The sequence below is a fragment of the Streptomyces sp. NPDC002536 genome (genome assembly GCF_053594995.1).
In genome coordinates, this window is record NZ_JBSFWU010000034.1 from 1 (window position 1) to 56,128 (window position 56,128).

50 protein-coding genes and 2 pseudogenes are annotated in these 56,128 nt (G+C 72.0%); 25 read left to right on the forward strand and 27 right to left on the reverse strand.

Going from position 1 to position 56,128, the window contains the following annotated elements:
- Positions 1 to 114 precede the first annotated feature (114 nt).
- The 4 genes from ACWD4B_RS15170 to ACWD4B_RS15185 all read right to left on the reverse strand — a co-directional run bounded on the left by ACWD4B_RS15170 (position 115) and on the right by ACWD4B_RS15185 (position 5,333).
- Positions 115 to 2,727, reverse strand: coding sequence for a SpoIIE family protein phosphatase (locus tag ACWD4B_RS15170; RefSeq protein WP_451421202.1), 2,613 nt, complete (start codon positions 2,725 to 2,727; stop codon positions 115 to 117).
- Positions 2,728 to 2,883: 156 nt separating this feature from the next.
- A complete protein-coding gene (locus ACWD4B_RS15175; protein WP_451421151.1) occupies positions 2,884 to 3,651 on the reverse strand; it encodes an alpha/beta fold hydrolase in 768 nt (255 codons plus the stop codon).
- 53 nt (positions 3,652 to 3,704) lie between these two features.
- On the reverse strand, positions 3,705 to 4,154 hold the full coding sequence (locus ACWD4B_RS15180; protein ID WP_451421152.1) for a VOC family protein: 450 nt from the start codon (positions 4,152 to 4,154) through the stop codon (positions 3,705 to 3,707).
- 69 nt (positions 4,155 to 4,223) lie between these two features.
- The gene (locus tag ACWD4B_RS15185) at positions 4,224 to 5,333 is read right to left on the reverse strand and encodes a PP2C family protein-serine/threonine phosphatase (RefSeq protein WP_451421153.1); all 1,110 of its coding nucleotides are present in this window, start codon (positions 5,331 to 5,333) and stop codon (positions 4,224 to 4,226) included.
- Positions 5,334 to 5,553: 220 nt separating this feature from the next.
- Here ACWD4B_RS15185 and ACWD4B_RS15190 point away from each other — a divergent pair, with 220 nt between their 5' ends.
- The 10 genes and pseudogenes from ACWD4B_RS15190 (at position 5,554) to ACWD4B_RS15235 (ending at position 14,549) form a co-directional block, all read left to right on the forward strand.
- Positions 5,554 to 6,024 (forward strand): VOC family protein, encoded by a 471-nt coding sequence (locus ACWD4B_RS15190; RefSeq protein ID WP_451421154.1) that lies wholly within the window; start codon positions 5,554 to 5,556, stop codon positions 6,022 to 6,024.
- Between the two features lie 41 nt (positions 6,025 to 6,065).
- Positions 6,066 to 7,022 carry an NAD-dependent epimerase/dehydratase family protein gene (locus tag ACWD4B_RS15195; RefSeq protein ID WP_451421155.1) on the forward strand — a complete coding sequence of 319 codons (957 nt, stop codon included), beginning with the start codon at positions 6,066 to 6,068 and terminating at the stop codon, positions 7,020 to 7,022.
- Between the two features lie 170 nt (positions 7,023 to 7,192).
- On the forward strand, positions 7,193 to 8,107 hold the full coding sequence (locus tag ACWD4B_RS15200) for an ATP-grasp domain-containing protein (RefSeq protein WP_451421156.1): 915 nt from the start codon (positions 7,193 to 7,195) through the stop codon (positions 8,105 to 8,107).
- A gap of 60 nt (positions 8,108 to 8,167) precedes the next feature.
- Positions 8,168 to 8,548 carry a rodlin gene (locus ACWD4B_RS15205; protein WP_391152181.1) on the forward strand — a complete coding sequence of 127 codons (381 nt, stop codon included), beginning with the start codon at positions 8,168 to 8,170 and terminating at the stop codon, positions 8,546 to 8,548.
- A gap of 1,041 nt (positions 8,549 to 9,589) precedes the next feature.
- Positions 9,590 to 10,239 (forward strand): annotated as a pseudogene (locus ACWD4B_RS15210) (helix-turn-helix domain-containing protein).
- Positions 10,240 to 10,378: 139 nt separating this feature from the next.
- Entirely contained in the window at positions 10,379 to 10,675 is a 297-nt protein-coding gene (locus ACWD4B_RS15215; protein WP_451421157.1) for a hypothetical protein, read from the forward strand.
- Positions 10,672 to 11,145 (forward strand): S26 family signal peptidase, encoded by a 474-nt coding sequence (locus ACWD4B_RS15220; RefSeq protein ID WP_451421158.1) that lies wholly within the window; start codon positions 10,672 to 10,674, stop codon positions 11,143 to 11,145. Before ACWD4B_RS15215 ends, ACWD4B_RS15220 begins: the two co-directional genes overlap by 4 nt.
- Before the next feature lie 122 nt (positions 11,146 to 11,267).
- Positions 11,268 to 11,939, forward strand: coding sequence for a GNAT family N-acetyltransferase (locus tag ACWD4B_RS15225; protein WP_451421159.1), 672 nt, complete (start codon positions 11,268 to 11,270; stop codon positions 11,937 to 11,939).
- A gap of 193 nt (positions 11,940 to 12,132) precedes the next feature.
- Entirely contained in the window at positions 12,133 to 13,266 is a 1,134-nt protein-coding gene (locus ACWD4B_RS15230) for an amidase domain-containing protein (RefSeq protein WP_451421160.1), read from the forward strand.
- An 80-nt stretch (positions 13,267 to 13,346) separates the two neighbouring features.
- Positions 13,347 to 14,549 (forward strand): cytochrome P450, encoded by a 1,203-nt coding sequence (locus tag ACWD4B_RS15235; protein ID WP_451421161.1) that lies wholly within the window; start codon positions 13,347 to 13,349, stop codon positions 14,547 to 14,549.
- Between the two features lie 12 nt (positions 14,550 to 14,561).
- Here ACWD4B_RS15235 and ACWD4B_RS15240 read toward each other — a convergent pair whose 3' ends face one another.
- Positions 14,562 to 15,074, reverse strand: coding sequence for an LURP-one-related/scramblase family protein (locus tag ACWD4B_RS15240; protein WP_451421162.1), 513 nt, complete (start codon positions 15,072 to 15,074; stop codon positions 14,562 to 14,564).
- 128 nt (positions 15,075 to 15,202) lie between these two features.
- Here ACWD4B_RS15240 and ACWD4B_RS15245 point away from each other — a divergent pair, with 128 nt between their 5' ends.
- Together ACWD4B_RS15245 and ACWD4B_RS15250 are read left to right on the forward strand one after the other, a co-directional pair.
- Complete coding sequence (locus tag ACWD4B_RS15245) at positions 15,203 to 16,030, forward strand: SDR family NAD(P)-dependent oxidoreductase (RefSeq protein WP_451421163.1); 828 nt, start codon at positions 15,203 to 15,205, stop codon at positions 16,028 to 16,030.
- Positions 16,031 to 16,130: 100 nt separating this feature from the next.
- Positions 16,131 to 17,003: an SAM-dependent methyltransferase gene (locus tag ACWD4B_RS15250; protein WP_451421164.1), complete on the forward strand. Its 873-nt coding sequence runs from the start codon at positions 16,131 to 16,133 to the stop codon at positions 17,001 to 17,003.
- Positions 17,004 to 17,167: 164 nt separating this feature from the next.
- On the opposite strand, the gene ACWD4B_RS15255 is transcribed toward ACWD4B_RS15250, so the two are convergent.
- The 8 genes from ACWD4B_RS15255 to ACWD4B_RS15290 all read right to left on the reverse strand — a co-directional run bounded on the left by ACWD4B_RS15255 (position 17,168) and on the right by ACWD4B_RS15290 (position 25,370).
- Entirely contained in the window at positions 17,168 to 19,012 is a 1,845-nt protein-coding gene (locus ACWD4B_RS15255; protein ID WP_451421165.1) for an ABC transporter ATP-binding protein, read from the reverse strand.
- A 142-nt stretch (positions 19,013 to 19,154) separates the two neighbouring features.
- Complete coding sequence (locus ACWD4B_RS15260) at positions 19,155 to 19,373, reverse strand: hypothetical protein (protein WP_451421166.1); 219 nt, start codon at positions 19,371 to 19,373, stop codon at positions 19,155 to 19,157.
- A 59-nt stretch (positions 19,374 to 19,432) separates the two neighbouring features.
- Positions 19,433 to 21,322 (reverse strand): alpha/beta hydrolase family protein, encoded by a 1,890-nt coding sequence (locus ACWD4B_RS15265; RefSeq protein WP_451421167.1) that lies wholly within the window; start codon positions 21,320 to 21,322, stop codon positions 19,433 to 19,435.
- Positions 21,319 to 21,681, reverse strand: coding sequence for a hypothetical protein (locus ACWD4B_RS15270; RefSeq protein WP_451421168.1), 363 nt, complete (start codon positions 21,679 to 21,681; stop codon positions 21,319 to 21,321). The genes ACWD4B_RS15265 and ACWD4B_RS15270 overlap by 4 nt, the downstream gene beginning before the upstream one ends.
- Positions 21,678 to 22,448: a hypothetical protein gene (locus ACWD4B_RS15275; protein ID WP_451421169.1), complete on the reverse strand. Its 771-nt coding sequence runs from the start codon at positions 22,446 to 22,448 to the stop codon at positions 21,678 to 21,680. The genes ACWD4B_RS15270 and ACWD4B_RS15275 overlap by 4 nt, the downstream gene beginning before the upstream one ends.
- Before the next feature lie 9 nt (positions 22,449 to 22,457).
- Positions 22,458 to 22,676 carry a hypothetical protein gene (locus ACWD4B_RS15280; RefSeq protein ID WP_451421170.1) on the reverse strand — a complete coding sequence of 73 codons (219 nt, stop codon included), beginning with the start codon at positions 22,674 to 22,676 and terminating at the stop codon, positions 22,458 to 22,460.
- Positions 22,673 to 24,250 carry a hypothetical protein gene (locus ACWD4B_RS15285; protein ID WP_451421171.1) on the reverse strand — a complete coding sequence of 526 codons (1,578 nt, stop codon included), beginning with the start codon at positions 24,248 to 24,250 and terminating at the stop codon, positions 22,673 to 22,675. Before ACWD4B_RS15285 ends, ACWD4B_RS15280 begins: the two co-directional genes overlap by 4 nt.
- Positions 24,251 to 24,467: 217 nt before the next feature.
- A complete protein-coding gene (locus ACWD4B_RS15290; RefSeq protein ID WP_451421172.1) occupies positions 24,468 to 25,370 on the reverse strand; it encodes a trypsin-like serine peptidase in 903 nt (300 codons plus the stop codon).
- 1,229 nt (positions 25,371 to 26,599) lie between these two features.
- Between ACWD4B_RS15290 and ACWD4B_RS15295 the strand changes: the two genes are divergently transcribed.
- Entirely contained in the window at positions 26,600 to 26,758 is a 159-nt protein-coding gene (locus ACWD4B_RS15295) for a hypothetical protein (RefSeq protein ID WP_451421173.1), read from the forward strand.
- Positions 26,759 to 26,838: 80 nt separating this feature from the next.
- Here ACWD4B_RS15295 and ACWD4B_RS15300 read toward each other — a convergent pair whose 3' ends face one another.
- From ACWD4B_RS15300 to ACWD4B_RS15320, 5 genes are all read right to left on the reverse strand, one after another.
- Positions 26,839 to 27,561 (reverse strand): Pr6Pr family membrane protein, encoded by a 723-nt coding sequence (locus tag ACWD4B_RS15300; protein WP_451421174.1) that lies wholly within the window; start codon positions 27,559 to 27,561, stop codon positions 26,839 to 26,841.
- 178 nt (positions 27,562 to 27,739) lie between these two features.
- A complete protein-coding gene (locus tag ACWD4B_RS15305; protein ID WP_451421175.1) occupies positions 27,740 to 28,981 on the reverse strand; it encodes an MFS transporter in 1,242 nt (413 codons plus the stop codon).
- A gap of 105 nt (positions 28,982 to 29,086) precedes the next feature.
- Positions 29,087 to 30,535: a xylulokinase gene (gene xylB / locus ACWD4B_RS15310; RefSeq protein ID WP_451421176.1), complete on the reverse strand. Its 1,449-nt coding sequence runs from the start codon at positions 30,533 to 30,535 to the stop codon at positions 29,087 to 29,089.
- A gap of 1 nt (position 30,536) precedes the next feature.
- Positions 30,537 to 31,535: a zinc-dependent alcohol dehydrogenase family protein gene (locus tag ACWD4B_RS15315; protein ID WP_451421177.1), complete on the reverse strand. Its 999-nt coding sequence runs from the start codon at positions 31,533 to 31,535 to the stop codon at positions 30,537 to 30,539.
- Positions 31,536 to 31,582: 47 nt separating this feature from the next.
- Positions 31,583 to 32,386, reverse strand: a complete 804-nt coding sequence (locus ACWD4B_RS15320) for a DeoR/GlpR family DNA-binding transcription regulator (protein WP_451421178.1) — start codon at positions 32,384 to 32,386, stop codon at positions 31,583 to 31,585.
- Between the two features lie 221 nt (positions 32,387 to 32,607).
- Here ACWD4B_RS15320 and ACWD4B_RS15325 point away from each other — a divergent pair, with 221 nt between their 5' ends.
- Positions 32,608 to 34,062 (forward strand): MFS transporter, encoded by a 1,455-nt coding sequence (locus tag ACWD4B_RS15325; protein WP_451421179.1) that lies wholly within the window; start codon positions 32,608 to 32,610, stop codon positions 34,060 to 34,062.
- Here ACWD4B_RS15325 and ACWD4B_RS15330 read toward each other — a convergent pair.
- From ACWD4B_RS15330 to ACWD4B_RS15340, 3 genes and pseudogenes are all read right to left on the reverse strand, one after another.
- Positions 33,955 to 34,848 (reverse strand): annotated as a pseudogene (locus ACWD4B_RS15330) (alcohol dehydrogenase catalytic domain-containing protein); the annotation flags it as partial. The gene ACWD4B_RS15325 and the pseudogene ACWD4B_RS15330 sit on opposite strands and share 108 nt — an antisense overlap.
- Before the next feature lie 68 nt (positions 34,849 to 34,916).
- Entirely contained in the window at positions 34,917 to 35,234 is a 318-nt protein-coding gene (locus tag ACWD4B_RS15335; protein WP_451421180.1) for a hypothetical protein, read from the reverse strand.
- Between the two features lie 86 nt (positions 35,235 to 35,320).
- Positions 35,321 to 35,686 carry a VOC family protein gene (locus ACWD4B_RS15340; RefSeq protein WP_451421181.1) on the reverse strand — a complete coding sequence of 122 codons (366 nt, stop codon included), beginning with the start codon at positions 35,684 to 35,686 and terminating at the stop codon, positions 35,321 to 35,323.
- Between the two features lie 83 nt (positions 35,687 to 35,769).
- Between ACWD4B_RS15340 and ACWD4B_RS15345 the strand changes: the two genes are divergently transcribed.
- From ACWD4B_RS15345 to ACWD4B_RS15390, 10 genes are all read left to right on the forward strand, one after another.
- Positions 35,770 to 36,525, forward strand: coding sequence for a nucleoside deaminase (locus ACWD4B_RS15345; RefSeq protein WP_451421182.1), 756 nt, complete (start codon positions 35,770 to 35,772; stop codon positions 36,523 to 36,525).
- 353 nt (positions 36,526 to 36,878) lie between these two features.
- The gene (locus ACWD4B_RS15350; protein ID WP_451421183.1) at positions 36,879 to 38,525 is read left to right on the forward strand and encodes a hypothetical protein; all 1,647 of its coding nucleotides are present in this window, start codon (positions 36,879 to 36,881) and stop codon (positions 38,523 to 38,525) included.
- A 166-nt stretch (positions 38,526 to 38,691) separates the two neighbouring features.
- Positions 38,692 to 39,390 (forward strand): alpha/beta fold hydrolase, encoded by a 699-nt coding sequence (locus tag ACWD4B_RS15355; RefSeq protein WP_451421184.1) that lies wholly within the window; start codon positions 38,692 to 38,694, stop codon positions 39,388 to 39,390.
- A gap of 180 nt (positions 39,391 to 39,570) precedes the next feature.
- Positions 39,571 to 40,344 (forward strand): GNAT family N-acetyltransferase, encoded by a 774-nt coding sequence (locus ACWD4B_RS15360; protein ID WP_451421185.1) that lies wholly within the window; start codon positions 39,571 to 39,573, stop codon positions 40,342 to 40,344.
- Positions 40,341 to 41,261 carry a lysophospholipid acyltransferase family protein gene (locus ACWD4B_RS15365; protein ID WP_451421186.1) on the forward strand — a complete coding sequence of 307 codons (921 nt, stop codon included), beginning with the start codon at positions 40,341 to 40,343 and terminating at the stop codon, positions 41,259 to 41,261. Before ACWD4B_RS15360 ends, ACWD4B_RS15365 begins: the two co-directional genes overlap by 4 nt.
- A 72-nt stretch (positions 41,262 to 41,333) precedes the next feature.
- Complete coding sequence (locus ACWD4B_RS15370) at positions 41,334 to 41,639, forward strand: acyl carrier protein (protein ID WP_451421187.1); 306 nt, start codon at positions 41,334 to 41,336, stop codon at positions 41,637 to 41,639.
- The gene (locus ACWD4B_RS15375; protein WP_451421188.1) at positions 41,636 to 42,871 is read left to right on the forward strand and encodes a beta-ketoacyl-[acyl-carrier-protein] synthase family protein; all 1,236 of its coding nucleotides are present in this window, start codon (positions 41,636 to 41,638) and stop codon (positions 42,869 to 42,871) included. Before ACWD4B_RS15370 ends, ACWD4B_RS15375 begins: the two co-directional genes overlap by 4 nt.
- 204 nt (positions 42,872 to 43,075) lie before the next feature.
- Complete coding sequence (glsA, locus tag ACWD4B_RS15380; RefSeq protein ID WP_451421189.1) at positions 43,076 to 44,686, forward strand: glutaminase A; 1,611 nt, start codon at positions 43,076 to 43,078, stop codon at positions 44,684 to 44,686.
- 266 nt (positions 44,687 to 44,952) lie between these two features.
- Positions 44,953 to 45,726, forward strand: coding sequence for a hypothetical protein (locus tag ACWD4B_RS15385; RefSeq protein ID WP_451421190.1), 774 nt, complete (start codon positions 44,953 to 44,955; stop codon positions 45,724 to 45,726).
- Between the two features lie 33 nt (positions 45,727 to 45,759).
- Positions 45,760 to 46,437 (forward strand): hypothetical protein, encoded by a 678-nt coding sequence (locus ACWD4B_RS15390; RefSeq protein WP_451421191.1) that lies wholly within the window; start codon positions 45,760 to 45,762, stop codon positions 46,435 to 46,437.
- A 35-nt stretch (positions 46,438 to 46,472) separates the two neighbouring features.
- On the opposite strand, the gene ACWD4B_RS15395 is transcribed toward ACWD4B_RS15390, so the two are convergent.
- From ACWD4B_RS15395 to ACWD4B_RS15405, 3 genes are all read right to left on the reverse strand, one after another.
- A complete protein-coding gene (locus ACWD4B_RS15395) occupies positions 46,473 to 47,102 on the reverse strand; it encodes a phosphotransferase (protein ID WP_451421192.1) in 630 nt (209 codons plus the stop codon).
- 210 nt (positions 47,103 to 47,312) lie between these two features.
- A complete protein-coding gene (locus ACWD4B_RS15400) occupies positions 47,313 to 48,971 on the reverse strand; it encodes an APC family permease (RefSeq protein ID WP_451421203.1) in 1,659 nt (552 codons plus the stop codon).
- A 117-nt stretch (positions 48,972 to 49,088) separates the two neighbouring features.
- On the reverse strand, positions 49,089 to 50,477 hold the full coding sequence (locus tag ACWD4B_RS15405; RefSeq protein ID WP_451421193.1) for a M14 family zinc carboxypeptidase: 1,389 nt from the start codon (positions 50,475 to 50,477) through the stop codon (positions 49,089 to 49,091).
- A 367-nt stretch (positions 50,478 to 50,844) separates the two neighbouring features.
- On the opposite strand from ACWD4B_RS15405, the gene ACWD4B_RS15410 reads away from it, so the two are divergent.
- Positions 50,845 to 51,684, forward strand: a complete 840-nt coding sequence (locus ACWD4B_RS15410) for a chitosanase (protein ID WP_451421204.1) — start codon at positions 50,845 to 50,847, stop codon at positions 51,682 to 51,684.
- 22 nt (positions 51,685 to 51,706) lie between these two features.
- Here ACWD4B_RS15410 and ACWD4B_RS15415 read toward each other — a convergent pair whose 3' ends face one another.
- From ACWD4B_RS15415 to ACWD4B_RS15425, 3 genes are read right to left on the reverse strand one after another with little or no spacing between them, the layout of a single operon-like run.
- Positions 51,707 to 53,545, reverse strand: a complete 1,839-nt coding sequence (locus ACWD4B_RS15415) for an acyl-CoA dehydrogenase family protein (protein WP_451421194.1) — start codon at positions 53,543 to 53,545, stop codon at positions 51,707 to 51,709.
- Complete coding sequence (locus ACWD4B_RS15420; RefSeq protein ID WP_451421195.1) at positions 53,542 to 54,561, reverse strand: acyltransferase domain-containing protein; 1,020 nt, start codon at positions 54,559 to 54,561, stop codon at positions 53,542 to 53,544. The genes ACWD4B_RS15415 and ACWD4B_RS15420 overlap by 4 nt, the downstream gene beginning before the upstream one ends.
- Positions 54,562 to 54,617: 56 nt before the next feature.
- Positions 54,618 to 56,126, reverse strand: coding sequence for a hypothetical protein (locus ACWD4B_RS15425; RefSeq protein ID WP_451421196.1), 1,509 nt, complete (start codon positions 56,124 to 56,126; stop codon positions 54,618 to 54,620).
- Positions 56,127 to 56,128 lie beyond the last annotated feature (2 nt).

Consider the following 56,128-nt stretch of genomic DNA (forward strand, 5'->3'; position numbering starts at 1 on the left):
GCCCGGGACCCCCGGGGTAGTGCGTCGGCTGCAGGAGCGTCGTGGCTGATCGCGCAGTTCCCCGCGCCCCTGACGGGGCGCGAAGATCCACCGGACAGGCCCTGGTCCCTTCCCTCAGAGGCGAGTCGGCTCCGGGATCTCCTGCTCGGCCCAGATGATTTTGCCGGTCGCCGTGTAGCGCGTCCCCCAGTGCGCGGTGAGCTGGGCGACGAGGAAGAGGCCACGGCCGCCCTCGTCCTCCATGGCCGCGTACCTCAGGTGCGGCGAGGTGCTGCTGGCGTCGTGGACCTCGCAGGTGAGGCGGTTGCCGTAGAGCAGGCGGACGAGGATGGGGGCGCTCGCGTAGCGGATGGCGTTGGTGACCAGTTCGCTGAGGACGAGCTCGGTGGTGAACTCCAGCTCGTCCAGGGACCATTCGCGCAGTTTCCGGAGGGCCCGGTTGCGGGAGTCGGCGACGGCGGCGAGGTCCGGCGGCACCTCCCACTGGGCGATGCGGTCGGCAGGGAGGGCTCGCGTGCGGGCGACGAGGAGCGCGATGTCGTCGTCCTGCCGATCGGGCACCAGGGTGTCGAGCACGGCGGTGCAGGTGTCCTCGGGAGTGCGGCCGGGGCGGGCCAGCGTGGTGCGCAGGAGGGCGAGCCGGGCGTCGACGTCGTGGGCGGGGTGCTTGAGGAGGCCGTCGGTGAAGAGGACCAGGCTGCTGCCCTCGGGCACGGACAGCTCGGCGGCCTCGAAGGGGATGCCGTCCACGCCCAGGGGCGGGCCGGTCGTCAGGCCGGGGAACTCTGTGGTGCCGTCGGGCAGGACGAGGGCGGGCGCCGGGTGACCGGCCGTGGCGACGGCGCAGGTGCCGGTGGTGGAGTCGTAGACGGCGTACAGGCAGGTGGCGCCGGCGACCTTCGGCTGCCGGTCGGCGGCCGCGGTCTCCTGGTCGATGCGGGCGGCCAGTTCGTCGAGGTGGCCGAGGAGTTCGTCCGGCGGCATGTCGAGGGTGGCGAAGTTCTGCACGGCGGTGCGCAACCGGCCCATGGTGGCCGCGGCGTGCAGGCCGTGCCCGACGACGTCGCCGACGACCAGCGCGACGCGCGCGCCGGGCAGGGGGATGACGTCGAACCAGTCCCCGCTCACACCGCCGGGAGCAGGAAGGTAGCGGTGGGCGACCTCGAGCGCGCGCTGATCGGGCATGCCGCGCGGCAGCAGGCTGCGTTGCAGGGCGACGGCCATGGCGTGCTCGCGGGTGAAGCGGCGGGCGTTGTCGATGCAGACCGCGGCCCGCGCCGACAACTCCTCGGCCAGGGACAGGTCGTCCTCGTCGAGAGGGGCGCTGTCCCCGGTGCGCCAGAAGGTGGCCACGCCCATCAGGACGCCGCGTGCGGAGAGTGGAACGGTGATGACCGAGTGGAAGCCGTGATCGAGGACGTGCCGGGTCACGGATTCGTCGGACGACAGGTCGTGGGGGCCGGTCCGTACGTCCTTGACCAGCACGGAGCGTCCGGTGGTGAAGCTCTCGGCCGTCGGCGCGGTGGTGGGGCAGGCATGGACCCGGTCCCGGCAACCGGCCGCCACGCGCAGCAGTTCCGTTGCCGTGTTCTCCGTGCCCGGCTGCGGTTCCTCACCGCTCAGGACGGGTTCGGCGAGGTCGACGGTGGCGCAGTCGGCGAACCGGCGGGCCACGTCGGCCAGTTCCTGGGCGGTGCGGCGGACGTCCAGCGTGGTGCCGATGCCGGTGCTCGCCTCGTACAGCAGGCGCAGCCGTTGCTGGGCGAGCTCGACCTTCTCGGAGAGCACGTGCAGTTCCGTCGAGTCCCGCAGCGTGGCCACGCCACCGGGAGGGCCGCCCGCGCGGTCCGTCCGCCGGCTGTTGACCAGCAGCTGTCGGTCTCCGACCGGTACCACCTCGTCGCTCGTCGTCCGACGGAAGCGCAGGAGGTCGGCGAGCCGGGGCGGGAGACCGAGGTCGCCGACCGGAATGCCTTCCACCGTCCGCGGCAGGTCGAGCAGTCGGCGGGCTTCGTCGTTGGCCATCAGGACCCGGCCGTCGCCGTCGACGATGATCACGCCTTCGCGGACCGAGTGGAGCACGGCGTCGTGGTGCTCGTACATCCGCGTCATCTCGGCCGGGCCGAGGCCATGGGTCTGCCGCCGCAACCGTCTGCTCACCCAGGCCGTTCCCACCGTCGACAGGCCCAGCGCCACCGCCCCGGCACCCAGCATGATCGGCACGTCCTGCAGGACGGCGCTGCTCACGCGGCGGACTGTCACCCCTGATGCCACCATGCCGACGACGGTGCCGCCCGCGTCCGTCACCGGGACGATCGCCTGCACTTCCTCGCCCAGCGGGGAGGTGTCGGTCTCGGTGGAGGCACGGCCGTTCTGTGCCGGGCCGAGATTGCCGTGGAACGTCTTCCCGATCAGCTCCGTCTTGCGGCTCGTGTAGCGGATGCCGTCGCGGTTCATCACGGTGACGAAGTCGATGGCGGCCCGGGTGCGGACGGCCTCGGTCAGGGGCTGGAGCACCGATGTCGGATCGGGCCCGTGCAGGGCGTCCACCAGACCGGGGCCGTGGGCGAAGGCCTGGGCCGTGGCGAGGGTCTGCTCGCGTGCCGCCTGGATCTTGTCCGCCCGCTCCTTGAACAGCAGCGTGGTCGCCACGGCTGCGACGAGCAGCAGGGCGATCAGGAACTGCAGCACGAACATCTGTCCGGCGACGCTGCGCAGCCAGGCCATCGGGTCCGGACGCCGCCTCCCCGTCCTCCGGGAAACCGGGTCCGGCAGTTCGCGCCGGAAGCGGCGGGGGAATCGGGACATGGCCACCTGTGTACCGCGCGCACCTTGTGGGAACACCGCGCACCACGCCGATTCCCCCGACCGCCGCGGCGCCCGTCAACCGGTGAGCGCTGCCGCGGTGGCGCGGGCGAAGGCCTCCGGGTTGTCGAGCATGACGTTGTGCCCGCAGTCCGGGACGGGCACCACCTCCACCCCGGCGGCGGCGAGCGCATCGGCGCCGTGCAGCGGCCCGTCGGCCTCGGGGAACAGGAAGGTGCGGGGTATCTCCAGGCCCAGCAGCAGTTCACGCATCGTGGGAACGGTGCCCCTGACGAGGTGGGCGGCACTGCGGTACAGCGCCTCGCGGCCGGCCAGCCGCATCGTGGACCACCAGTGCGGGCCGACCCGGTCGCGGACCTCGCGCCAGCCCCGCTCCACGAACTCCCGCTCGGAGTACGCCGCGATGCCGCTGCTGCCGCCGGCGCCCGGCGTGCGGGGCAGCGGGTCGAGGTTGGCGTCGACCAGCACCAGCCGTGAGACCAGATGCGGGTGCCGCGCGGCCAGGACGACGGCCACCGAGCCGCCCATGCTGTGCGCGATCAGCTCGGCACCGGCCACCCCGGCGGCGTCCAACGCCGCGGCGAGGGCGTCGGCGTGCGACTCCAGGGTGTAGTCGAAGTCGGTGGGCCGGTCGCTGATGCCGTGCCCGAGCAGGTCGACCAGCAGCGAGCGGCGGCCGGCCAGGAGCGGGTGGACGGCGACCTCGGTGAAGTAGGCGGGCGAGGTGGCGCCGAGCCCGTGGACGTAGACGCGGGACGGTTCCTGCCCGGGCAGTTCGACCCAGCGGACCCGGTCGCCTCCGGGTGTCACGGTGGCGTGGTGCATGCGGTGGTTCCCCCTGTGATGGTGCTCAAGATCAAGATCAGCCGCCGGTGAGGCTACTGGACGCAGAACTCGTTGCCCTCCGGGTCGGCCATGGTCACGTGGCTGCCGGCCGGCTCGTCGACGACCTGCAGCACCCGGGCACCGAGCCGTTCCAGGCGCTTCACCTCGTCCTCGCGCTTCTCCGGGCCCACGTGCAGGTCCATGTGGAGACGGTTCTTGCCCTGCCTGGGCTCGGGGACGGTCTGGAAGAGGATGCGGCGGCCGAGGCCGATGCCGGTCGATGCGTCGACCGGGTCCTCGGGGTGGCGCACCGCGGCGGCGTGCGTCCAGGCCTTGCGGCCGTCGACGACGGTGAGGAGCTCGTCGCCGATCGCGCCCATGCCGAGCAGCCGCTCGATGAGCACGCTGTTGTCCTCCACCTCGTAGCCGAGGGCCTCCGCCCAGAAGGCGGTCAGCCGCAGGGGGTCGGCGCAGTCGACGACGAGCTTCCAGTGCACGGCCATCGGATCCTCCGGTGTCCACGGGGCCCGTCCGGAACGCGGACCCCTCCACGGCAGGATCATCGCGCACGGCTATGACAATGCGTCCGGGGCGATGACCAGGATGGCGACGTCGTCCTGGAAGGCGAGCGTGTGCCGCGGCAGGTCGGTGTCGAGGAAGTCGACGACCTCGACGGGCCCGGGCGCCGGCCGCCCGGCGAACCGGGCGTCGAGCCGGTCCAGCAGCGGATAGAAGGCTCCGTCCGGATCGCGGGCCTCGATCAGCCCGTCGGTGCACAGCAGCAGGATGTCGCCGTGGGCGACGGGGTGGGTGTAGGCGACGGGACGTTCGGACGAGAGCGCCGCCAGCCCCAGCGGGAGGGAGGGCGGCCCGCTCAGGACGCGGACCTCGCCGCCGGAGATCAGAATCGGCTCGATGTGCCCGCAGTTGACGATCGTCACCCGGCGCGCGAGGTGGTCGTACTCGACCAGGGCCGCGGTGACGAAGAGTTCGTCGTCGGGGATCTCGGCGGCCTCGCGGGCGATGCACCGCTGCATGCTGGTGGCGACCGCGAGCAGGCCGCCGGGTTCGTGTGCGGCCTGCCGGAAGCAGCCGAGCAGGTCGGCGACGGTCCGCACGGCCTGCAGGCCCTTGCCGCGCACGTCGCCGATGACGGCGCGCTCCCCGGCCTCGGTGGCGCGGATGTCGAAGAGGTCGCCGCCGACCACGGCCTCGGCGGGGCGGTAGAGACCGGCCGCCAGCACATGGCCCACGCGCTCGGGCACGGGCCGCAGCAGGGTGCGCATCAGGGCCTCGGCGACCGAGTGGGAGTGGACCAACCGGGCCTGCTGGTGCCGCCGGTGGGCGGCCAGGGCGGTGCCGAGGATGCCGACCAGGGCGGTGGAGACGTACGCGCCCACGTAATGGCGCTCGAACGCGAAGTGGGCCGGGCGGCCCGCGCAGCACAGGGTGCCGGCCAGCACGCCCTCCATCGCGGCGGCGAAGACGGTGATGGCGGCGACGGCGACGGGCCCGTAGGAGTAGGCCGCCACCACGGGCAGCGCGATGAGCAGGAAGCTCACCGGCCATTCCACGGGGGTGAGCGGTTCGAGCAGCAGGACGAACGCGACGTAGGCGGCGGGCATCCAGCGCATCCAGCCCGGCGTGGTGGGCTCCTCGAGGACGGAGTCGCTCAGTCTCACCGCGCGGTGCTCCCCGGCCGTGCCGGCGCCGCCCCGGTGTTGCCGGTTCACCTAATGCCCCCAGCGGAGTCGCAGCTCAGGGCCCACAGCGTGCCGTGGCCGGGCGGCCCGCACCGGCCATTACGCCGTCAGCGGCATGTCACAGACCGTCCGGCACGGTGGCTGTCGGGCCGGATATCCCCTCTACTGGGCATGACGGAACAGCAGGAGAGGAGACGCCATGCAGAAGATCACGACGTTCCTGTGGTTCGACGACCAGGCCGAGGAGGCGGTGGAGCACTACATGGCCTGCTTCGGCGACTCCCGCATCGTGGACGTGCGGCGCTACGGAGAGGCCGGCCCGGGCCCGGCGGGCACGGTCATGACGATCGTCTTCGAGCTCGCCGGACAGCGCTTCATCGCCCTCAACGGCGGCCCCCAGTACACGTTCAACGAGGCCGTCTCGCTGTTGGTCGACTGCGCGACGCAGGAAGAGGTCGACGAGCTGTGGGCGAAGCTCTCCGCCGGCGGTGAAGAAGGCCCGTGCGGCTGGCTGAAGGACAGGTTCGGCCTGTCGTGGCAGATCGTCCCGCGCAGGCTCATGGAACTGCTCGGCGACCCCGACCCCGCCACGTCGGAGCGGGTCATGAAGGCCATGCTCGGCATGAAGAAGATCGATATCCAGGGGCTCGAGGACGCCTGCGGGCAGTGAGCCGGACCCGGCCGCGAGGGCGCCGGGTAGGGTCAACGACCATGAAAATACTCGTGCTTGGCGGTACCTCGTTCGTGGGCCGCGCCATCGTGGAGGACGCCCTGCGCACCGGCGCCGAGGTGAGCCTGTTCCACCGGGGCAGGACAGGGGCCGATCTGTTCCCCGGGCTGCCCCGGTTCATCGGCGACCGGGACACCGGTGACTACGACGCCCTCCGCGAGGGCAGTTGGGACGCCGTCGTGGACGTCAGCGGCTTCCGTCCGCGGGACGTCCGGCAGGCGATGGACGCGCTGGGCGACCGCGTCGGCCGGTATCTGTTCATCTCCAGCCACGCGGTGTACGAGAGCGCAGGGCTCGCCCCCGGCTCGACCGAGGACACCCCGAGGCGTGAACCCCTGCAGGACGCCGAGGTCCTCGACAACGAGACCTACGGCCGGCTCAAGGTGGCCTGCGAGGACGCCGCGGTGGCCCGCTACGGCGCGCGGGCGACGATCGTGCGGCCGGGCAAGGTGGCCGGTCCGTACGACCCGACGGACACGTTCACGTACTGGGTGCGCCGGGCCGCGCGCGGGGGACGGGTGGCGTTGCCCGCCGACCCGGAGCAGCCGGTGCAGGTCGTCGACGCGCGCGATGTGGCACGCCTGGTGGTGCAGTTGCTCGCCGACGACCGGTCGGGGGCGTTCCACGCGGTGGGTCCGGCCGAGCCGGTCACGCTCGGCGGGCTGATCGAGACCTGCGCGCGAGTGGCGGGCACCGAGGTGGAGGTCGTACAGGTGCCGGCCGACGGTGTGCCGCCCATGTTCCCGCTCGTGCGCCCGCATTGGCCGTCGCAGCAGCGCAGCCCGGCACGCGCCCGGGCGGCGGGGATGCCGGCCACCCCGCTGGAGAAGACGGCTGCCGACGTCCTGGCCTGGGACCGCGAGCGCGGCGAGCCGCCCCTGCAGCGCGGGTTCTCCCCGGAGGAGGAGCGGGTGTTGCTCGCGCGGCTGTCCGGCTAGGCCGTGTCCGGCGGATCTTCGTCACGCGGCACCGCAGTCGACGTCCCGGGGCTTCGCCCCGGACCCCCCGAGGTGGTGCTTCGGCCGCGGGCCGTGGGTGGCTGGTCGCGCAGTTCCCCGCGCCCCTTACGGGGCGCGAAGGTCCGCCGGACACGGCCTAGAGTGACGGCATGCCGCCCCTGATCATCTTCTGCCGTGATCCGCTCGCGCCCCGGCGCGTCGACCCGCACTTCGCCGACGAGGCGCAGGCCGCCCGCGGGCTGGGGCTGCAGGTGGCGTTCCTCGACCACGACGCGCTCCTCGCCGGGGACGTGCGCGGTGCACTCGCGGGGGTGCCGCGCGACGCCGGCACGGCGTGGTACCGGGGCTGGATGGTGCCCGCCGGCCGGTGGGCTGAACTCGACGGCGCGCTTGCCGACCGCGGGGTCACGCTGCTCACGTCCGCCGAGCGGTACCGCCGGGCCCACGAACTGCCCGGCTGGTACGGCACGTTCGCCGAGTCGACGCCGCGCAGCGCGTGGTGCGCGACGGCCCCCGGCCGGGTGCCTGCCGCAGCGGAGCTGTCGGAGTGCGCCGCGGTGCTCGGTCCCGGTCCCGGCATCGTCAAGGACTTCGTGAAGTCGCGGAAGCACGAGTGGGACGAGGCCTGTTACGTCCCCGACCTCGCCGACACCGGCCGGCTCGCCGCGGTCGTCGCCCGGTTCGTCGAGCTGCAGGACGCGTTCCTGGCGGGCGGCGTGGTGCTGCGCGCCTTCGAGCGCTTCGCGGACACCGGCGAGGCGCGGGTGTGGTGGGTGGACGGCGTCCCCGTCGCCACCACGGCCCATCCCGACACCCCGGACCGGCTGCCCGAGCCGGAACTGGCGGGCGTGGCAGCCCTGGTCGCCGCCCTGGACTGCCGGTTCGTCACGACCGACCTCGCGCAGCGCGAGGACGGCGCGTGGCGGGTCGTCGAGGTCGGGGACGGGCAGGTGAGCGACTGGCCGGCGGAAGCCGAACCGGAGCCCCTGCTGCGCGCCCTGGCCGCAGTGGGGGAGACGGGCGCCTGCGGCGAACGAGTGAGCGTTCGGAACTTCCCCGCCTGAGGACGGTTACCCAGGTGACCTCCCCTCGGAGGACATCCCTCGCAGGCGAAAGGCAAGAACGTGCTCAGGAAGGTACTCGCGACGGCCGCCCTGACGGCATCGGCTGCCGGTGTCATGGCCGTCCCCGCCGTGGCATCGGGCGGCACTTCGGGACACGACGCGAAGAGTGAATTCGGCAGCACGGAGGCCGGGGGCAAGGACAGTCCCACGATGAGCATCCTGCAGGGCGCGCTCAACGATCCGTGCGTCGGCATCGGCCGACTCAATGCCAATTCGCTCCTGTTGATCCTCAACATCGGGATCCAGGACGTCCCCGTCCTCTCCCAGCAGCACCAGTCGCAGTGCACCGAGAACTCCGTCATCCAGGACGGCGACGCCGCGCTGTCGCACCTGCTGGACCGGATCCCGGTGGTGTCCGGCAACGGTTCCGGCGGCCGCTGAGTCCGCCGGCACCGGCCGGAACCGGCCTCCGCGAGCCGCGGGGGCCGGCGTTCCGGTCGCCCGGGCCGGCGGGTAGAACGCGAAGTCACCCCGCTGCAGCCGCCGGGACCGGCCGTCGGCTGCAGCGGGAGGCGCACAGCTGTCGGCGTACGGCAGGGCCCGTCCGGAGTCCGGACACGCGGCCGCCGGGTGCGTGACGAGGACCCATACGATTACGACACATGCGTGCAACGGGCGGCCACGCACGGACGCGTTGCCGTCTCGGCATGCGTCCGCGGTGTGCACCACGCCGCGGCACTGGCCTGAACCAGGGCTGGCCAGTGGGCGGTTCGTGACCCGGAGCGGCAGGGCGACGCCGCTGACGTGCTCGGCACAGGAGTGGAGTGGTTGCTCGGCGTCCGGTCGGCCGATGGTGCCGCGCTGACCCGCGAATCCCCGTCCGGCGACGCAGTCGTGGCATTTCCTCTTGTCCAGCTGCGGGCCGTGTCACGACCCACGGCGGCACCAAGTCGGCCCGGCTCACGGATGAAGCTGGCCAGGCACCCGATCCACTCGACATCCTCGGTCTGGCCGCCAACGTGCTCCCAGTGGTCAGCGCCTGGCTGACCAAGCTGATGCTGGACGGCTGAGCACCGGAGCCTCGTCAGCCCGGCTGATCAGGCTGGGCGCGGGACGGAACTCGACCGCAGCGTTGGACTGCTGTCGACGACCGGCTGTTCACGGTCATGGAGGGCTTCGCCGGACTGGAGAGGTTCGAGCCCCCGGTTCCTCGACTGGCTGGCTCGCTTGGCGTGGGACGCCGACGGCGGCCCCCGGCTTGGCCGTCGACAGGGGCATCGGCATCGCCCGGGCAGCCGTCACGATCGACGTCCTCGGGTCGTTGAAGGGCGGTGGACCGAGAGGAAGCGGTGGTCCAGAAGGCGCTTGGGCTGCTTGTGGTGGCACGGGCCGGAATCCGTAAGACCGTTTCGCAGTCAGGAAGGGCGTTCACTTTCAGCAAACCTGCACGGAGTTACAAGTCATCCTGCCAGCTTGTGAGTTGTGACCACTGACGTGAAGCGGGCGTTCAAGTACCGCTTCCATCCGACCGGTGCGCAGGCGGCGGAGCTGCTGCGTAGGTTCGGGTGTGTGCGGAAGGTCTACAACATGGCGCTGGCCGCCCGGACCGAGGCGTGGGTGCTGCGGGCGGAGCGGGTGAACTGCAATGCCACGTCGGCGATGCTGACCGCGTGGAAGAAGACCGAGGAGCTGGCCTACCTCAACGAGGTCTCCTCCGTCCCGCTCCAGCAGGCGCTGCGCCACCTACAGACGGCTTTCACGGGCTTTTTCGCCAGGCGGGCCGGGTATCCGCGTTTCAAGTCGCGGAAGAAGTCGCGCAGGTCGGCGGAGTACACCACGAGTGCGTTCCGCTTCCGCGACGGCCGCCTCACCCTGGCGAAGATGGCCGGGCCGTTAGCGGTCGTGTGGTCCCGCCCCCTGCCCGAAGGTGCGAAGCCCTCCCGGTCAACGTCCGTACGTGGACGTGCGGCAGTTGCGGTACGACCCATGACCGGGACGTGAACGCGGCACGTAACCTCAAGGCCGCCGGGCTGGCGGTGTCGGCCTGTGGAGCCGGTGTAAGACCTCAACGGGAGCCCTCCCGGACGGGGCAGTCGGCGACGAAGCAGGAAGCCCTACAGCGCGAGCTATAGGAATCCCCCCTCGTTCACGAGGGGGGAGGAAGCCAAGGAGTCCGACAAGAACAACCCGGAGACCGGCGTCGTCCTCTCCGGCGGCCAGCGCCAACGGCTCGCGCTGGCGCGGGCGTTCCTGCGGGACCGGCGCGACCTGATGATCCTCGACGAGCCCTCGGCCGGCCTGGACGCCGAGGCGGAGCACGAGGTCCACACCGCCCTGCGGCGGCACCGCGGCCGGCGGACCAGCCTGCTGATCTCGCACCGGCTCGGAGCGGTGCGCGACGCCGACGTGATCGCCGTGCTGGAGGACGGCCGCATCGTCGAACAGGGCACGCACGACCGGCTCGTCGAGGCGGACGGGCGGTACGCGCGGCTGTTCACCCTGCAGGCCACCGGCTACCGGGCCGCCGGGGCCCCGGGGGACCCCGCGTTCACGGGAGACCCCCGGTGACGGCGGCGCCGGCACGATGGGTCCTGCCGGTCTGCGGGGCACTGGCCGCGGCCGGCCTGGCGGTGGCGGCGCGCAGGGTGGTGGTGGTCACCGTGCGCGGGGAGAGCATGGCGCCGGCCTTCCGCGACGGCGACAGGGTGCTCGTGCGGCGCGGCCGGCGGCCGGCGGTGGGCGAGGTGGTGGTGGCCGAACGCCCCGCGGCCGGCGGCACCTGGCCGGGGCCGCCCGTGCGCGCGTCGGACGGCGCGGCGGCCGTGCAGGGGAGGGTGTGGCTGATCAAGCGGGTGGCCGCGGTGCCCGGCGACCGGATCCGCTTCCGCGGCACCGGCGGTGCGGAGCGCGTGCCGCCCGGCCGGCTGGTGCTGCTCGGCGACAACCGGGCCGTCAGCCACGACTCGCGGCACCTGGGGTACTTCCCGGCCGACCGCGTGCTGGGCCGGGTGCTGCGGTGGAGGTCAGGGGCCTCCTGAGCGCCGTTGCCCTACGTTCACCCGGCGGTGGCCCGTCGTTCGCAACCCGGTCTTTCCTTCATCGCCGTCATGCCCTCATACTGAGCCGCCCACGTCATATTCGTTGAAAGATCCACGACAGAGTGCCCATACCTGTTTTCCTCCACGGCCGCTCCGTGCGGCTGGAGCCGCTCGGCGAGCAGCACATCGAGGCCCTGGCCGCCGCGGCCGGCGAGGACCGCAGCAGTTTTCTCTTCACCCCCGTGCCCAGCGGCGTCGAGGCGATGGAACGGTACGTCCACGACGCCCTGGAGGCCCGGGCTGCCGGCCGTGCGCTGCCCTTCGCCACGGTGCGGACCGCGGACGGCGCGGTGGTGGGCTCGACACGGTTCTGCGAGCTGGACTACTGGCAGGGCCCGGTGCTCTGGCCGCCGGCCCCGCGCGGACCATTGGGCGATCCGCTCACCGCGGTGCCCGACGCGGCGGAGATCGGCGGCACCTGGCTCGCGGCGGGCGCCCAGGGTACGGGGATCAACACCGAGACCAAACTGCTCATGCTGCGCCACGCCTTCGAGACCTGGGGTGTCCGCCGCGTCTCGCTGCGCGCCGACGCCCGCAACCTGCGCTCGCGCGCGGCGATCGAGCGCCTGGGCGCGGTCCTCGACGGGGTCCACCGGGCCCACACCCGCGGCCTGGACGGCATGGTCCGGGGCACGGCCTTCTACTCGGTCCTCGACGAGGAGTGGCCCGCGGTGCGGGACGGGCTGGAGCAGCGCGTGGGGCGGCAGTTGCGCCCCCTCGTCCCAGCCGCGTAACAGGAGAACGACCGAAATCCACCGATGTGTACCGGTCGCTTGTGGGATCAGGTCCAGGTGTGTCACGGGATATGCGGATTCACTGAACTGACGGGGTGTATCACGCGGTAACAACCACGTATTTGTGTGAGGGAAGTGTGTGCGAAGATTCCGTCGCCCGGTCCGCTCGGGCCGGGAGGCAAGGAGTCACTACGTGAAGAGAAAGACGCTGAAAATCGCCGTCGGCGTGGCAGCGGCTGCGGGCGTGGGGGCAGTGCTGCTGCCCAGCACCTTCGCGAACGCGGGCGAGGCCCGCAACACCGTGGACAAGGCGACGGCCGCATCCTTCGGCCGCATAGCCGACGATGTGATCACCCAGCGCTCGTCCGTGCTCGTCGACGGCAACCGTCAGGGCAGCCGAATAGAGACGAACGAGAAGAAGGTCCGTCTCTCCAGCCGCTGGGAGCGCAACGAGGAGGACGGCCTGTCCTCGCTGCGGACCCGCAAGAAGCGCCTCAACTCCCTCGGCGAGGCGTACACCGGGTCCGAGACCCGGGTCACCACGGACAGCACCTCGGTCAACGGCGGCCGTGCCACGGTCGTCGTCACCGAGGTCACGGTCTACCACTACAAGCAGCTCCGTGGCGACGAGCCGCGCACGACCGGCTTCACGGCCCATCACGAGCTCAACTTCCACCGCGTGTCGGGCGGCAAGTGGGAGCTCGCGGACATGAAGCCGCTGGACGACGGCCCCCGGGCCATCAACCAGCCGCAGAAGACGCCGGCTCCGGCACCGGACAAGAGCGGCCCCCTCAAGGCGACGCCCGCGTCCATCACGTGGCCCGGGCGTTCGATGCCCAAGTCCCAGAAGACGGGCGGCTACGACTACAAGGCCATGGCCGCCTACGCGGAGAAGTACTGGCGGAACTACAACCCCCAGTACCGCGACTACAACGGCCAGGGCGGGGACTGCACCAACTTCATCAGCCAGGCCCTCAAGGCCGGCGGGTGGAAGGACGCGCCCGGCTCGGCCTCGGACTCCACGAAGTGGTGGTCCAACTCCAAGGGCGATTCCACCACCTGGGTGGGCGCCAACGAGTGGTCGTCGTACGCGATGTCCTCGAAGCGGACGACCAGCCTGGCGAACGTCTACCAGCTGGACGTCGGCGACATCCTGCAGATGGACTTCGAGGGTGACGGGTCCAAGGACCACTCCATGATCGTCACCTACCGGAGCCGCCTCGGCATCCCGTACGTGACGTACCACTCCACCAACACCTTCCGGAAGTCGGTGGCGAGCATCATCGCCGCCAACCCGGATGCGGTGTACTTCGCGTACCGCACCTGATGAACGGCACCGGTCGTGCGGCTCGCTCGCTGCGGGGCGCACGACCGGTGTGCGGGGCGCGGACCGCTTAGCATGCACACATGGCCGCATTCGATCCCTGGTCTCCCGCCTTCGTCGCCGACCCCTACCCCGGCTTCGCCGAACTGCGTGCCGCCGGGCGGGTCCACTGGTTCGCCCCGAGCGGGCAGTGGCTGGTGCCGCATCACGCGGACGTCCGGGCCCTGCTGGGCGACCGGCGGCTGGGGCGGACCTATCTGCACCGCTTCACGCACGAGGAGTTCGGGCGCACCCCGCCGCCCGCCGGGCACGAGCCCTTCCATGTCCTCAACGACAACGGCCTGCTCGACCTCGAAGCCCCCGACCACACCCGGATCCGCCGCCTCGTGACACAGGCGTTCACCCCGCGCACGGTCACCGCCCTGGCGCCCGTGGTCGAACGGCTGGTGCGCGAGCTGGTGGACGGCCTCCTCGCCGAGGGCGGCGGCGACCTGATCGCGGACGTGGCCGAGCCGCTGCCCGTGGCCGTCATCGCCGAGATGCTCGGCGTCCCGGAAGCCGACCGCGGGCTGCTGCGGCCCTGGTCGGCCGCCATCTGCGGGATGTACGAGCTCAATCCGGACGAGGCGACGGCACAGCGCGCGGTACAGGCCTCCGTCGAGTTCTCCGCCTACCTGCGCGAGTTGATCGCCGACCGCCGGGCCCACCCGGCCGACGACCTGATCAGCGCCCTGGTGGCCGCCTGCGACGAGGGCGAGCGGCTGACCGAGCAGGAAGTGGTCTCCACCTGCGCCCTGCTCCTCAACGCCGGCCATGAGGCCACCGTCAACACCACCGGGAACGGCTGGTGGGCGCTGTTCCGCCACCCCGACCAGCTCGCCGCCCTGCGCCGCGATCCCGCGCTCGTCCCGCAGGCGGTCGAGGAACTGATGCGCTACGACACCCCGTTGCAGCTCTTCGAGCGCTGGGTGCTCGACGACATCGAGATCGACGGCACCGTCATCGAGCGCGGCAGCGAAGTGGCCCTCCTGCTCGGCTCCGCCAACCACGACCCCGCCGTCTTCCCCGACTCCGAGCGCCTGGACGTGACCCGCACCGGCAGCGCCCACCTCAGCTTCGGCGCCGGGATCCACTACTGCCTGGGGGCGCCGCTCGCCCGGCTCGAACTTGCCGCGGTCTTCGGTGCGTTGCTGCAGCGGGTGCCGGGCCTGCGGCTGGTGGCGGAGCCGAAGTGGAAGCCGGGGTTCGTCATCCGGGGGCTGGGGGAGCTGCGGGTGGAGTGTTGAAAGCTCCACTTCTCACAGGTTGGTGAGCTTTTCGCCCTCTTTCATGTCCTGAAGGGTGTGGTCCACGCACACCGCCAGAATGATCAGCAGCGTCGGATCCTCCTGGCTCATCACGTCGACGGCGTAGGCGTCGCGGATGGTGAACCAGCGCCGGGAGATGTGGGCCAGGGTTACGCCCTGGTCCCGGTCCTGGATGTCGAACTCCTTGTCCCAGAAGTTGCCGGCGATCCTCAGCCGCCGCCCGTCGCGCAGGCTCACCTTGAAGCGGTCCCCGAAGAACGCGAACGCCCGCTTGCTGATCCGTGCCTCCACCACGCCGTTCCGCTCGATGAGGATCGTGTGGTGGAGAGTGAAGAACTTTTTGACGATGCTGGCCACCTGGTTGTTCTGGGCGTCCACGAAGACGAAGGTGCCGCGCAGTCGGAAGAACTTCCTGTTGACCTTGAAAATTTTCTCCCGGTGCTCGGTCTCGACCCACGCCTCCTCGTGGAAGGCGAGCATGCGGTCGCGTACCAGATAGCGCATATTCCTGACCCCCGTTCACCACGCCCGTCCGGGCGGCGGCACTGTATCCCTTCCGAGCGTAGTCGGTCGGCGCGGGGGCTCCGTATGATCGAACACCCTGTACGCGATCACCGGGAGGCAGGACGGCCATGACCGACCGACGAGTTGTCATCGTGACCGGCGGGGGAACGGGCATCGGGGCCGCGACGGCGAGACTGCTGCGCGCCGCCGGGCACCAGGTGGTCGTCTCCGGCCGCAGGCCCGAACCGCTGCAGCGCATCGCCGAGGAGACCGGCGCGCTGGCCCACCCGTCGGACGCCGCCGACCCGGACGCCGCCCGGGCGCTGGTCGAGGCGGCCGTCTCCGCCTACGGGCGGCTCGACGGGCTGGTGCTCAACGCGGGGATCGGCCGCAGCGGCGCCGTCGGCGACCTCGCGGTGGAGGACTGGGAAGCCGTCATGAGCATCAACCTCAACGGCCCGTTCCACCTCATGCGTGCCGCTCTGCCGCACCTGTTGCAGGTGCAGGGCTCGGTCGTCGCCGTGGCCTCCGTCGCTGCTCTGCGCAACGGGGTCGGCAACGCGGCCTATGCCGCCTCCAAGGCGGCCCTGCTGCAGCTGTGCAGCTCGCTCGCGGTCGACTACGGGCCGCAGGGCCTGCGGGCCAACACCGTCTGCCCCAGCTGGATCCGCACCGGGATGGCCGACCGGCGCATGGCCCGCTTCGCCGACGAGGAGCAGCTGGGGGAGGGGGCGGAGGGCCTGGAGGCTGCGTACGAGGAGGCGGCTCGGCTCATTCCGGCCCGTCGCCCGGGCAGGCCGGAAGAGGTGGCGGAGGCGATCGGCTGGCTGCTGTCCCCTGCCGCCTCCTTCGTCAACGGCGCGGTGCTCACGGTCGACGGCGGGGTGACGTCCGTCGACCCGGGGACCGCGGGCTTCGCCTTCCGCATGGAGCCGCGGGGGAGCGGGCGGAGCTGACAGCCCGTCAGCAGTTGCCTGGAGCTACGACCTGGTGCTGATCGCCTGCACATGCTTAGCATGGCCATCTGTTCAACGAGGTGGATCGCAGGAGGCGTTCGTGAGCACCGACCAGCAGTGGGACATCGTCTCGGGCATCGGCATCACCGCACTGGCGGTGGCGGCCGCCAGAGCCGTCGAGACCAGCCGGCCGGACGCCCTGATCCAGGACCCGTACGCGGCCCGCTTCGTCGAGGAGGCGCGGCCGCCCGCGCCGATGCCGACGACGGCGGCCGAGGCCGAGGCCGACGGTGCGCGGCGGTACTGGCCGGACACCTCTACGTACATCGCCGTACGGACCAGGGCCTTCGACGAGTTCTTCCAGGACGCCGCCGCAGCAGGCGTCACCCAGGCGGTGGTGCTGGCCTCGGGGCTCGACGCCCGGGCCTTCCGGCTGCCCTGGCCGACGGGGACCGTCGTCTACGAGATCGACCAGCCGCTGGTCCTGGACTTCAAGCTGCGCGTCCTGCGCGAGCAGGGAGCGGCCGCCTCCTGCGAACACCGGCCGGTCGCCGTCGACTTGCGCGACGACTGGGCCACGGCACTGGAAGCGGCGGGCTTCGACCGATCACGGCCCACCGCCTGGCTTGCAGAAGGGCTCCTGCCCTACCTTCCCCCGGAGGCCGAGGAAGAGCTCTTCCAGGAGATCCACCGGCTCTCCGCCCCCGGCAGCCGCTTCGCGGTGGAGACCTTCGGCAACGTCGCGGCGGCGATGGGCAAATCGGCTGCGGACGGCAGCGTCCGCAGCATGGGCGTCGACATCAGCGGCCTGATCCACACCGACCAGCGGCCCAAGCCGGCGGACCGCCTCGCGGACCTGGGCTGGCGCACGCGCAGCGTGCCGGCCGAGGAGGCGGCCGCAGCCCACGGGCGTCCACTGAGTGACGAGTTCGCGAAGCGGGAGGCCGTGCACGTCTTCGCCCTGCTGCCGTAGCGCCCCGTAAGGGGCGCGGGGAACTGCGCGACCATCCCCCAGCTACCGCTGGGAGGTGCCCCCAGACGCGCCCGCAGTTGCGGTTGTCGGGGCTTCGCCCCGGACCCCTGGGTGGTGCGTCGGCTGCGGGCCGGTGGGGGCTGGTCGCGCAGTCCCCCGCGCCCCTACGGGGCGCCGCCCCGGCCGGCGGCCCTCAAATACGCGCCCGCCTGGGCCAGATAGAGCTGACGGTACGTGTCGTTCACCGTCATGAGCTCCTCGTGCGTCCCGTTCCCGACGACGCGCCCGCGCTGGAGCACGTAGATGCGGTCCGCCGCGAGCACGCTGGAGAAGCGGTGGGAGATCAGCAGGACCGTGCGCCCGGCGAACAGCGACCGCATGCGGTCGAAGAGTTCGGCCTCGGCGCACGGGTCCATCGACGCCGTCGGTTCGTCCAGGACGACCAGAGGGGCGTCCCGGAAGAAGGCGCGAGCCAGGGCGATCCGCTGCCACTGGCCGGGCGACAGGTCCGCGCCGCCGCTGAACTGGGGGCCGAGCCGCGTGCGATACCCGGAGGGAAGACCGGTGACGATGTCGTGCACGCCGGCCCTCCGCGCCGCGCGCACGGTCCTGGCGGCATCGCCCAGGTACCGCGGGTCGCCCAGGGCGATGTTCTCGCCCGCGGTGAGCCAGTAGCGCAGATAGTCCTGGAACAGGACGGTGGAGGCCACCGTCAGCTCCGCCGGGTCCACGACCGGCCTGCCGTCGACGAGCAGTTCGCCCGCATCCGGCCGGTACAGGCCCGACAGCAGCTTGGTGAGCGTGGTCTTGCCCGAGCCGTTCTCGCCCACGAGCGCCACCGTCTCGCCCGCGTGCAGCCGGACCGACACCCGCTCCAGCGCGGGCCGGCGTCCCGACGGGTACGTGAACGAGACCTCCCGGGCCTCCAGCAGGGCGAAGGAACGGCCGGTGAGCGGGGGAGCGGCGGCCGGTGACCCGGTGGGCGCGGCGGTGAACTTCCGCAGCGCATCGAGGTAGAACGCCGAGGCATTGGCACCACCGAGGGCCGTGCTGACCATGACGCCCTGCTGCGCGGCGAAGAACAGGCACGCCACGGCGGTGAGCGCGGACGCCGTGCCGAGCTGCCCGGTGGCCGCCGCCGCGATCACGACGGCTAGGGCGCCGGCGACCGTGGCGTCACCGGCCAGCCGGGCCAGGACCTCCCGTCGCAGCACGCGCAGCTTCAGCACCTTCTCCTTGGCCAGGACCTGGTCGTAACAGTCCGACAGGCGGCCGAAGAAGACCCCGGCCAGCCCGAACGCGCGGATCTCCTTGGCCTGGTCGCGGCCGGTGAGCAGATCGATCAGGTACCAGCGGGTCCTGCTGTTCTCGGCAAGCCGCCGGTCCAGGGCGAACGTTGCGCGCTGCCGCCACATCGACACCCGGACGGCCGGGACTGTGGCGACGGCGAACAGAGGGAACAGCCACCACACCATGGTGGTCAGCGCCGCCCCGACCGTGACCGTCGTGGCGACCGCGCGCAGGGCGGTCACGAGCAGCGCCGGGAGCTGCGGGAGGTACGCCTGCGCGGCGGTGAGGGCGAGCCTGACCCGGTCGTGGAACTCCGGATTCTCGAACTCAGCCAGCTCGGCCCGCGCCGCGGCCGCGACGACCCGCTCCACCGCGTCGCGCTCGATGCTCAGCCGGAACATCGACTGGTGGTATTCCAGGGCCTGTTTGACGAGGCTGCCCACGAACCCCATGGCCAGCAAGGCCGCGACGTACCCGGCGGACGTGCCCAGCGACTGCGCTTCCGGCGATCCGGTCAGCCCGGACAGGGCGTTCTTCCCGACCAGGACCGCGCCGCCTGTGCCCAGCGCCTGGACGCCCTGCAGGGCGAGGACGACGATCAGCCGGTGGCGGTCGGCCCGCCAGGCCGCGGAGAGGCCGAAGGCGATGAGCAGCCGGAGGTTGTTGAACGGGAGCCGTTGTGCGGGGTCGCCGTCCGGAGCATCGTGGTGTTTGCTCATTGGCCTCTCCCTGCGGGCCGTTCGTGGCTGGTCGCGCAGTTCCCCGCGCCCCTTCGGGGCACGGGGGACCGGGCGGCACAGGCAATTGCATGCCTGTGCCGCTGTGAGGGTCAGGTGCTCACCTGCCGGTGAAGACCTTCAATTAGGAGCAAGCTCCCTGGCAGCAGTACTTCTTGTAACCGGTCATACAGCACGCGCCGTCGCCGCAGCTGCTCGTACCGCAGTCGTTGTAGCCCGAGGGGCAGCCGCCCGCGCAGAACGGCGCTGTGCCGTCCCAGTAGCAGTTGGCCTCGCGGGACGCGGTGTAGGACACCATGGTGATGCCCGTGCGCGTGGTGGCGATGTCCTCGATGTTTCGCATGGTCGTGATTCCTTTTCTCTTCCGGTGTGTTCGGTGATGTGCCTGTCCGTGCACTGCCTTCAGGCACGGCGGGTGCCCGCCTCCTTTCCGGTCGTGGTCAGCCAGTGGGATTTCGCCGCCAGACTCGCGGCGAGTCCTTCTCGTGTCCGTACGATGTGGCCCTCTCCCGGAAGCACGGCCAGCCGGGCGCGGGTCCCGTTGGCGGTGAGCGCCTGGAAGAGGAGAAGTGCCTGGGTGAGCGGAGTGGCCGGGTTGCGGTCGTCCTCGCCGTGGATGATGAGGACGGGCATCCGGATGTCCGGGGCCCGGACGACGGCATCGACATCCCGGTAGAGACCCGGGGCCTCCCACAGGCTGCGGGTCTCGTCCTGGAAGCCGAGGGCGGTGAGATGACGGGAGTAGGCGCCGCTCTGCGCGATGCCTGCACCGAACAAGTCGCAGTCGGCCAGCGCGATGAGAGCGAGCGTGGCACCGAAACTGGTGCCGCCCACGGCCAGCGGGACAGGGCCGGTGTACCGGTCGAGCCCGCTGCGCAGGACGCCCTCGCGGATCTGCCGGACGATCCGGGGCCGGATCCGCTCGTCCGGCGTGCGCCGCCACCAGCCGAGGTCCAGGCGCAGGTCGAGCACCGCGTGCCCGTCCAGGGCCAGCCACGCGGGGTCGGGCCCGAGCGGGACGTACCGGCCGACCGCCTGGGACAGCCAGACCAGTACGCCCGCCGCCGGGCCGCGCGGGAGGTGCAGGTACGCCTCGGTGCCGGAGCGTCCCGTGCGCAGCCGGACGGGCGCAGGGGCGGCCGCGGACGGGGGTTCCGGGACCGTGACACCGCCGAACGCGACGTCCTGCCAGCGGCGTACGGTGACCGGCCGCCTGCAGCCGGGCAGGGCGTGGCGGGACAGCGGGACGGCCGCCGTCGCGCCGGGGGCCATGCTCCACATCACGGCCTCGTTGCCGGCGTGCAGGGTGGCGAAGCGCATTCTGTCGGCGGTGCGCGGGCCGACGGCCAGGATCTGCAGGGGAGTTACCGGGTGGCCGTCGAGTCCGGCCACGTGCACGGCTCCGTCGTCCACCACCACGACGGCGTGCCCGCCGTCCCGGTGCTGCGCCAGAACCGTCAGCAGCCCCGCGCGGTCGCTGTGCAGGAACCGTCCGTGGTGCCGGTGGAGGACGCGCCGCACGGCACCGTTCCAGGAAACGATGTCGAAGCCGTCCGCATGCCCGGTGACCAGGACGAGGCCGCCGAGCCACTGGAAGTCCAGCAGCGGGGCACCGCCCAGCTCGATCACCTGCTCCCCGGCGCCGTCCGGCCGGACGGCCGCGACCAGGCCGGGTGCGTGGGCGGCGACGGCTCCCCGGGCGGTGGCGCGGACGTCGCGGTAGCCGCGGGGCGCCAGGCCGGCGTGCCGGAGCGTTCCGGAGGCGGGGTCGGCGAACCGGTAGTGCAGCCGCAGGTGTTCGGCGGTGGCCTCGGGCAGGGCCATCCGGATGCGCTGCCCCGGTACGGCCTCGAAGAGGTACTGGGGATCGCGCAGCCGCGCGGGTGCGGCGGCGGGCAGGACGAGCGCGCCGCCGCTCCAGGCGACGGGCGTCCCGTCGCCCACGGTCAGCGCCGCCGGGGTGTCCAGCAGCCGCACCCGCCGCGCGCGGACGTCGGCGACCCAGCAGCGGGGCTCGCCGCCGACAAGCGCCGTGCCCGCGAACCGTCCTGCGCTGTGCGCCGGTTGCCCGAGCACGTCGTGGAGCTCGGGCGGCGCCCAGTGCCGCCCGTCCGGCGAGACGGTCTCCAACTGCCCGGTGCGCAGCCCGGCGGGAGCGCTGTCGTCGCCGGGTACGGCAGGCGGGTAGCGGTGCCGGTGCACCGCCCAGCCGTACCCTTCGCCGGCCGAGCCGGTGACCGTCCCGGCCGGGTCGTTCAGCAGGGCGTGGACCGTCCGCGCGAAGCCGGTCATGGCCGTTCGGGGAACCTGGCGAGTTCGATCAGATAGGTGTCGGGCGGCCGGTCGGTGTCGACGGGCACTCCGTCCACCGCGACCCAGGTGAAGACCGGGTACTCGCCGTCGTTCGCCGGAAGGGGCTCGGCCCCCAGGACCAGTTGTGCCGGGTATCCGCAGTGCCGCAGGGCGGCGACGACGGCGGCGGTCTCGTCCATGGACGTGCCGAAGCCGGACAGCAGCCGCCGCATGATCAGCACCGCGGTCACCGGCGGGCGCGCCGTGGCCGTGCACTCCACGGACCGTTCCGCCTCCTCGATGAGCTCGGGCAGCGTGTGCCGGCGCAGCCGCAGCGAGGTCCGCAGTTCGGCGATCATCGTGTGCTCCCCGTCAGCGCGCGGTCGGCCGCGGAGCGCCGCAGTACGTCGCGGATCAGCGACAGTCCGTGGACGGGCCCGGTCACCGGGACGCCGTCCCTGTCGTAGCCGACCACCGCCGGGAACGCCCGGCCGGCCTGTTCGGCGTCCTCGTCGGTGACCGCCTGCCGGAACTCCAGCGGCTTGTCCGTCAGCGCCGCGTACCTGCTGCGCTGGGCCTCCAGCGCAGCGCAGTACGGGCACGACTCCGCGGTGAAGACCACGAAGTGGTCGACGTCGCACACCGGTTGGCGCGCGCGGGCCGCGGCGCGCCACCACAGCCCCGCGGCGACGGCGCTCGCCGCCGCCACGGACGAGGCGGCCACGACCGTGGCCGCGCGGACGGACAGGCCGCCGGGCACTCCCGTGAACGCGAGGGCGGCGACGCATGCGCAGCCCACCGCGTGCAGCGCGGAGAAGCGGGTGGGCAGCCAGCCGCCGAAGCAGGCGCAGCGGCGCCCGTGCAGCACCGTCGCGGCTGCCGCGTACGCGCTGAAGCACGCCGCGAGCGGCAGCAGCCGCACGGCCACCGGGAGCGGGGCCAGCAGCACGGCCACGACCAGGGCCTCGGCGGCCGACACCGCACCGGGCCCGAGGACTTTGCCGAGGCGGCCGGTCACCGGCCACACGACGCGCGCCGACTCGCGGTCGGCGAGCTTGGCCACCAGGCTGAGCCACAGCAGACCGCATCCCGCCGCGATCGCGGCCCCACCGGACAGAACGTTCATGCCCCCTCCTCACCCCTCCTCGAACGACATCCAGCCGTCCGCCAGGCCGCGGCGGATCTCCTCGGTGAGCGCGGGCGGCAGCAACAGGTCCACTGCGGCGCGCTGTTGGATCAGGACCGCGAGACGGGTGCTGATCTGCTGGACGCCGAGCCGTGCGCGGTCGACGACGACGGCGTCGCCGAACGGCATCACGACCAGGCGCACTCCTTCGTTCAGGACCAGGATCATTGCGGCACCGCCGTGTGCATGGCCTCGCCGTACCGCTCCGCCGTGACGTACAGGCGGTGCAGGGCGGGCGCGTCGAAGAGGACCTTGCGGCTGTCGGCCAGCACGGCCTTGAGACGGTCGGCGTCGATCCACGGGCTCGACTCGACCCGGGCCAGCAGCCGGGCGCGCTGCTCGGCCGTCGCCAGGCAGCGCGTCACGAAGGCCGCCGCGAAGAGCTTTTCGCGCTCGGCCGGCGTGGTGTCGGCGGGCCGCCATCCCGCGGGCACCAACTCGCGCAGCAGCGGCACCGGATCGACGTAGCCGCCGCGCAGGCGCCGGCGCAGCCGGCCGTCGAGGGCGAGGTGCGCGAGAGCCCCCATCACCACCGGATGCGCGCTCAGCAGCACCGGCTCGGGCCCGTCCGGCCGCCGGGAGGGCAACGGCCTGGACTCCAGCGCGTCGATGACGGCGGCGAGTGCGGCGCCCGCACCCTCGGCGGGCACCAGGTGGCTGCCGGCGTCGGCGGAGCCGACCGGTGCCCGCGTCGCCCGCGCGGCCTGCGACATCCAGCGCGCGGGCTCCAGGCGGTCACGCTCGACGTCCGCAGAAGGAGACGGCTCCGCGGGCGGGGGTGCCGCGGGCTCCGGAGGCAGCCAGGCACGCCAGCCCCGGTGCCCGCGCAGAGCGGGCACCGGAGGGGCGCCGGCCAGCCGCACCCAGCCGGTCCGCAGCCGTCCCGCGCCGGCGGGCGGCCCGATCAGCGCCCGGACCAGCGCCCGGCCGCTCAACAGCCGGACCGCGCCCGGCCCCAGCAACTCCGGACCGGGCGGCCAGGGATCGGCCTCGTGGGCGTAGCAGACCCCGAAGCGGACGCAGGCCTGCAGCCAGGCCCGCGTCCCGTCGATCACGGTCGCGCCCGGGACGAGCCGCGCCCGCCTGCGCTCCAGCACCGGCACGTCCACGTGGAGGTGCACCCTGCCCACCAGGTCGCCGCAGGACGCAGCGATCGCCGCCGCCCCCAGGCCGCCTCCGTCCCCGAGCAGCCCGCCGGCCGCGCCGGCCGGCGTGTCGGCGGCGGCGTGGGCGAGCGCGCAGCGCAGTGTCGCGACCGGGCCGCACCGCCCGGCCAGCCGCCGGGCACGGTCGGCGAGTTCGGCGAGATCGAGTTCCGCGAGATCCAGCCGTTCGCGCCCGCCGCCGACCGAGAGGGCCGTGCCGCAGGCCAGTTGGAAGACATTCTCGTAAGGAGTGAGCGGCGCGGGCAGCACCGCACCGTCCAGCGCCGCCGCGACCGCCGCCGGCCAGGGCTCCGCCGTTTCGCCCGCCAATTCCCCGAGATCGGTCGAGAAGCGGACTGAATTGTTGAACACGGAATAGAAGAGCGGGACCTGGGACAGTGCGCCGCGCCCCAGTTCCCCGGTGCGCGGGCACACCCACGTCTCGGCGATGCGGCCCGCGGTGGCGAAGACCCCGGCCGTGACCGGCTGTTCGCCGCGCCCTCCTCCGATCGCAGCCCGGTGGCGGTTCCCGCAGGAGCACAGGGAGTCCACGGCCACCCGCCCGTCCTCCACGACCCCCGCGAATCCGGTGCGCACACCTCCCGCTGCGCATGCGGCCAGAAATGCCATCGGGAACCCCCATCCGAATGGCCGACGAAATTACGTCCCTTTTCGTGATGGTGGTCCTGGCGGGTTGACGCGTCAAGGTGTTGGAATGCCAAAAAAGACTTCCGATAATTGAATCGTCCTATTGGCCGCCCGGTTGCGTTGCCGGCCTGCATTGCCGCCGAATTCCCGGGGCTTTCGTGCCGCGTCACTTCTCCCGGGCGACGGCCTGTTCGTAGAGCTTCCGGACCGCGGCGTCGAAGTAGGGGCTGTAGGAGACGTCGTCGGTGCTGCCGCCGTGCTGGTAGCCGCCGATCACGCCGATGACGGAGCCGCTCTGGGTGACCGGGTCGAAACCGACGAGCCACGGGCTGCCGCTCGTCCCGCCGCTGTAGCCCGTGCAGACGATGCGCATCTGGCGCGCGCTCTGCTGCGTGGTGCGGTTGCCGCAGGTGATGGGCTCGTCGCCGCCCTCCGGATAGCCCGTGACCCGCACCCTGTTGGTGAAACCCTTGTCGGTGCCCAGCCTGTTGGCGCCCAGCACCTCGGCGATGTGCTTGCCCTTCAACGGCTTGAGCACGATGAACGCGACGTCGAAGTCGGGGTCCCCGGCATCGGCCCAGCGCGGGTCGACGACGATGGACGACGGCTGCCAGATCCCGTCGGGCGTACGGCCGTTGCGGTAGGCCGGGGTGAAGACGATGTCGCTGTTGTAGCCGCCGCGGCCCCCGCCGTGCACACAGTGCGCCGCAGTGATCAGAAGGGACCTGCCGGGGCTGGCCACGACGCTGGCCGTGCAGAAGTGGTCCCCCGAGGTGTCGTGGGCGAACAGCGCACCGACCCGCGCGTTGGACAGCGTGGGCCGCGCCGTGCGAGACGTGCCCGGATGGTGGACGATCGCCCTCGCATGCACCAGCCGGGAACTCGACCAGAGACTCGGCGCGGACGAGCCGTCCAGCCCCCCTTCCTGTTCGCCGGGCCCCTGGGCGCAGCCGGCGAGGGGGAGCAGGGCGAGGAACAAGGCGGCGGCGAGCGGCCACGGGGGCCGCTGCCGGAGCGGCCGGCGTCTTCGCCCGGGAGCCGCCGGGCCGGTCGTCGAAGGCTTCTGCATCCTTGCGTTCTCTCGGTCCGGGGTGCGGGTCTGCAGGGGGCAGCGCGGAATCAGGACGGTACACAGAATCGGCTGCGCCGTCCGGGATTTGGCCGCCTTCGGCGGTCCGGCGGGTCGCAGACCACCGACGGGCCCCGGTGCGGTGTGCTCAGGGAATTTTCCGTCCATCGGAGGAATTGGGGGGTGAACTGGCCTGCAGGCGTGGATGATTGAGCACGCTGGTCCGCGTGACGGGATGGCTGTGGCTGAGGACCGGATGTGCGGTGACGTTGACGGCGGTGGCCGTGCTGGCGCCTGCGGGTGCCGCTGCCGCGGATGACGCGGGTGCGAACGCCGCGGTCGCCGGGGTGCCGGTGCTCTCGGTGGTCGCCAAGAATCTGCTCACCAAGAATCTGCCGGTCCGGGTGCCGGACCACCCGCCGTCGCACGCCCATGTGAGGGCGCTGGGGGGCGGGGTGACCGTGGATGCGGTCGACACCGGCCGGGGGCAGATCTGCGTGGACGCGCGTGTGATCGCCGTCGATGTTCATGCGGAGTTGACGCATCCGGGGCTGACCTGCCCGAAGCCGGCCCCGCCGGGGGCCGCGCCGCCGCCTGCGGCTCCCCCTGCGCCGCCCGCGCCTCCGGCCCCTCCTGTGCCTGCCCCTCCGGGCGGTGCACCTCCTGCGCCTGCGCCTCCCGGCGGTGCTCCTCCTGCGCCTGCCCCTCCCGGCGGTGCGCCTCCGGCCCCTGCTCCTCCGGGTGGCGCGGCGCCCGCTCCCGTGCCGCCTCCTGCCGCCCCGCCCGGAGGAGCGGCGCCTGCTCCCGTGCCTCCGCCGGGCGGGGCCGTGCCACCGGGAGGCGCGGCGCCTCCGGCTCCGGCGCCCCCGGCTCCCGTACCTCCCGCCCCGGCGCCGCCGGTTGGCGCGCCGCCGCCCGCCCCGGCGCCCCCTGCTCCGGCGCCTCCGGTCGTGGTGCCGCCTCCTGCTCCCGCCCCGCCGGCCCCGGTGCCGCCACCCGCCGCCCCGGCCCCGCCCGCCCCTCCGGCTCCGGCGCCCCCGGCACCCGGGCCCGTACCGCCTGCCCCCGGTGTGCCCGGTCCGGCGGCGCCCGGTCCCGCCGGGCCGCCACCCGGCGCCGTCCCCGTCGTCAACCCGCCGGCGCCGGCCCCCAACCCGCCGGCCGGCCCGTCTCCCGCCCCCTCCCCGTCGCCCTCCTCACCGGTTCCGCGGCCGCCTGCGCACCCGCCCGTGCCCCTGCACCCCGGCTACCACCACGCCTCCGGATCCGTGAACAAGCCGCCCGCATCCGGGATTTCGATCGTCACGTTCGCCCTGCTCATCACCGCACCGGCCATCCTGGCCGCCGTGCTGCTGCGCCCCCGCTCCGGCTCGGGGCGGCGCAACTGATGCAAACGGCCGCGCCGTCGTCGGACGGCGCGGCCGGGATGATGGGCGGCCCGCAGGCCGCCGGCTGACCCTTGAGACGGTCACCGGGGGGCGTGCGGCCCGGGGCGGAAACGGTCGACCAGGAAGACCACGAGGCCCAGCACGTAGAAGGCCAGGCCGAAGGTCACGGCGTTGCCGAGCACGCCGAGGTAGCCGTGGAGGTCGACGTCGAGGAAGGGATAGGGGTAGCGGCCGTCGGTGCCCGGGGAGAGGAGGGCGCCGCGGACGAGGGCGAAGGGGAAGTAGAGCAGCGGGTAGACCAGCCACTGTGCCGCGAAGACGAACCGGAAGCGGCCCGGTGCGGTCAGCAGCAGCCAGTCGAGCACGGCGGCGATGGGGGTGACCGTGTGGAGGAGCTGGTTGGCGATCGATTCCAGCTGCGTGCGGTTCGCGGTCATGGAGAAGCCGCTGGAGGCGTTGTCGAGCACGAAGTGGAAGACGATGCCCGTGATGCAGATGTAGAGGAGGGCCGCGCCGGTGATCCTGGGGGACACGGCGGGCCGGGCGGTCCAGGCGCGGTGGGCGGACCAGGCGAAGACGAGCGCGATCAGGAGGTTGGACTGGACCGTGAAGTAGCTGAAGAGCCGCCCGAGGTCGTGCGAGTCGGTCACGTCGAAGGCGACACCGGTCAGCGCGGCCAGGGAGACGAGGGCGCGGAAGACCGCCGCGACGGGACGGCGGTGCAGCGGGACGACGGCCGCCGCCGGGACGCCTGCGGTGCTCGTCGTGCCCGTGCGGCTACGAGAGGAGGACGGGTCGATCATCCGTCCACGGTACGGGTGGGCCGACGAGGGTGATCCTCTCGCCGGCGGGGGTGGGAGACGGCGGGCCGTCGCACCAGACCGGGACGACCCGACGGATTTCACCGCTCCTGAAAGGGTGTTCGGGAGAAAAGGGTGCAGAACGCCTGCTGCCTGCATGCTCGGACGATGCTCGGCACTGTTATCCGTCCGTAACCGTCCGGGCTGTGACCTGGGCCGCTTTCTCGCGGCGAGGGAGCAGCAGCGGGGTGGCCAGGAGGACGACTCCGGCGGAGGCTATCGCGGTGCGGGGGCCGGTGAGGGCGGCGAGCAGACCCCACAAGGCGGTCAGGGCGGCGATGGATGCGCTGTTGCTGACCGACCACGCGGTCAGGGTGCGGGCGACCCGGTCGGGGGCGGTGTGGTCGAGGCGGCAGGTGGCCAGGACGGGGTTGAAGACGGCGCAGCAGGTCACCAGGCCGAGCTGGACGGTGATGATGAGGACGATGCCGGGGATGCCGGGCCGGACGAAGGCCAGTCCGAGGGGCCAGCAGGCGCGCAGTGCCCCGGAGGTGAGGAGCACCTTGTGCTGCCCGAACCGTGCGACGAGCCGGGGTGCGAGGCGTGAGCCGGCGAGGCCGCCGACGCACGGGGCCGCGAAGACGAGACCGTACTGCCAGGGCGCGAACCCGAGACGGCCCAGCAGGAGGACGGCGAGCAGCGGTTGGGAGACCATGATCAGACCGTTGACCACGATGGCGTTGAAGAACAGCGGGCGCAGCGCGGAGTGGCCGAGAATGTGGCGCCATCCTGCGAGCAGGTCGCCTGCTCGCAGGCGCGGCGTGCCGGCACGCTCGGGGCGGGGTTCCGTCCCGCCGATGGCGCGGATGCCCAGCGCCGAGAGCAGGTAGCTGACCGCGTCGGCCGCCACAGTCGTCACAGGGCCGAACATCCCGACCGCGGCCCCGCCGAGCGGCGGTCCGACCACGATCGAGGTCCACGTCGTGGACTCGAACCGGCCGTTCGCGACGAGCAGGTCCTCCGGCGGCACGAGCGCCTTCAGGTACGCGCCGCTGGCCGCGTTGAAGGCGATGTTGGCCGTGGCGACGACGACCGAGACAACCAGGAGCTGTGCGAAGGTGAGCAAGCCGAGCGCGAAGGCGGCGGGGACGCTCGCCAATGCCGCGAACCGGGTCAGGTCCATCGCCATCATGACCGGCCGCTTGCGGCGGAACTCCACCCACGGCCCGAGCGGCACGGCGGCCACGGCCCCCACGGCCCGTCCCGCCGCGGCCAGCGCCGCCACCTGGGACGGCCCGGAGTGCAGCACGAGGATCGCGATCAGGGGAAACGCGCCGAACCCGAGCGCAGTGCCGTAGGAGCTGACGGCGAACGCCCCCCACAACCACCCGAACCGCCGCCCCAGTGCCCGCCTGCCCGCCATACCCCGCACACCCCTCGCCGCTCCGAACGATCACACGCTGATCACCGGCATCAAAGCGACTTGCAGCTGGCGGGATCAAACAACCGACGAGCCAGGAAAGCACAACTATGCGTTGTGCGCCTCCGCGCCTGCACTGTGGCCTTGGTGGCCCTGGTGGACCTGTGCGCGGGCACGGGCGTACGCGTCCCGGACCTTCCGCCCGGCCGCGCCGCCGTCGGCCGGGGCCGGAACACCGGTGCCGTCGGGGCGGGGCCACGCGGGCGGTTCGGGGGTGCGGGCGAGGGCCCAGGCCGCCTGGCGGGCGGCGCCCAGGGCCACGTACTCGTCGGGGCGCGGCACGGTCACCGGCATGCCGAAGATCTCCGCCGCGGCCGCGCCGACCACCGGCGCCTTGGCGGCGCCGCCGATCAGCAGCAGGCGGTCCACCGGCACACCCTGTCCGCGCAGTTCGTCCAGGGCGTCGGCCATGCCGCACAGCATGCCCTCGACGGCGGCGCGGGCCAGGTTGTGCGGGTGCATGTTGCTCACCTGCATGCCGAGGAGACTGCCTGTGGCGTCCGGCAGGTTGGGGGTGCGTTCGCCGCCGAGGTAGGGCAGCAGGACGAGTCCTCCGGCGCCGGGGGCGGCCCGGCGGGCGAGGGCGTCGAGCTCCTCGAGGCCGACGCCCAGCACGCGGGCCGTGGAACTGAGGACGCGGGCGGCGTTGAGCGTGCACACCAGCGGGAGGAACTGCCCGGCGGCGTCGGCGAATCCGGCCACCGCACCGCCGGGGTCCGCCGTCGGGTGCGGCGAGCGGGCGAAGACGGTGCCGCTGGTGCCGAGCGAGACCACCGCCTCGCCGGGCGCGAGGCCGAGCCCCAGGGCGGCGCCCATGTTGTCGCCGGTTCCCGCCGCCACCAGGGTGCCGCCGGGGGTGTGCCCGGCGGCCTCGTCCGGGGCCAGGACGCGCGGCAGTTGCGGGGTGCGGCCGCGGAAGGCGAGCCGCAACAGGTCCGTGCGGTAACGGCCTTCGGCCGGCGACCAGTAGCCCGTGCCGGAGGCGTCGCCGCGGTCGGTGGCGGGCTCGGCTGCGTCACAGAGCCGCCAGGTCAGCCAGTCGTGCGGCAGCATCACCGTCGCCGTACGGTCCGCGGCCTCGGGCTCGTGGTCGGCGAGCCAGCGCAGCTTGGCGGCCGTGAGGGCGGCGACGGGGACGGTGCCGACGGCGTCCGCCCAGGCTTGGGCACCGCCCAACTCGCTGATGAGATCGGCTGCTTGAGGCGCCGAGCGGGTGTCGTTCCAGAGCGGGGCCCGGCGTACGGGCCTGCCGTCGGCGTCGAGGGCGACGAGCCCGTGCTGTTGTCCCGCGACGGCGATGGCGTCGACGCCCTCCAGCCCCTCCGCCCCGGCGTCCCGCAGGGCCTGCCGGAGCGCCTGCCACCAGGCCTCGGGGTCGGCCTCGGTGCCCTCGGGGTGCGGGGCGCGGCCCTGCCGCAGTACGTCCCCGGTTTCCGCGTCGCAGACGACGACCTTGCAGGACTGGGTGGAGGAATCGACTCCGACGACGGTCGCCATGTCAGGCCGCCGGACAGATCTGGATCTTGCGGCCGGTTCCCTCACGGAACGTCCGCAGCGCTTCGGGGAATTCCTCCAGGCCGAAGCTGTGCGTGATCATGGTGTCGGCGTCGACGACGCCCTTGCCCATGAGCTCCACGGCGCGGCCGAAGCTGTGCACCACGGCCATGGACCCCACGATGGTGATCTCGTCGTTGTAGACGCGGAACGGGGAGATGCGCGCGGTCGCCTCGGACGGTGCGACGCCGAACTGCTGGAACGTACCGCCGCGCCGCACCCGGGTCAGTGCGTCCTCGATGGCCGGGACGGCGCCCGTGCAGTCGATGACGACCTCCCAGCCCTGCGGGCGTCCCAGGTCACCGGAGCGTACCGCGACCGCGTCGGCCCCCAACTGCCGTGCGATCTCCAGCCGTCCGGGGTTGAAGTCGACGACGGAGACGGAGGCCGCGCCCGCGTGGGCGGCGAGCTGAAGCATCATCAGGCCCATGGTGCCCGCACCGTAGATCAGGTAGTGGGCGCCGAGGTCGCGGGGGAGCTTGTCGAAGCCGTGCACGGCGCAGGACAGCGGTTCCACCAGCGTCCCCTGGACGAGGGAGACGTTCCCGGGCAGCCGGTGGCAGTTGGCGGCGGGCACCTTCACATACTGGGCCATCGCGCCGTCGACCGTGTCCCCGATCGCGCCCCAGTTCTCGCACAGGTTGCCCCGGCCGATGGCGCAGTAGTGGCAGGCGCCGCAGAACAGCGAGGGGTCGACGGCGACCTTGTCGCCCTCGCGCACCCCGTTCACGCCCGCGCCGAGCGCCACGACCTCGCCCGTGAACTCGTGTCCGGGGACGATCGGGTACGGGGTGGGGGCGAACTCGCCGTCGACGATGTGGATGTCGGTGCCGCAGATGCCGACCGCGGCGACGGCGACCACCACCTCGCCCGGGCCGGGGGTGGGGTCGGGCACCGTCTGGACGGAGAACTTCCCCGGGGTCTCGATGACGAGAGCGCGCATGGGCCGGCTTCCTTTCGGGGGGTGACTCGGGGTGGGGTGAGTGGAGTTCAGCCGCGGGGGAGCGCCACACGCTCGACGGGCACGCCGAGCTGCTCGATCGCCCGGACCTCCTCCGCCGGGGCGGCCTCGTCGGTCACCACCAGGTCGTAGCCGGTGGCGTCGCCGTAGCCGTGGGTGGCCGTGCGCCCGAACTTGCTGTGGTCGACGGGCAGGATGCGCCGTCCGGCCGCGTCCTGCATGGCCTCCTTGAGGTCGGCCCACTCCCGGACCGGGTGGTACAGCCGCCCCCGGTGCACCGAGGTGACCGAGGAGAACATCACGTCCGCCCGGATGCGGGCGAGCTGGCGCAGGGTCTCGGTGCCGGCGCAGGACTCGAAGTCGGCGTGGAACCGGCCGCCGAGCAGGATCACCCCGGTGCCGTCGGCCGCGTCCTTGCCGACGATCCCCGCGACGCGCAGCGAGTTGGTGACGACGGTCAGGCGCTCGATGCGGGCGAGGCGGCGCGCGAGCGGGAAGAGCGTGCTCCCGCAGTCCATCAGCACGGTCTGGCCGGGGCGCACCTGCTCCGCCAGCGCCTCGGCGAGGGCTTCCTTGATCTGCAGTTGCCGGTCCTCGCGGAAGCGGGTGGCGGTCTCCATCGTGAGACCGGCCAGTGCGACCGCGGTGCCGCGACGCTTGTGCAGCAGCTGCCGGGACTGGAGGTTGGCCAGGTCCCGGTGGACGGTCATCGCGCTGACGCCGAGCTCGTCGGCCAGCGCGTCGATCCGGGCCTCGCCCTGCTCGATGACGCGCCGCAGCAGCTGTTGCCTGCGCTGCTCGACATCGGCTTCGGTGCCCCGGCCGGCGGCCATGGTTCCTCCTCGCTCCGGGGCGCCCGCCACGGTGCGGACGCTGGCCAGATCACACACTTTCTGAGAAGTTATGTCAACTCCATTGACATAATGCGTTGGCCGAGGCTTGTATCGGGAGCCGCTGCGCCGGACGGATCCATTCCGCTCTTCCGTGCCGTCCGTGCCGTCCGTACATTCCGCACATTCCGCGCACCTCCCGATCGTCTCCGGACGGAGGCCCCGTGCCCCAGGCCCCTGCCACCCCCCGACCCCCCTCGGCCGGCCCGCTCCCGCCGCGCTCCGCCCTCGACCGGGCCGGCCTGCCCCGGCCCCTGCTCTGGGGCTACGCCGGACTGGTCCTGTTCATGACCGGCGACGGCATCGAGACCGGATACCTCTCGCCCTACCTCGCAGGCCTCGGCTTCTCCGAGGGCGGCGTCGGCGCGATCTTCACGGTGTACGGAGCCGCCGCCGCACTGGGCGCCTTCCTCGCCGGAGCCCTGGCCGACGCCTGGGGGCCCCGGCGCGTGATGGCCGTCGGCGCGGGATTCTGGGCCGGCTGCCACGTCCTGCTGCTCACCGCCGCGATCCCGCTCGGCAGCTATCCGTTGATCATGGCCGTCTACGGGCTCCGCGGGCTCGGCTACCCGCTCTTCGCCTACGGCTTCCTGGTGTGGATCATGACGGCGGCGCCGCAGCGGGGGATCGGCAGGGCGCTGGGCTGGTTCTGGTTCTCCTTCACCCTCGGACTGCCGACCCTCGGCTCGCTGCTCGCCTCCGCGCTCGTGCCCGCCGTCGGTGCGTACGAGACGTTGTGGATCTCTCTTGTCCTCGTCCTCACCGGAAGCGCCCTCGCCCTCGTGCTGTTGCGGGAGCCGACCGGCCGGCGGCCGCTGCTGCCCGCCGGCCGGCGTGACGTGCGGGCGACGCTGCGGGGAAGTGTGACGATCCTCTTCAGCCGCCCGAGGATCGGCGCCGGCGCCGTGGTCCGGCTCGTCAACACCACATCACAGTTCGGCATTTGGGTCTTCGTGCCGTTCTACTTCACCGGCACGCTCGGCTTCGCGCTCTCCCAATGGCTGCGCCTGCTGACCGTGATGATGGGCGCCAACCTCGTCTTCGTCCTCCTCTTCGGCGCCCTCGGCGACCGCTGGAGCAAGCGCAGGACCGTCATGTGGTGCGGCGGAGTGCTCAGCGCGGCCGGGTGCCTCGCGCTCTACTACCTTCCCGCCGCCGCGGACCGGAACTTCCTGGTGGCCTCGGCGGCCGCCGCCGTCTTCGGCGCCGGACTCGCCGGATACGTACCGCTGCCGCCGCTCATGACGGCCCAGGCTCCTGACCGCAAGGGCCAGGTGATGTCGGCCTACAGCCTCGGAGCCGGCGCCAGCGTGGCCCTCGGCCCGCTCCTCGGCACCCTGTTCATCGGCCCGCTCGGGGTCGAGGGCGTGATGTGGATCTACGCCGGCCTGCATCTGCTCAGCAGCCTGCTGGTCCGCCTCCTGCCGGAGTCGGTGCCGGGCTCAGGGCACCAGGACGACCTTCCCGAACTTGCCCGGACCGGCCAGGCGGTCGTAGGCGTCGGTGAACCGGTCGAGGGAGAAGGCCGCATCGACGGGTACGCGCAGCCTGCCTTGGGCCAGCAGCGGTGTCACGGACGTCCGCACGGTGGCGGCGAGGACCGCCTTCTCGGCGGGTGAGCGCCCGCGGATGGTCGTGCCGATCAGCTGGGCCCGCGCGAGCATGAGGTCGAACATCCGCAGCGGCGCCGTGGTGCCGGCCTGGACTCCGACGACGAGGACCTTGCCCCGGCCGCGGAGCAGCGCGACTCGCTGCAGGCAGTCCTCACCGCCGACCAGTTCCACGATCACGTCGTACGGCGCGTGCACGGCTTCCTCGTCGGGCGTGACGACGTCCAAGACGTCCAACTGGCCCTCGGGCGCCAGTGACTTCACCCGGCTGTGGAGTTCGGCTCGTCGCACACTGGCCACGGTGTGCGCCCCGGAGACCGCGGCGACCTGCACCATGGCCGTGCCCACCCCGCCCGCCGCGCCGGTGACCAGTACCCGGTCACCGGCGCGGATCCCGGCCTGGGTGACCAGGGCGTCCCAGGCAGTGCTGAACGCCTCCGGGAAGCCGGCGGCCTCCTCCCACGACAGGCCTTCCGGTACCGGCAGGAGGAGATCGGCGGGGATCGCGATCCGCTCGGCGTGGCCGCCACCGCCGACCAGTGCCATCACCCGATCCCCCGGCGTGCCCCCCACGACACCGGGTCCGGCCTGCTCGACCTCGCCGGCGACCTCCAGGCCGGGCACGTCGGCCGGCCAGCCCGGTGGCGCCGGGTAGTCCCCGCGTGCCTGCTGCAGGTCAGCGGCGTTGAGCCCGGCAGCCCGTACCCGCACCACCACCGTCCCCGGTCCTGCGACCGGCTCCGGACGCTGCTCCAGCTCGAACGTCCCTTGCGAATTGATCACTACGGTTCGCATGAGCGCAATCTATGCCAGCGTCCTTGTCGACGCGGACGAGGGGTCGGGAGGCTACTGGTTGATGCGGATCAGCGGACGACCTTGTAACTGAGGGCGGCGGTGAAGTCGACCGCGGACAGTGCGGGCTCCGCAAGGTTCTGGCAAGCGGTGTTGATTATGTCGACCGGCGTCTGTCTGCCCGTCAAGTCCTGACCTGCGGAGAAATAGGCCACGGGGGCGTGGGGTAAGTCGGTCGCCGCGGCAGGCTGGGCGAGGCCCAAGCCCATCAACAGCGCGGCCCCGGAGGCGGCAACGGTGCCAACGGTCAGATGCTTCTTCCTGAGTGCAGCCGTGAGCGTGCTTCCTTTCAACGGAACAAAAGCCATTGCATCTTCAAACAAGAACATGGCAACGTCAACTCCTTTCCGATTAGGAGAAGTTCGGCGGGAAACGTGCTACACGGATCTCCCGGGCGACGCCGATCAGTGGGTCGTCAAGCCCCGGTGTCCGGGAGCGCGTAGGCCACCTCGTGACGGGGTTCGTACAGCCGGAGTTCACCACCGCCCGGCAGGCGCAGAGTGGTCAGCAGCCCCCAGCCCTCCTCACTGACCGGCCGGGTGAACTCCACTCCCTTTGCCGTGAGTTCGGCCACGGTGGCTTGCACGTCGTCGCACATCAGGAACAGTTCATGGCCGTTCGGCTCGCCCGAGGGATGGACGGCGACCTCCGACGGCGGGAGCTTGAAGATCAGCCATCCGCCGCCCGCATCGACATGCGGATACCCCAGCACGTCCCGGAAGAACGCACGATCCGCCTCGGCGTCCCGGCTGAAGACGACGACGTGAGCACCGTTGATCATGCCTGGCCCTCCAGGTCTCCAGGTCGAGGAGCTCCCGGGCTGCCTGCCCGCGGGCCTGCCCTGCGTGCATCATCACACGGCCCGTGATCCGGCGCCCGATGGCGGAATCCCTCGTCACCCGCCGACGGGACCGCTATACAGGCGGAATGATCTCCTCGCACACCTCCCGCCGCCACTTCCTGCGCACGGCTGCCGCAACCGCACCACTCTCCGCGCTCGGCGCGTTCGCCCCTCCCGCGAGCGCCCGGCCGCAGTACCGCAGCGGGAACTGGCCCGCGGACCTCATGGACGCGGTGGAGCGTGCCATGCCCGTCGCCGTGGACTGGGCCCGCCAGGCCCGCTGGCCCTACGGGGCCGTCCTCGTCGATGCGGACAGCGGGGCCGTCGTGGCCGGGGCCCGCAACACCACGGACGTCTCCGGCGACCCCACGGAACACGCCGAGGTCAACCTGCTGCGCAAGGCCGCCGAAAAGGGACTGGACCTCTCCTCGCACGTGGTGGTCACCACCGCCGAGCCGTGCGCGATGTGCGCGGGCGCGATCCTGTGGGGCGAGGTGTGGGGCGTGGCCTACGGCACCTCCGTCGACAGGCTCATCTCCTACGGGAACCCGCAGATCGACCTGTCCTTCACCGACATCGCCGGGCGCTCGCGACTACGGGGGCGGCCCGCGGTGGCCGGCGACGTACGGACGGACCTCACCGACCCCCTCTACCGCCGGTCCACGGCGTCGGCCGGTGGCGTCGGCGGCCGGGTGGCCGTGCCTTCCCGTGGTGGTGATACCGCTGGAATCCCGCCGAAACCACGGACAGTCGCCGATGCCCGCAGTCCTCGCGATTGACGATACGTCAAGGGCCTGTTGAGGCCCGGCGGAGGTGACGTACCGGTCGGAGCGGGGTGACGAGCCGCAAAAGGGGCGTCATTGACAGCGGGGATCCGGAAGTGGTTGCGCATGCGATCCGTGCAGTCGACGTCACCGCGAGCTGTCCGACAGGGGGAGCGCGGCTGTGCCTGTCATCGTTTGTTCATGGCTGTTTCACGGTTGTCGCCGTGCAGCGCTGTTCGGTCGGTTCTCGCAGATCGGCATGATGGGAAGTGCGGGCGGAATGCGGGAGTTCGCGGACCGTCGGCTCATTGTCCGAGCAATTGCCGGGGCCTCGCACGTCGCTGTGAGGCGCCAGAGTGGAGAAATCCGTGAAGAACAACGCCGAGCCGTACAAGGAGATGGTGACGGATCGCCTCGACCGTCCCTACGGGCTTGCCGTCGACGGCACCGCGAACGTCGCCTACGTGTGTGCACGCGATTCTCTCGTCAAGGTCGATCTCAAAACCGGGGGATTAACGACCGTCGCCCAGAAGATGGGTGACATCCACACCATCGTCCTGGACGGCCACGGCAGTGCCTGTACCCCGGACGACACAGAGGGCACGGGCAGGCTGTACAAGGTCGCGCTCGACAGCGGCAGCAAGGTCGCCTTCGGCCCGTCGGAGATGTCGGAACCGCTCGGTGTGGCCATGAACCCGCAGAAGGACACCCTGTACGTCCTGACATGGCGGAGCAACACGCTCTACAAGCTCGATCTCGAGGGCGGGCTCGTTCGCAAGTACCCTGTCCCGCCCGGCAAATACCACAGCGTGGCGATCGACGCGGAGTACGCGTACGTGGTGCGGGACTACCACACCATCATGCGGGTCAAACTGGCGGACGGTACGACTTCCGACCTCGCGACCGGTTTCACGACCTTGTTCGACCTGGCCCTCGACGGAGCCGGCTCGCTCTTCGCCCCGGACGCCGACACAGGCATCCTCTGGCGGGTCGATCTGAAGAATGGGCACAAGGAGGAGGTCGTCTCCGGACTCGGTCATACGCACGGAATGGCGGCATGGGGCAAGGACGCCTTCGTCACCAACGAGGACAAGGGGGAGCTCTTCCGTATCCGAAATGCCTTCTCACCGGTGAAGCCGCCGGTTGTGACGGAGCCGAAGGAAGGCGCAACCGTGTATCCGCGGCAGTTGATCAAGGGCACTGTGCCCGATGCCGACACGGTGGTGGTGTACGAGTCCGGGAAGGTTCTCGGCCCCGCCGTGCTCACCGGCAAGAACTGGACGTTCGACCTCGGTAAGGACTGGTCGCCGGGGAAGCACGAGATCGAGGTGGTCGCCCGTAAGGGCGGGGACGAGTCGATCCCGGTCGGCGTGCGGTTCGACGTGGTCCCCGAGCCGGTGCAGGCCCCGGTCATCACCGAGCCGAAGGACCGTGAGAAGGTCGGCCCGCGCCAGCAGGTCAAGGGTACTGTCGTCGACGCCGACAAGGTCACTCTTACCGATTCCGGAAAGGACCTCGGCCCCGCCCAACTCGCCGGTCATGACTGGGTGTACACCCCTGCCCAGGAATGGGCTCTGGGCATGCACGAGGTCCAGGCAGTGGCCCACAAGGGCGGCCAGGCATCCAAGGGTGCCGTCGTCCACTTCACGGTGACCGACCCGAACCTCACGGTGTCCCAGAAGTTCCTGCGCGACTGGAAGAAGGTCTGGGACAAGCCGCAGTACATCTACTCCTTCGAACTGACCATCAACGCCAAGAAGGACCGCACCTACAAGTGGACCCTCGGTTTCGGCGTGGAAAAAGGCGTCACGGTGGACCCGGACTGGGCCGGCAGCTTCAAGTGGGCCACGATCACGAAGGACGGATCCGACGGCACAGTCGAAATCCAGAACACGGATCCCCAGCACACCATCGACCCCGACAAGCCTCTGCCCATCGACATCCAGCTCCTGTGCCCGGGTGAGAGCCCTGCCTACAAGACCGTCAAGGACCCCATCGCCCACCGGAACGAGTAAGGAAGCCGGGTAGACCGTGCATTCGGGCTCGCTGCTCGGCAGTGGGCCCGTCCCGGTCTCCCGAACCGGGCTGCTCATGCCCCTTGGTTCCCCCGGGGCTTTCGATAAGACTGTGCTTCTGGTGATCACAGCGCCGGTTGTGAGCGGAGAGATTGAGGGGGCGGCAATGTCCAACATCGTTCTGGTGCACGGAGCGTGGGGTGACGGGTCGATCTGGCAGGCGGTGATCGCCGCCCTCCAGGACGAGGGGCACCATGTGGTGGCCGTTCAGCTGCCGTTGACCTCGCTGGAAGAGGACATCGCCTGGACGCGGCGGCAGATCGCGGCGTTCGACGAGCCGGTGACGCTGGTCGGCCACTCCTACGGCGGCATGGTGATATCCGGGGCCGCACACCAGAACCCCAAGGTCGCCGCGCTGGTGTACGTCGCGGCCTACGCCCCCGACGCGTCCGAGACGCTCCGGACGCTGACCGACCGCGGTGCAGAGGCCCCGGGCCGCGATGCGATCCGGTTCGGCGAGGACGGCTGGTCGACCCTCGACACCGACCTGTTCAGAGACGTGCTCGCAGCCGATGTTCCGGTGACGACGACCCGAGTCCTGGCAGCGGTGCACAGGCCCACTCACGGTGCCTGCTTCTCCAGCCCGTCGGGGCGCGGTGCGTGGCACGACCTGCCCTGTGCCTATGTCCTCTCCACGGACGACCGGATGCTCGATCCCGGGCTGCAGCAGTGGTTCGCCGAACGGACGAATGCCGTGGTCACGGAACTGGCCGCCAGCCACTTCTCCATGGTCTCGCGTCCCGCCGACGTGGCTGCCGCCATCGGCAGGATGCTGCCGGCCGGAGCCTCGCCCGAGCCGGTCTGACCCGTCGGCTGCGCAGGGCCGGGTCCACCGGCACCGGCTGCCCCGCAGCAATCGTCATCGTCGGCAGTGAAGTCCACTCCTTGGAGTGGAGGACGGCTCTCGTCGCATGGCCTGCACGGCGTTGGGCAGAAAGCCCGGGGTTCGGTCTGTCATGCGCGTCGCGTTGGGGGGTGGGTCGCCGTGGCGGTTTCCCGTGTTCTGGCCCGTGTTGCCCGTCCGCCCGGCGTCCTTGCGGCATCCGGCGGCGCCTACCAGGCCGTCCTGGCCCGGGACGAGGGCGACGTGCTCAGTGCCCAGCGGTTGCGGTACCAGGTGTTCGCGGTGGAGCAGGGAGCTCGCCTGCCCTCTGCTGTCGACGGGCTCGACGCGGACGCGTTCGACGGTGCCTGCGATCACCTTCTGGTACGCGACGAAGCGACATCGGAAGTGGTGGGGGTCTACCGGCTGTTGCCCCCGGGCAGATCCCAACAGCTGCTTTCCGAGGAGGAGTTCGAGCTCGGTGCCGTCACCTCACTGTGCGGAGGACTGGTCGAGGCCGGGCGGGCGTGTGTGCGCCAGGAGCATCGCAACGGCCTGGTGGTGCTGTGTCTGTGGGCGGGTGTCCTGCGCTACATGACGGACCGTGGGCTCCGATGGCTCGGCGGGTGCGCCTCGGTGTCCCTGGCCGACGGCGAGGCCCGGGCTTCCGCTGCCTGGCAGACCGTCCGCGCCCGGCATTACGCGCCGGCCGCGTACCGGGTGCGGCCCCGGACTCCCTGGGTCCCGCCGGCCCCCGGACCGTGCCCGCCTGCTGCGGTGCCGTCGCTGCTGCGCGGCTACCTCATGCTGGGCGCCTGGGTCTGCGGACCACCGGCGCTGGACAGCAGCTTCCGTACCGCGGATCTGTTCACGCTGTTGGCAGTGGACCGGGTGCCGAAGAGCCGCCTGTCCCCGCTGCAGGCAGTGGCGTCATGACCGCGGCAGCCGGCGCAGCCGGCGCAACCGATGTGACCGATGCCGCCGATCCATGGCGGCCCACGTCGCCGTGCAGCCGATCCTGCCTGCCCGGGCCGGCGGAACAGAACCGGGTGGGGCCGCTGCGGCGACTCCTGCGGCTGACAGCGGTACTGCTGGCCTGCTCATTGATCGTCGTGCCTGCACTGTCCTCCGCAGCAGGCCGCCGACTGCGGTTGCGGGCCTTCCGCTGGTGGGTCCGGCTGGTCGTCCGGGCCATGGGCGTGCGGGTGCGCTTCACGCCGTCCGAGGCCGGGCCCCGGGACACGGCGCCCGGCCTGCTGGTGATCAACCACACCTCGCTGCTCGACGACCTCGTTCTCGTCGGCTACGACCCCGCCCGGCCGCTGAGCAAGGCGGACGTACGGCGATGGCCGTTCGTCGGACGGGCCGCCGCGCTCGGCCGCACGCTGTACGTCGACCGCGAACGGCTGTCGGCGCTGCCCGCGGCCGTCGCCGGGGTCACCCGGGCGCTGCGCGCCGGCGACCGGGTGTTCGTCTGTCCCGAGGCGACGACGTGGTGCGGCTCGGCCGGCGGGCCGTACCGGCCGGCGTTCTTCCAGGCCGCCCTGGACGCGGGCGTGCCCGTCCTGCCCGTGGTGCTGCGGTACCGGTCGGCCGGCCGTGCCACCACGGCGGCCGCCCTGGTCGGCCCCATGTCCGTGGCGGAATCGGTCATGCTGCTCATCGCCCAGCGCGGCCTGGTCGTCGAGGTCGAGCGGCTCGATGCCCTGTCGGCCTGCCCGGAGTCCGACCGGCGGTCCCTGGCCCGGGCCGCCGAGCAGGCGGTGGACCGCGCCGCACCGGAGGTGCCCCGGCTCCGGAAGCCGGGAAGCCCCTGCCGAGCGGCCGCTCTCGTGGCCACCGGCGAGCCGTGAGGCCCGTCGATGGTGGGCCTGTTCAGTCTCCCTCGGTCCTCCTGGACCTCGACCGCCCGAGGAATCTCGTCCATGACCGACAGCCCTGACGGTTACGACCGCGTCTATGCACTTCTCACCCAGGCCCTCGTGGAGAGGATCGGCTGCGCACCCCAGGAGCTCGGCCCCGGCCGCACTTTCGCCGAACTCGGGCTCGACTCCGTCTCGATGCTGGAGGTCTCACTGGTCCTTGCGGAACACGCGCCCGGCGCCGTCACGTTGGAGGACTTCACCATGAGTACGTCCCTCGGCGAAGCGGCACGGATCCTCGGCGCCGCATCGCGCACCGGCTCCGCCCAGTCCGCCGCCGCGCAGGAGGAGGCCGGGGGCAGCCGGTGAGGCGGACCGCGGACGCCACGGACGTGGCCGTCACCGGACTCGGAGCGGTGACTCCGGCCGGCCCGACGGCGCAGGAGACCTGGGCCGGTCTCCTCTCCGGAGTCCCGCGCGCAGTGCCCGATCCGCTGCTCGCCGGACTGGCCGTCGACTTCTCCTGCCCAGCCCCCTTCGACGTGTCCGCACGCCTGGGATCACGCCTCGCCGCCCGGCTCGACCGCTACACGGCCATGGCGGTGAGCGCAGCCCGCGAGGCCGTGGCCGACGCGCGGCTGGACACCTCCCGATGGGACTCCTCCCGCGTCGCCGTCGTCATCGGTACGGCATCCGCCAGCACCGAACATCACGAGCAGGTCTACACGTTGATGGCCGCCGGCACACCGGAGAAGGTGTCTCCGATGGCACTGATGCGCAGCATGCCCAACATGTCCGCCGGGGAGGTCGGCATCGACCTCGGTGCCCGCGGCCCGAACCTGTCCGTCTCGACCGCCTGCGCCTCCGGCGCCACGGCAGTGGGCCTGGGCTGCCACCTCGTGCGGTCCGGCGCCTGCGACATCGCGCTCGTCGGCGGCAGCGAGTCGATTCGCACGCGCACCGCCGCCGTGTGCTTCCACCAGATGAGGGCGCTGTCCACCCGCCGGTCCGATCCGGGCGTCGCGTCACGGCCCTTCGACGCCGGGCGTGACGGTTTCGTCCTCGGTGAGGGCGCCGGGGTGCTCGTGCTCGAGCGGGCGGCACACGCCCGCGCCCGGGGCGTCGCCCCGTACGCGTACCTCGCCGGGTACGGCGCCTCGTGCGATGCCCACCACATGACGGCACCCCACCCCGGCGGCCGCGGCGCTGCGCAGGCGTTGCGCAGCGCCCTGGCCGATGCCGGTCTCTCTCCGGCCGACATCGGCCACGTCAACGCGCACGGCACCTCGACCAGGATCAACGACCTCGCCGAATACCGTGCGTTGAGATCGGTCTTCGGCCAGGAGCCGCCTCCGGTCACCGCGTTGAAGGGGGCCTTGGGACACGCGGCCGGCGGCTCCGGCGGCATCCAGGCGGTGTGCGCGGCGCTGATCCTCCGGCATCAGATCATCCCGCCCACCCCCAATCTCGACGTCCTCGACCCCGACATTCACCTCGACGTGGTCACCGCAGCCCCCCGGCGCACAGCGGTGGGTGCCGTGGTCAGCAATTCCTTCGGCTTCGGAGGCCAGAACGCGGTACTGGCCTTCCGCGCAGCATGACGCCGGCGGGGCGTGAACCACCCTCTTGCCCCTCTTGACCCTCTTGGGGCGCCCCACCGTGCACGGCGCGCGGCAGGTCGCGCCCGCCCGGGTCCGCCACCGCACCACCGGTCGCGCGTACACACATCGCGGCGTGGCCGGTTCTCGTCGCTCATAAGCGGGAATTGCCGGTGCGGCAGAGGCACTTGGGGCGAGGGGTTTGCAATGGCTGCTGCGAAGGCGGGGAAGCATCCCGCGGCCTGCGACCCTTCCGGGGCGCCGGCCCGTCGGAGGGCCGGGGCGCACACCGGTGTCGTCGAGTTCTTCGAGCGGGAGCCGTCCGGCCGGTTCGTCCCCGATCAGGTGCTCGAGGTGCTGCGACGGGCGGGCGTTCTGGCGGACGACCCCCGGATCGCCGAGACCATCGCCTACCTGAAGCGGGCCCGTCCGGCCGGGGCGTCGGTGACCGTCGAGGAGTTCACCGCCGGAACCCAGCGCAACAGCGGCATCATCGAGCGGGCCGCCCGGGGAGAGCTGGCCGTACCGGACTTTCCCGCGCTGGTGGCCGATGTGCGGCGGATCCACCGGGAGGTCCGGGCCGATGGGCGCGGTGCCGTGGCCGACTACATTCCGCAGCTGGCGCGGGTGGCGGCGGACCGGTTCGCGATCTCGGTGTGCACGGTGGACGGGCAGCGGTTCTCCATCGGCGACGCGGGAGTGCGCTTCTGCCTGCAGTCGGTGTCCAAGACCGTCAACTACTGCCTCACTCTTGAGGAGCACGGGCCCGACACCGTCCACCGCCATGTGGGACGCGAGCCCAGCGGCCAGGGGTTCAACGAGCTGACCTTCAACAAGGCCGGGCTGCCGCACAACCCGATGATAAACGCCGGGGCGATCATGAGCTGTGCGCTCATCCAGCAGGGCCTGGACGCCGCGGACCGCTTCGACTTCGTGGCCGACGCGTGGCGGCGGCTCGCCGGCGGGCGGGCCGTCGGCTTCAACAACTCCGTCTACCTGTCCGAACGCACCACCGCGGACCGCAACTTCGCCCTGGGGTATTCGATGCGCGAACGCGGGGCGTTCCCGCCCGGCACCGATCTCCTGGACACCCTGGACTTCTACTTCCAGTGCTGCTCGATCGAGGTCACCGCCCGGCACCTGGCCATCGCGGCGGCCTCCCTGGCCAATGCCGGGGTGTGCCCACTGACCGGGGACCGCGTCTTCTCCGCCGGGACGGTGCGCCACTGCCTGTCGCTGATGTCCTCGTGCGGCATGTACGACTTCTCCGGGGAGTTCGCCTTCACCATCGGGCTGCCGGCCAAGAGCGGCGTCTCCGGCGCGCTGATGCTGGTCGTCCCCCAGCTGATGGGCATCGCCGTCTGGTCGCCGCGGCTGGACGCCCAGGGGAATTCGGTGCGGGGTATCGAGGTCTGCCGGCGTCTGGTCGACTGCTACAACGTGCACACCTACGACCTGCTCACCGGCTCGGGGCCCGGGACCGGCAAACGTGATCCGCGCCTGCGGCGCAACCAGAGCCGGATCGAGGGCATCGTGGGCCTGTGCTTCGCCGCCAGCCAGGGCGACCTCGACGAGATACGCCGCCTGGCCGCCTGCCACGTCCCCCTCGACGCCGCCGACTACGACGGACGCACTGCACTCCATCTGGCCGCGGCCGAAGGCCACATGGACGTCGCGGCCTTTCTGCTGTGCAAAGGGGTCGACCCCCGGCCGGTCGACCGGTGGGGTCATACGCCGCTGGACGACGCGAACCGTTCCGGACACCGGGAGCTCGCAGAACTTCTGGCCAACGCCGTTGAGGAGGCTCCCGCCGGGTGACGTGCAGGGATCAGGCGGGCCGTGGCCGCACGTGCCGGGGTCAGGGCCTGTGCTGACCCGTCGGACAGGCCCTGGCCAGGAGGGCGGTCGGGATACGCGCCGCGCGGAACCCGCCACTTGGCCACGTTCAGGCCGTTATCGCGTTCGAGGGACGGAGTTTCGTCTTTTCCCGTCTTCGTAGTCGTCGGGTGCTTGAGGATGACGGGGGCACGGGGCCGGTGCTGTCCGGTGTCTGTGCTCATTTCCGTCTCGTTGTGAGGAGTGCTGTGGCCACCGACGATCGTGAACTGCTGTTGAGCCGTGACCCGGACAAGCGGGCTCTGGGCGAGAAGATGCACCGGCTCGGGTTCGGCAGCTACTACGACTTCCCGGAGAAGATACCGACCATCAAGTCCAGCGAGGTCCCCGCCGCACATTGGAAGGACCCGGTCGGGGACAACACGGACGGCTACGGGATCGTTGGGAACTGGAAGGTGATGAGCTACTACCGGGGCATTCCCGCCTACGTCGGCGACCCGGTCTTCAACAACACCCCGGACGAAGCGTCGATGACCGTCGGCGGATCGAGGACGATCGGCTCCGAGTACAGCTTCGGCATCGAGTACTCGGTCGAGGCGAGCTTCTTCGACATGATCAAGGCGTCCACCACCTACTCCTTCAGCGCCACCTGGAGCGAGTCCACGACCTTCTCCCAGTCGATGACCGTCACCATCCGCCCCGGCTGGATCGCCTGGATCGAGGTCTCCCCCGTGGCCCGCGTCCTGGACGGCGACTTCATCTACATGCGCGCCAACAAGGGCAGCAGGACCATCGGCAAGTTCAGTGGCGTCGTCGAGGCCCCCGGCATCGAGGGCAACCTCAAGGACATCTACACCCTCCAGTCCGTCCCCATGACCGACGCCCTTGCCGAACAGCTCCAGGCCCTCGCCGGGCAGGCCGGCTCCGGGGTCCGCCACCTCGACGTCGGCTTGGCCTTTCCCGCCGGCCTGCTCACCGACGACCTGCGCGAGCGGGCCGAACGGCACGAGATCGACCACTGACCACCGCTGATCCCGCTCCGAGAGGCAAAGACCATGACCACCGACGGCAACACCCTGCCCAAGGACCAGGCCACACCCGAGGAGGAGGCCGCGCAGCGCGCGGCCAAGGACAACGAGTCCGGTCTCCTCGCCACCAACGATTTCGTCCACTACAAGAACAAGGACAACAAGAAGCAGCGGCTGGCCGCGAACATGCCGTTCCTGCTGTACTGGTGCAAGGGGACCGGGGACACCTACTACCCGGTCGGCCTGTGGGACAACAAGGACTTCTCCCCCAAGACGTCGGTCTCCAAGTCCGAGATCCTCCAATGCCGGTTCGTCACCGCCGCCGGGGACATCGACAACTACACCCTCGACGGAGCCGAGTTCCAGTACCGGATCGGCACCAGCGGCTCCTGGAGCAAGCCGGTCCAGCGCAAGGGCTCGGACTACTACATCGCCCACTCCGGGTCCGACAACACCATGCGTAAGGTCAACGAGTGGAACATCTACCCCGAGCAGATCCGCTTCGCGCTCCGCTTCGACATTGCGGGTAAGGGCGACGCCTGGATCTCCGAGAACGAGAACACCGGGTCGATCCGGATGCGCGACAGCATCAGCAACCGTGCCTGGCTGGCCGCCGTCCGTCACGGCACCACTTGGGACGACCCCTTCGGAACCAGGACCACTTTCACCAGCCGCTCCTGGAAGAACGACCTCGGCCTGGGCTGACCTTTCACCGACACCGCCGGCCCATGGGGCTGGTGTCAGCCGAGCAGGGTCAGCAGGCGATCCGCCTGGCGCTCGGCTGTCCCGGACGGGTTGTAGGCCTGTTCCGGATCCCTTAGGGCGTAGACCAATAGCCACATCAGGGAAATGAGACGGCGGCACCGGCCAAGCCTCAGCCTTTCGGACCTCGTCAGGTCAAAGAGCCCAACGAAGCTCGCAGTATTGAAGTCGCTGTCAGCCCAGACGGACACATGCTCCACCACGTCGGCCAGTTCGTACGAACGGTCGCTACGGCCCGAGGCTTCGAAGTCGACGATTCTGACGCTTGCGCCGTCCCACAGAAAGTTGGCCAGGTTGCCGTCCGCCTGGCCGAACACCACTGGAACATCAGGTTCCGCTGCTGAGGCCGACGGTGTCAGCTCGAGCCACCGCATTCCTTCAGCAACTGCCCGCTCGACGATCCGGGGTGGGGCAGTCCGGTGCAGCTGCTCGTACCACGTATGAATTCCGCGAACGGCTTGGTGCTCGTTCCAGACGCGGTACGGCAGTTGTGCCACCAGTCCGCGAGGGACGGACTCGTACATGCGTGTAAGAGCACCGGCCATAGCCACGAGCTGATCAGTGGTCACCGAGCAACCGCGAAGGGGCGCTCCTGGCAGGAGCGTCATGGACCCTGTGGGTGCTTGCCCACTCGGCGACCACCGTTCCCTCAGCGGCCCGCAGGGCAAGCAGGTGGCTGTCGGCGTCGGCGACGCCGAGGCTTGTCCATGGACCGCCCACTGGCACGGTGCTCCGGGCCCCGGTCCCCGGTGCGGGCGATCCGGATCGCCCGCAACCGATCATCAGGGCGTCCTCCGACCGGTCCCGGCCGGAAGGGCTCAGGCCCCCACGGCCACCTTCGACGGCTCGTCCCCGGCTTCGGCCTCGGGCGTCGTCTCCCGGGCGGTTTCGAGGACCGGGTCGGCGTCCGGCAGCCCCGCCTCGTGGGCGCGGACGCCGGCGCGGACGGCCCAGAAGTAGAAGCCGAAGGCCGACAGGGCGACAAGGGCGATGTCGGCCCCGCCCGTGATCACACCGTGGCCGCCGAACTCCTTGCCGCCGAGGGCCGAGAGTCCTGCCATCCACAGCAGGAAGGCGGCCATCCACCAGGCCGGTGCGAACTGGCGGCGCAGGTCCGTCTCCCCGCGGCGGCGCAGGACGAGTGCGGCGATGGGCACGGAGATCAGGGTGAGGAGGGCGACCTTGCCGGTGTTGGGCCACTTCGACCAGTACAGGGCGCAGGCGGCGAAGGCGAAGGTGAGCGGGCACAGCACCGAGGCTGCGGGCAGGCGGAAGGGGCGGGGCAGGTTCGGCTTGGTCTTGCGGAAGACGCCGACCGCGATCGGGCCCATCAGGTAGGAGACGACCATGGCCGCGGAGACCACGCTGGCGAGCGCCTCCCAGCTGTGCCCGATGGTGAGGAGCAGCAGCACGGAGAAGGCCAGGTTGAGCCACATCGCGGGGCGGGCGACGCCGTAGCGGGGGTGTACCTCGGCGATCTTCTTGGGGAAGAAGCCGGTCTCGGCGAGGTTCTGGGCCAGGTAGGCGGCCGAGGCGACGTTGCCGATGTTGGCGCCGTTGGGGGAGATGAACGCGCCGAACTGGAGCATGGTGACGACCCAGTGCAGCATCAGCAGCTTGGCGAGGTCGGCGAAGGGCGAGGCGAAGTTGATGCCGCTCCAGCCGCCGGCCTCGGCGAGCTTCTCCGGCGGGACGGCGCCGAGGAAGGCGACCTGCAGGGCGAGGTAGATGACCAGGCCGAGGGAGAGCGCGCCGACGAGGGCGAGCGGGATGGCGCGGCCGGGGTTCTTGGCGGCGCCACCGAGGTTGACGACGGCCTGGAAGCCGTTGAAGGCGAAGACGACGCCCGAGGTGGTGACGGCGGTCATCACGGCGGACCAGCCGTTGGGGGCGAAGCCGCCGTGGTCGGTGAAGTTGCCGGTGTGGAAGCCGGAGGCGATGAGCGCGGCGACGGCGAGGACCGGGATGGCGAACTTGACCAGGGTGAGCAGGTTGTTGGCGCGGGCCAGCAGGGCCACGGACCAGTAGCAGGCCAGCCACAGGGCGAAGGTGAGGACCAGGGCCGTCGCCATGCCGGTGGCGGAGAGCCGGCCGTCGGCGACCAGGCTCCGGGCCCAGCCGAAGCTCCAGGACGACATGTACTGGGTGCCGGCGATGGCCTCGATGGGGATCAGGGAGGCGGTCGCGATCCACACCGCCCAGCCGGTGACGAAGCCGAGCACGGGGCCGTGCGAGAGGGAGCCGAAGCGGGCCATGGCCCCCGGCAGCGGGTAGGCGGCACCGACCTCGGCGTACGACATGGCGATCATGCCGATGAAGACGGCGCCGATCACCCAGGCGACGAGCGCGGCGGGCCCGGCCACCTGGGCGGCCTGCCCGGCCCCGAAGAGCCAGCCGGAGCCGAAGATGGAGCCGAGGCCGATCATGATCAGGGCGAAGAGACTGAGGCCCTTGCGATTGGCCGCGCTCATGTCCACAGTGGGCATCCGTTCTGGCGTGGGGTACACGAATCGAACGCCTACTGTATTTACTTTTAGCCAGTCTTTGCCAACCGGCCCCGGGAGCCCGGCCCGGGCCCCGGAGCCGGCTCGGGCTCACCGGGCGGTGTCGGCCCCCTGGTACGGGGCGGCCGCGTGCTGGGCGGCGTACACCAGAGCGGGCTTGATCTTGGGCCAGAAATAGCTGTCCTGGCAGGAGAAGGCGGGCGTGAAGCCGCTGCACCCGCGTCCGTCGCTGTCACCTATCTCGATGGTGAAGCTGGCCAGGCCGAGCTTGTCGTACGTCCAGTCGTCGGTGCCGCCGGAGGCGTCGTAGAGGATCTCCCCGGCCTGCCCGGACTGGTAACCGGTGATCGACCCCATGCGCCCGGCGAGCGCGCGCAGTGCGGCGTCGTTGCCGCTGTGGATCGTGTGATCCGCCTCCCACGGGAAGAGGACCATGCTCGCGTCGCTGTGCAGGCTGATCATCATGCCCTTGGCGTCGGCGGGCGCGGGGTCGCCGTCGCCCGTGCCGGTGCGCACGGCCGGGTACAACTGCCGGAAGAGGCTCTCCAGCCCGGTGTTCTCCGCCTCCGAGTCCGCGGCGGGCCCGAGGTAGACCTCGCTGCACGGCTGGGTGGAGGTGCCGAGGCCGCCCCAGTGGGTGCCGGCGTTGCGGTTGAGGTCGACGCCGGTCTGCCCGGTCCAGCCGCAGGAGACGCCGTTGGCGTTGTCGGCGTTCTTGCGCTGCAGGACCGGGTTGTCGCCGCCCTGGGCGACGATGTCGACGCCGTCCGGGTTGGCGATGGGGACCACCCACATCTCGGTGGAGTCCATGAGCCGGGTGATGTCCGGGTCCTTGCCGTAGTCGTTCGTCAGCGTGTCGATCCAGCGCCAGGACATCTCGCCGGTGGTGATCTCGCGGGCGTGGATCTGGCTCATGAGGAAGAAGCGGGGCTTGGCCGCGCCGGGGTTCAACTGGCAGTCGCCCGGCTTGATCCTGGTGATGCAGATCGCCTTGAGGTCGTGGCCGCCGGACCCGGCCTGCTTGAGCCAGGACTGCCCGTAGGTGATGGTCGTCGCCATGTCGGGGTGCGCGGCGGCGACCTGGTCCAGGTGCGCGTAGTGGGCGTCGACGGTGTGGTAGCCGCCGTAGTAGGTGCCGTCCGCGTCGGGTCGGGCGTGTGCCGAGGGCCTGGATCTCGGCATCGTCGACTCGACCGTCGGCGCGAAGCCGAGCCGGCGCAGCCCGGCGGCCGAGCTCCGGTCGCCCAGGACGAACAGGTCGTCGCCCTGGCGGCGTTCGAGGAGGTCGTAGCCGGCCCGGATCAGCTTCTGCGCGTCCTGCCGGTGGTGGGCCGGGATCCGGTAGACGACTGCGGTGTCGGGGGAGGGCGGGGGAGCGGCCGTGGTGTCGGCCACTGCCGATGAGGCCTGCGGGAACATGGCCGCGGCGGCCAGGGCCGTCGCTCCGGCGGCCAGCGCCGCCAAGCGTGTGCGGGACATGGATGGCCTTCCGTGGGGGGTAGCGGTACCGCGCGCGGGCCGGGCCGGAGAGCGGCGACCGGGCGCGCGCCACTGCCGGCCGCCGTGGCCGTACCGCAGGGCCCTGCGGCGGTCCGGGCAGCCGGTCCTTCGTCCGACGGCGCTGACTGCGGGAGACGCCGGAGGTGCGGTGCGGCGCTCCGCGGGGGGCTGTTGCCGTCAGGCCGACGCTCGGAGGATGGCATGCTCGCGCCAAGAATAGAAGGGGGTGTGCGGGACCCGACGTGCTGCCGGTGCGCCTGCGGCGCCCCGTCAGGGGCGCGAGCGGGACACGCCCTGAACCCCCGGTGCTTGTCCCTCCCTCCCGCACCGGTTACCGATGGTCGGCATGCACCTGCGGATCACACTCGCCGCCGCGTCGGCCCTCGCCCTCCTCGCCTCCGCGGCCCTCACCGCAACCGGCAGCGCGGCCCCCGCCCTTCACCCGCACGGCACAGGCCTCGACAGCCCGCGCGCCAAGGAGGTCGCCATGGAGCTGGTGGCCAGCGCCGAGAACTCCACCCTCGACTGGCGCAGCCAGTACGGATATCTCCAGGACATCGGCGACGGTCAGGGATACACCGGCGGGATCATCGGCTTCTGCTCCGGCACCGGCGACATGCTCGACGTCGTGCTCCGCTACACCCGCCGCAGCCCGCACAACCCGCTCGCGCCCTACCTGCCCGCCCTGCGCCGGGTCAACGGCACCGCCTCGCACGCCGGCCTCGACGCCCCCTTCGAGCAGGCCTGGCGCACCGCCGCGCGGGACCGGGCCTTCCAGGCCGCACAGGAGGAGGAGCGCGACGAGGTCTACTTCGACCCCGCGGTGCGGCGCGCCAAGGCGGACGGGCTGCGCGCGCTGGGCCAGTTCGTCTACTTCGACGCCATCGTCATGCACGGCAACGGCCACGACAAGGACAGCTTCGGCGCCATCCGCGCGAACGCGATGAAGAAGGCGCGGCTCCCGGCCCGCGGCGGCGACGAACGGGCGTATCTCAACGCCTTCCTCGACGCCCGCAAGGTCGCGATCAAGGACGAGACGGTGCACGGCAACACCACGCGCGTCGACACCGAGCAGCGGGTCTTCCTCGACGAGGGCAACTTCGACCTCAGACCGCCGCTGAAGTGGCGGACGTACGGCGACGCGTACGAGATCACCAGCTGGCCCCGCCCCGCCCACCGCACCTGAACTGTGGTGCGGTGCGTGTCGTTCACACCCGCCCTCCGGTGCTCCAGGCGAGGGAGTCGGCGAGGGCGCGGGCGTAGTCGGCCGCGCCGAGCGGGACCGGCCGCCCGGTGCCGGGGGAGCCCATGACCCCCTCCAGCAGGCGCAGCCGGGGCAGGAGCAGGTCGCAGAGCTCGTCCATCGCGCGCGGCAGGGCGCGCACGGTACCGGGGCCGAGGACCTGGGTGGAGAGCAGGCCGCCGGACAGGCGGCGTGCCTCCGCGACCCCGTACAGCGCCGCCAACGGGCGCAGGGCGGCGGCGAGTTCGGGGTCGCGGACCTCGCTGACCGTGCGGGCCACCCGCTCCGCGGCCAGGCGGCTCGCGTGCGCCGCGCCGAGCTCGTACGCCGTGGTCAGCAGGGGGTTCCACAACTCCAGGCCGCGCAGCCCGTGTTCCTCGCCCCGGCGCAGGGCCCTGCGCAGTCCCGCGGTCAGGCGCGCCTCGTGGGCCCGGGCGGCGGTGGGCCACCAGGTGAGGCTGCGTGGCGGGATGCGCGAGGGCGGGGCCGTTCCCCCGTCGTCGAGCCTCGGCCGGTCGACCAGGGAGCGTCCGGTGTCCAGGAGGATCAGCCGGTTGTCGCCGCCCGCGCTGTCGAAGGCGTGGGCGAAGCCCTGGTACGCGGCGAGCCGGTTGAGGTCCAGGTATCCGGCGAGGCCGCAGCGGTGCTGGCACTCGGCGGCCAGGCGGGCGGTGGTGCTCGCCGCGTGGGCCTTGTACACCGAGAGGACCGGGTCGACCGCCGTCCAGGGGGAGAAGGCCGTCCCGGCGGAGCGGGCCGCGCCGGGAGACCGCTGCCAGGCGTCCAGGGCAGCGTTGCCCATGCACGTCAGGGCGAAGGACTCGGCCAACGCCCCCAGCACGGCGTGCTGTTGGATCCGGTAGGCCAGGGCGGGGGAGCCCGGCGCGAGCCGCCCGTGGCTGCGGCGGTGGGTGGAGTGACGCAGCGTCAGGACCGCGCACTGCCGGGCCATCGCGGCCAGGGCCGAGGGCAGGGTCGCCCACAGCGCCTGCCCCACGCTCAGCGTGCGGTGCAACCGTGCGTCCGGACCGGGGAGGGGATCGTGGAAGGTGCCGCGGTCGTCGATGCGGGCGGTGTCGCGCAGCCAGTTCCGGTAGGGCAGGCGTACGCCGTCGAACCGGACGAGGGCGAAATCCAGCGGCAGGGCGCCCAGGTCCAGGGGCGCGGAGATCCGCACGCCGGGCAGCAGCCCTTGTTCGTCGCAGAGGTTGACCAGGAAGGAGAACACCCCGCAGTCCTGGTGCGCGGTCTGCAGGCGTGCGCACACCACGGCGGTCTGCGGCTCCCCGAGAGCACCGACGCCGGCGAACTTCGCCGCTCCCGCGTCGGGGGTGGTGAGGACGAACTCCCGCTGCTCGGCGTCGAAACGGGCCGTGGTGCGCAGCGCCAGGTGGCTTCCCGCGTCCCCCGTCTCCGTCACCAGGAAGACGCCCTTGGCGTAGCCGCTCTCCAGGGCGTCCAGCTGTGACCGGAGTTCCGCCGGGTCGCCCGCCAGGGAGAGCACGGATCCCAGGCAGAGCACGTAGTGCGAGAGGGCGGCCAGGTACAGGGGCGGGTCGGCGGCGGCCGTGCTGGTGCTCATGAGGGCGAGCAGATACGGGTCGCCGAGCAGGTCCCGGGCCGGCGGCAGGGCCTTGGCCAGCCGGCGCAGGGCGTGGTGGGTCCGCCGGCCGTGGCCGGCGTGAGCCGCCTCCGGTACGGCGCCGGCCGTGAGCGCGGCCGTGAGCCGCTCGTACAGCTCGACCGGGTGCGGCCCGCCGACGATGCGGGTGAGTTCGGCCTCGGCCCCGGTGCGGGGGATCATCGCGAGGCCTCCGGGGCAGGAGGTGGGCAAGGGGCACAAGTGGCAGCAGGGGCGCCCTGGATGGGCAGGTGCTCGGGGTGCCGCCAGGGGAAGCCGGGGTCCGCCAGCGGGGCGTGGGCCGTGGCTGCGGCCGCGGGAAGCGAGCTGCGGACGCTGCGGGTGAGGGCCTGCCCGGTGCCGGCCTCCAGCAGCAGCGTGACCGGAGCCGTCCACACCTGGCGCAGCACCTCGGGGACCCGCGCGGGGTGGACGAGGCAGTCGGCGAGCCCGCGGTGGATGTCGTCCCCCTTGCCGTACGCGCGGCCGAGGACGGCGGAGTGCACGGGGAAGCGCGCGGGCGCGGCGGGAATGCGGCGGATCGACGCGGCGAAACAGTGCGCCTCGTCGGTGAGCGAGGGGTGGTGGCAGAGGAAAGGCAGTTGCAGCCGGGCGGCGGACACACCGCGGCGCCGGGCGACGCGCTCCAGGGCCGCCACGGCGGCCGAGGCGCCGCCGACCACCGTCTCGCCGGGGTCGTTCACACAGGCCAGGGCCAGCCCGCGGGTGCGCGCGGCGCAGATGAGGACGTGCGCCTGCTCCTCTCCCGTCCGCAACAGGAGCATGCTCCCGTCGCACCGGGCCAGGGAGCGGGCGAGCAGACAGGCGATTCGGGCGCCTCCGGCGACGTCGAACACGCCGGCCGCCGTGAGGGCGGCGATCTCGCCGAAGCCCACCCCCAGGGCCCGCTCGGGCGTCAGCCCGACGGCACCGAGGGCCCGGCTGACGGTCAGCGAGGAGCAGAACAGGGCCAGTTGCGGGGCCCCCGGCGCGGCCGTGGCCAGCTCGCGGCCGCTGGGCGGCGACGTCCCCAGCAGCCAGGGACCCAGCGGCCTGATGCCGAACTCGGCGGCGACGCCGTCGGTCTGCCGGAGCACCCCGGCGAGGGCGTCGTGCACGGGCCGGTGCATCCGGGCGGCCCGCAGCAGGGGACCGAGCGCGAAATCCCCCTGCCCGGGGAAGAGGTGGACAATGCTCACGGCACAGGCTCCTTTCACCGGCCCGCGGAGCCCGGAAAGGCATTTCCTTGTTCAATTCAACAATGCCGGGCGCGCCGGGAGTTGTGCAGGCGGCACCGGGAGTGTTGAACGGAGTGAAAGTTTCCGCCCGGCCGCCGCCTGCCCGGCGATAAGCGCCGGTACCGTCCGCCCTGTTCCGCCGCGGCCCGCGCGAGAACCTGTGCGGCGGCCGGGGTCCGGCGATATGGGGCCAGCAGACGGCGCAGCCGGACGGCGGAAGTGTCGGCCGCACCGGAGCGCAAGTACCGGTAATGCTCCAGAAAAGAGTGCCACGAGAGGCAGGCCTCCTCGACATGCCCGCTGCGGAGCAGGATTTCCGCCCGCTGCGCGTGACTGAGCGCCAGTCCCCGGCGGTCCGTTGCAGGACGTACGGCCAGTGACCGGGTCAGTGCCTCGCACGCGGCGGAGGAATCCCCCAGGAATCTCAGGGCTCTCGCGCGCTGGAAGTCCAGTGCGGCAGGCGTGTAGGTGGTGAACGGCCCGTGCTCGTGGCCCGGTTCCGCGGCCGGTTCCGCGGCCGATTCCATGCAGTGCTCCGCATGGCCGAGGGAGCGCAGGGCCTGGTGCCGGAGGCCGCAGGCGGCCTGGGCCACGGCGAGTTGGGCGAGCAGATACGCCCCCGGCCCGCCGCCCGCCCGCTGCCCCGCCTCCGCTGCGGCCTCGGCGGCGTGCAGCGCGGCCTGGTGGTGCCCGAGTGACAGTCCTTGTGCGCTGAGGCCGCGCAGGCCGACCGCCCAGGCCAGCCGGTCACCGGATTCGGCGGCGAGCTGCTGGGAGGTGACGAAGCACTGTTGCGCGAGCCCGTGGGCCGCGGTGTCCTCGTACATCCTGGCCAGCAGGAACGTCAGCCGGGAGGCCTCCACCAGGACCGTCCTGCGCGCGTGTTCCGTGCGTGCGGAGCGGAGCCAGTGGGCGACGTCCTGGGTGAGGTAGGCCGCCAGGGAGGAGCGTGCGCTGCGGCCGCCGTGGGCGTCGAGCGACGCGGCGTAGAAGCGCTCCGCGCACTGCAGCATGCGGGTCTCCGCGTCGGCGGGGTGGCCGCCGTGCCGGGGGAAGGGCTTCCGGGGCGCCGGTGTGTCCTGGTGGGCCGTGCGGAGCAGCACCTCGCGATAGGGCTGCTGCTGTGCCGCGATCCTGCGGACGGGGTCGGCCTCGGCTCCGGCGAGGGCCACGAGTCCGGCCTCGGGGGAACGTTTCCTCCGCCGGTCGGAGCGGGGGTCTCCCTGCGGCGATGCTGCGGCGAACCCCGCGGAGTCCGGGGAGACGGTGCGCTGCAGGCGCCGCGTGAACACCTCCGCCACCAACTCCGGCACCGGCGCCCTGGGCCGGGTGCCGCTGAGCCAGTGCGCCACGGAGGTGCGGTCGTAGCCCAGGCTCAGACCGACCTCGGCGGCGGCCGCGTTGACGGCGCGGGCGAGCGCGCCCTGCGTCCACCGGGCCTCCGCCAGCAGGGCACGGAGCCTTCTGTTGGGACGGCGGCCGGGACGGCGGCCGGATCGGCGGTGGGGGCGGTGCGGCAAGGACATCC

Excerpts from the sequence above, each read along its gene's own strand:
- ACWD4B_RS15335 (WP_451421180.1), bottom strand. The coding sequence starts at position 35,234 with ATGTTCTTGTTTGAAGATGCAATGGCTTTTGTTCCGTTGAAAGGAAGC.
- ACWD4B_RS15255 (WP_451421165.1), bottom strand. The coding sequence starts at position 19,012 with ATGAGCAAACACCACGATGCTCCGGACGGCGACCCCGCACAACGGCTC.
- ACWD4B_RS15280 (WP_451421170.1), bottom strand. The coding sequence starts at position 22,676 with ATGATCCTGGTCCTGAACGAAGGAGTGCGCCTGGTCGTGATGCCGTTC.
- ACWD4B_RS15300 (WP_451421174.1), bottom strand. The coding sequence starts at position 27,561 with ATGATCGACCCGTCCTCCTCTCGTAGCCGCACGGGCACGACGAGCACC.
- ACWD4B_RS15395 (WP_451421192.1), bottom strand. The coding sequence starts at position 47,102 with ATGACGCTCCTGCCAGGAGCGCCCCTTCGCGGTTGCTCGGTGACCACT.
- ACWD4B_RS15305 (WP_451421175.1), bottom strand. The coding sequence starts at position 28,981 with ATGGCGGGCAGGCGGGCACTGGGGCGGCGGTTCGGGTGGTTGTGGGGG.
- ACWD4B_RS15315 (WP_451421177.1), bottom strand. The coding sequence starts at position 31,535 with ATGCGCGCTCTCGTCATCGAGACCCCGGGGAAGTTCTCCGTCCAGACG.
- ACWD4B_RS15200 (WP_451421156.1), top strand. The coding sequence starts at position 7,193 with ATGCCGCCCCTGATCATCTTCTGCCGTGATCCGCTCGCGCCCCGGCGC.
- ACWD4B_RS15195 (WP_451421155.1), top strand. The coding sequence starts at position 6,066 with ATGAAAATACTCGTGCTTGGCGGTACCTCGTTCGTGGGCCGCGCCATC.
- ACWD4B_RS15425 (WP_451421196.1), bottom strand. The coding sequence starts at position 56,126 with ATGTCCTTGCCGCACCGCCCCCACCGCCGATCCGGCCGCCGTCCCGGC.
- ACWD4B_RS15235 (WP_451421161.1), top strand. The coding sequence starts at position 13,347 with ATGGCCGCATTCGATCCCTGGTCTCCCGCCTTCGTCGCCGACCCCTAC.
- ACWD4B_RS15370 (WP_451421187.1), top strand. The coding sequence starts at position 41,334 with ATGACCGACAGCCCTGACGGTTACGACCGCGTCTATGCACTTCTCACC.
- ACWD4B_RS15260 (WP_451421166.1), bottom strand. The coding sequence starts at position 19,373 with ATGCGAAACATCGAGGACATCGCCACCACGCGCACGGGCATCACCATG.
- ACWD4B_RS15215 (WP_451421157.1), top strand. The coding sequence starts at position 10,379 with ATGATCCTCGACGAGCCCTCGGCCGGCCTGGACGCCGAGGCGGAGCAC.
- ACWD4B_RS15270 (WP_451421168.1), bottom strand. The coding sequence starts at position 21,681 with ATGATCGCCGAACTGCGGACCTCGCTGCGGCTGCGCCGGCACACGCTG.
- glsA (WP_451421189.1), top strand. The coding sequence starts at position 43,076 with ATGGCTGCTGCGAAGGCGGGGAAGCATCCCGCGGCCTGCGACCCTTCC.
- ACWD4B_RS15275 (WP_451421169.1), bottom strand. The coding sequence starts at position 22,448 with ATGAACGTTCTGTCCGGTGGGGCCGCGATCGCGGCGGGATGCGGTCTG.
- ACWD4B_RS15245 (WP_451421163.1), top strand. The coding sequence starts at position 15,203 with ATGACCGACCGACGAGTTGTCATCGTGACCGGCGGGGGAACGGGCATC.
- ACWD4B_RS15170 (WP_451421202.1), bottom strand. The coding sequence starts at position 2,727 with ATGGCCTGGCTGCGCAGCGTCGCCGGACAGATGTTCGTGCTGCAGTTC.
- ACWD4B_RS15415 (WP_451421194.1), bottom strand. The coding sequence starts at position 53,545 with ATGATCCCCCGCACCGGGGCCGAGGCCGAACTCACCCGCATCGTCGGC.
- ACWD4B_RS15320 (WP_451421178.1), bottom strand. The coding sequence starts at position 32,386 with ATGGCCGCCGGCCGGGGCACCGAAGCCGATGTCGAGCAGCGCAGGCAA.
- ACWD4B_RS15190 (WP_451421154.1), top strand. The coding sequence starts at position 5,554 with ATGCAGAAGATCACGACGTTCCTGTGGTTCGACGACCAGGCCGAGGAG.
- xylB (WP_451421176.1), bottom strand. The coding sequence starts at position 30,535 with ATGGCGACCGTCGTCGGAGTCGATTCCTCCACCCAGTCCTGCAAGGTC.
- ACWD4B_RS15175 (WP_451421151.1), bottom strand. The coding sequence starts at position 3,651 with ATGCACCACGCCACCGTGACACCCGGAGGCGACCGGGTCCGCTGGGTC.
- ACWD4B_RS15365 (WP_451421186.1), top strand. The coding sequence starts at position 40,341 with ATGACCGCGGCAGCCGGCGCAGCCGGCGCAACCGATGTGACCGATGCC.
- ACWD4B_RS15265 (WP_451421167.1), bottom strand. The coding sequence starts at position 21,322 with ATGACCGGCTTCGCGCGGACGGTCCACGCCCTGCTGAACGACCCGGCC.
- ACWD4B_RS15290 (WP_451421172.1), bottom strand. The coding sequence starts at position 25,370 with ATGCAGAAGCCTTCGACGACCGGCCCGGCGGCTCCCGGGCGAAGACGC.
- ACWD4B_RS15240 (WP_451421162.1), bottom strand. The coding sequence starts at position 15,074 with ATGCGCTATCTGGTACGCGACCGCATGCTCGCCTTCCACGAGGAGGCG.
- ACWD4B_RS15405 (WP_451421193.1), bottom strand. The coding sequence starts at position 50,477 with ATGTCCCGCACACGCTTGGCGGCGCTGGCCGCCGGAGCGACGGCCCTG.
- ACWD4B_RS15180 (WP_451421152.1), bottom strand. The coding sequence starts at position 4,154 with ATGGCCGTGCACTGGAAGCTCGTCGTCGACTGCGCCGACCCCCTGCGG.
- ACWD4B_RS15410 (WP_451421204.1), top strand. The coding sequence starts at position 50,845 with ATGCACCTGCGGATCACACTCGCCGCCGCGTCGGCCCTCGCCCTCCTC.
- ACWD4B_RS15340 (WP_451421181.1), bottom strand. The coding sequence starts at position 35,686 with ATGATCAACGGTGCTCACGTCGTCGTCTTCAGCCGGGACGCCGAGGCG.
- ACWD4B_RS15355 (WP_451421184.1), top strand. The coding sequence starts at position 38,692 with ATGTCCAACATCGTTCTGGTGCACGGAGCGTGGGGTGACGGGTCGATC.
- ACWD4B_RS15390 (WP_451421191.1), top strand. The coding sequence starts at position 45,760 with ATGACCACCGACGGCAACACCCTGCCCAAGGACCAGGCCACACCCGAG.